The organism is Bacteroidota bacterium (assembly GCA_005882315.1).
Lineage (GTDB): Bacteria > Bacteroidota > Bacteroidia > Chitinophagales > Chitinophagaceae > VBAR01.
Genome location: VBAR01000007.1, coordinates 1 through 57,671, shown reverse-complemented (window position 1 = coordinate 57,671; position 57,671 = coordinate 1). Strand labels below are relative to the sequence as shown.

At 37.8% G+C, this 57,671-nt stretch carries 59 protein-coding genes, 2 tRNA genes and 2 pseudogenes (1 of these 63 running past the window's edge); 43 read left to right on the top strand and 20 right to left on the bottom strand.

The window, feature by feature from the left end; genetic code table 11:
• On the top strand, positions 1–1,642 hold the 3' portion of the coding sequence (locus E6H07_19575) for a hypothetical protein (protein TMI61436.1). The gene continues 416 nt to the left of window position 1, outside the view; 1,642 of the gene's 2,058 nt are visible here — the last part of the coding sequence; the start codon falls outside the window, past its left edge; it ends in the stop codon at positions 1,640–1,642.
• Between the two features lie 27 nt (positions 1,643–1,669).
• A complete protein-coding gene (locus E6H07_19570) occupies positions 1,670–2,074 on the top strand; it encodes a DUF1801 domain-containing protein (protein ID TMI61435.1) in 405 nt (134 codons plus the stop codon).
• 48 nt (positions 2,075–2,122) lie between these two features.
• Here E6H07_19570 and E6H07_19565 read toward each other — a convergent pair whose 3' ends face one another.
• Positions 2,123–2,887, bottom strand: coding sequence for a DUF2236 domain-containing protein (locus E6H07_19565; GenBank protein TMI61434.1), 765 nt, complete (start codon positions 2,885–2,887; stop codon positions 2,123–2,125).
• 59 nt (positions 2,888–2,946) lie between these two features.
• The gene (locus E6H07_19560) at positions 2,947–3,264 is read right to left on the bottom strand and encodes a hypothetical protein (protein ID TMI61433.1); all 318 of its coding nucleotides are present in this window, start codon (positions 3,262–3,264) and stop codon (positions 2,947–2,949) included.
• A gap of 267 nt (positions 3,265–3,531) precedes the next feature.
• On the opposite strand from E6H07_19560, the gene E6H07_19555 reads away from it, so the two are divergent.
• On the top strand, positions 3,532–6,612 hold the full coding sequence (locus E6H07_19555; protein TMI61432.1) for a hypothetical protein: 3,081 nt from the start codon (positions 3,532–3,534) through the stop codon (positions 6,610–6,612).
• A gap of 18 nt (positions 6,613–6,630) precedes the next feature.
• Here the strand turns inward: E6H07_19555 and E6H07_19550 are convergent, their stop codons facing one another.
• On the bottom strand, positions 6,631–7,362 hold the full coding sequence (locus tag E6H07_19550) for an endonuclease (protein TMI61431.1): 732 nt from the start codon (positions 7,360–7,362) through the stop codon (positions 6,631–6,633).
• 79 nt (positions 7,363–7,441) lie between these two features.
• On the opposite strand from E6H07_19550, the gene E6H07_19545 reads away from it, so the two are divergent.
• The 13 genes and pseudogenes from E6H07_19545 to E6H07_19485 all read left to right on the top strand — a co-directional run bounded on the left by E6H07_19545 (position 7,442) and on the right by E6H07_19485 (position 18,169).
• Positions 7,442–8,167: a DUF72 domain-containing protein gene (locus E6H07_19545; protein TMI61430.1), complete on the top strand. Its 726-nt coding sequence runs from the start codon at positions 7,442–7,444 to the stop codon at positions 8,165–8,167.
• A 110-nt stretch (positions 8,168–8,277) separates the two neighbouring features.
• A tRNA-Pro gene (locus E6H07_19540) sits at positions 8,278–8,351 on the top strand.
• A 60-nt stretch (positions 8,352–8,411) separates the two neighbouring features.
• Positions 8,412–8,486: transfer RNA gene (locus E6H07_19535), tRNA-Pro, on the top strand.
• A gap of 118 nt (positions 8,487–8,604) precedes the next feature.
• Positions 8,605–9,624 carry a DUF481 domain-containing protein gene (locus tag E6H07_19530; GenBank protein ID TMI61429.1) on the top strand — a complete coding sequence of 340 codons (1,020 nt, stop codon included), beginning with the start codon at positions 8,605–8,607 and terminating at the stop codon, positions 9,622–9,624.
• Positions 9,625–9,742: 118 nt separating this feature from the next.
• Positions 9,743–11,011: a dihydroorotase gene (locus E6H07_19525; GenBank protein ID TMI61428.1), complete on the top strand. Its 1,269-nt coding sequence runs from the start codon at positions 9,743–9,745 to the stop codon at positions 11,009–11,011.
• Positions 11,011–11,538, top strand: coding sequence for a DUF4199 domain-containing protein (locus E6H07_19520; GenBank protein ID TMI61427.1), 528 nt, complete (start codon positions 11,011–11,013; stop codon positions 11,536–11,538). Before E6H07_19525 ends, E6H07_19520 begins: the two co-directional genes overlap by 1 nt.
• Complete coding sequence (locus E6H07_19515) at positions 11,538–12,482, top strand: glycosyltransferase family 2 protein (protein ID TMI61426.1); 945 nt, start codon at positions 11,538–11,540, stop codon at positions 12,480–12,482. The genes E6H07_19520 and E6H07_19515 overlap by 1 nt, the downstream gene beginning before the upstream one ends.
• Positions 12,482–13,615 (top strand): glycosyltransferase, encoded by a 1,134-nt coding sequence (locus E6H07_19510; GenBank protein ID TMI61425.1) that lies wholly within the window; start codon positions 12,482–12,484, stop codon positions 13,613–13,615. Before E6H07_19515 ends, E6H07_19510 begins: the two co-directional genes overlap by 1 nt.
• Before the next feature lie 49 nt (positions 13,616–13,664).
• Positions 13,665–14,024 carry a four helix bundle protein gene (locus E6H07_19505; protein TMI61424.1) on the top strand — a complete coding sequence of 120 codons (360 nt, stop codon included), beginning with the start codon at positions 13,665–13,667 and terminating at the stop codon, positions 14,022–14,024.
• Between the two features lie 37 nt (positions 14,025–14,061).
• A complete protein-coding gene (locus E6H07_19500; protein TMI61423.1) occupies positions 14,062–15,084 on the top strand; it encodes a dehydrogenase in 1,023 nt (340 codons plus the stop codon).
• A gap of 24 nt (positions 15,085–15,108) precedes the next feature.
• Positions 15,109–15,681 carry a D-sedoheptulose 7-phosphate isomerase gene (locus E6H07_19495; GenBank protein ID TMI61422.1) on the top strand — a complete coding sequence of 191 codons (573 nt, stop codon included), beginning with the start codon at positions 15,109–15,111 and terminating at the stop codon, positions 15,679–15,681.
• Between the two features lie 90 nt (positions 15,682–15,771).
• Positions 15,772–17,007, top strand: a pseudogene (locus E6H07_19490) (HAD-IIIA family hydrolase).
• Between the two features lie 184 nt (positions 17,008–17,191).
• On the top strand, positions 17,192–18,169 hold the full coding sequence (locus E6H07_19485) for a hypothetical protein (GenBank protein TMI61421.1): 978 nt from the start codon (positions 17,192–17,194) through the stop codon (positions 18,167–18,169).
• 68 nt (positions 18,170–18,237) lie between these two features.
• Here E6H07_19485 and lepA read toward each other — a convergent pair whose 3' ends face one another.
• The gene (lepA, locus tag E6H07_19480) at positions 18,238–20,031 is read right to left on the bottom strand and encodes an elongation factor 4 (GenBank protein ID TMI61420.1); all 1,794 of its coding nucleotides are present in this window, start codon (positions 20,029–20,031) and stop codon (positions 18,238–18,240) included.
• Between the two features lie 170 nt (positions 20,032–20,201).
• Here lepA and E6H07_19475 point away from each other — a divergent pair, with 170 nt between their 5' ends.
• The gene (locus E6H07_19475; GenBank protein TMI61419.1) at positions 20,202–20,663 is read left to right on the top strand and encodes a hypothetical protein; all 462 of its coding nucleotides are present in this window, start codon (positions 20,202–20,204) and stop codon (positions 20,661–20,663) included.
• Positions 20,664–20,842: 179 nt separating this feature from the next.
• Here E6H07_19475 and E6H07_19470 read toward each other — a convergent pair whose 3' ends face one another.
• Together E6H07_19470 and E6H07_19465 are read right to left on the bottom strand one after the other, a co-directional pair.
• Positions 20,843–21,646 (bottom strand): ABC transporter permease, encoded by an 804-nt coding sequence (locus E6H07_19470; GenBank protein ID TMI61418.1) that lies wholly within the window; start codon positions 21,644–21,646, stop codon positions 20,843–20,845.
• Positions 21,606–22,388 carry an ABC transporter ATP-binding protein gene (locus E6H07_19465; protein ID TMI61417.1) on the bottom strand — a complete coding sequence of 261 codons (783 nt, stop codon included), beginning with the start codon at positions 22,386–22,388 and terminating at the stop codon, positions 21,606–21,608. Before E6H07_19465 ends, E6H07_19470 begins: the two co-directional genes overlap by 41 nt.
• Before the next feature lie 204 nt (positions 22,389–22,592).
• Between E6H07_19465 and E6H07_19460 the strand changes: the two genes are divergently transcribed.
• Entirely contained in the window at positions 22,593–22,967 is a 375-nt protein-coding gene (locus E6H07_19460) for a YccF domain-containing protein (protein ID TMI61416.1), read from the top strand.
• 43 nt (positions 22,968–23,010) lie between these two features.
• Here the strand turns inward: E6H07_19460 and E6H07_19455 are convergent, their stop codons facing one another.
• A complete protein-coding gene (locus E6H07_19455) occupies positions 23,011–23,388 on the bottom strand; it encodes a hypothetical protein (GenBank protein TMI61415.1) in 378 nt (125 codons plus the stop codon).
• 141 nt (positions 23,389–23,529) lie between these two features.
• Entirely contained in the window at positions 23,530–23,937 is a 408-nt protein-coding gene (locus tag E6H07_19450) for a cytochrome c (protein TMI61414.1), read from the bottom strand.
• Positions 23,938–24,310: 373 nt separating this feature from the next.
• Between E6H07_19450 and E6H07_19445 the strand changes: the two genes are divergently transcribed.
• From E6H07_19445 to E6H07_19430, 4 genes are all read left to right on the top strand, one after another.
• Positions 24,311–24,904 carry a hypothetical protein gene (locus E6H07_19445; protein TMI61452.1) on the top strand — a complete coding sequence of 198 codons (594 nt, stop codon included), beginning with the start codon at positions 24,311–24,313 and terminating at the stop codon, positions 24,902–24,904.
• 145 nt (positions 24,905–25,049) lie between these two features.
• Positions 25,050–25,673, top strand: a complete 624-nt coding sequence (locus E6H07_19440; protein TMI61413.1) for a hypothetical protein — start codon at positions 25,050–25,052, stop codon at positions 25,671–25,673.
• Positions 25,674–25,826: 153 nt separating this feature from the next.
• On the top strand, positions 25,827–26,258 hold the full coding sequence (locus E6H07_19435; protein ID TMI61412.1) for a GNAT family N-acetyltransferase: 432 nt from the start codon (positions 25,827–25,829) through the stop codon (positions 26,256–26,258).
• Positions 26,259–26,328: 70 nt separating this feature from the next.
• The gene (locus E6H07_19430) at positions 26,329–26,619 is read left to right on the top strand and encodes a hypothetical protein (GenBank protein ID TMI61411.1); all 291 of its coding nucleotides are present in this window, start codon (positions 26,329–26,331) and stop codon (positions 26,617–26,619) included.
• 27 nt (positions 26,620–26,646) lie between these two features.
• On the opposite strand, the gene E6H07_19425 is transcribed toward E6H07_19430, so the two are convergent.
• The gene (locus E6H07_19425) at positions 26,647–26,856 is read right to left on the bottom strand and encodes a hypothetical protein (protein TMI61410.1); all 210 of its coding nucleotides are present in this window, start codon (positions 26,854–26,856) and stop codon (positions 26,647–26,649) included.
• A gap of 144 nt (positions 26,857–27,000) precedes the next feature.
• Here E6H07_19425 and E6H07_19420 point away from each other — a divergent pair, with 144 nt between their 5' ends.
• The 4 genes from E6H07_19420 (at position 27,001) to E6H07_19405 (ending at position 29,497) form a co-directional block, all read left to right on the top strand.
• Complete coding sequence (locus tag E6H07_19420; protein ID TMI61409.1) at positions 27,001–27,642, top strand: NlpC/P60 family protein; 642 nt, start codon at positions 27,001–27,003, stop codon at positions 27,640–27,642.
• 276 nt (positions 27,643–27,918) lie between these two features.
• A complete protein-coding gene (locus tag E6H07_19415) occupies positions 27,919–28,149 on the top strand; it encodes a hypothetical protein (GenBank protein ID TMI61408.1) in 231 nt (76 codons plus the stop codon).
• A gap of 278 nt (positions 28,150–28,427) precedes the next feature.
• Complete coding sequence (locus E6H07_19410; GenBank protein TMI61407.1) at positions 28,428–28,694, top strand: hypothetical protein; 267 nt, start codon at positions 28,428–28,430, stop codon at positions 28,692–28,694.
• Positions 28,695–28,885: 191 nt separating this feature from the next.
• Positions 28,886–29,497, top strand: coding sequence for a lipid-binding protein (locus tag E6H07_19405; protein TMI61406.1), 612 nt, complete (start codon positions 28,886–28,888; stop codon positions 29,495–29,497).
• A 3-nt stretch (positions 29,498–29,500) separates the two neighbouring features.
• Here E6H07_19405 and E6H07_19400 read toward each other — a convergent pair whose 3' ends face one another.
• From E6H07_19400 to E6H07_19390, 3 genes are all read right to left on the bottom strand, one after another.
• Positions 29,501–30,136 carry a hypothetical protein gene (locus tag E6H07_19400; GenBank protein ID TMI61405.1) on the bottom strand — a complete coding sequence of 212 codons (636 nt, stop codon included), beginning with the start codon at positions 30,134–30,136 and terminating at the stop codon, positions 29,501–29,503.
• A 630-nt stretch (positions 30,137–30,766) separates the two neighbouring features.
• The gene (locus E6H07_19395) at positions 30,767–32,401 is read right to left on the bottom strand and encodes a DUF4476 domain-containing protein (GenBank protein TMI61404.1); all 1,635 of its coding nucleotides are present in this window, start codon (positions 32,399–32,401) and stop codon (positions 30,767–30,769) included.
• 367 nt (positions 32,402–32,768) lie between these two features.
• Entirely contained in the window at positions 32,769–33,425 is a 657-nt protein-coding gene (locus tag E6H07_19390; protein ID TMI61403.1) for a VanZ family protein, read from the bottom strand.
• A 400-nt stretch (positions 33,426–33,825) separates the two neighbouring features.
• Between E6H07_19390 and E6H07_19385 the strand changes: the two genes are divergently transcribed.
• Both E6H07_19385 and E6H07_19380 read left to right on the top strand, forming a co-directional pair.
• Positions 33,826–34,038, top strand: a complete 213-nt coding sequence (locus E6H07_19385; protein ID TMI61451.1) for a glycine zipper 2TM domain-containing protein — start codon at positions 33,826–33,828, stop codon at positions 34,036–34,038.
• Positions 34,039–34,133: 95 nt separating this feature from the next.
• Positions 34,134–35,015 (top strand): DUF4382 domain-containing protein, encoded by an 882-nt coding sequence (locus E6H07_19380; GenBank protein TMI61402.1) that lies wholly within the window; start codon positions 34,134–34,136, stop codon positions 35,013–35,015.
• 62 nt (positions 35,016–35,077) lie between these two features.
• On the opposite strand, the gene E6H07_19375 is transcribed toward E6H07_19380, so the two are convergent.
• The gene (locus E6H07_19375; GenBank protein ID TMI61401.1) at positions 35,078–35,641 is read right to left on the bottom strand and encodes a PorT family protein; all 564 of its coding nucleotides are present in this window, start codon (positions 35,639–35,641) and stop codon (positions 35,078–35,080) included.
• Positions 35,642–35,976: 335 nt separating this feature from the next.
• On the opposite strand from E6H07_19375, the gene E6H07_19370 reads away from it, so the two are divergent.
• Positions 35,977–36,453, top strand: coding sequence for a hypothetical protein (locus tag E6H07_19370; protein ID TMI61400.1), 477 nt, complete (start codon positions 35,977–35,979; stop codon positions 36,451–36,453).
• Between the two features lie 176 nt (positions 36,454–36,629).
• The gene (locus E6H07_19365) at positions 36,630–37,361 is read left to right on the top strand and encodes a PorT family protein (GenBank protein TMI61399.1); all 732 of its coding nucleotides are present in this window, start codon (positions 36,630–36,632) and stop codon (positions 37,359–37,361) included.
• 9 nt (positions 37,362–37,370) lie between these two features.
• Here the strand turns inward: E6H07_19365 and mgrA are convergent, their stop codons facing one another.
• On the bottom strand, positions 37,371–38,369 hold the full coding sequence (mgrA, locus tag E6H07_19360; protein TMI61398.1) for an L-glyceraldehyde 3-phosphate reductase: 999 nt from the start codon (positions 38,367–38,369) through the stop codon (positions 37,371–37,373).
• Positions 38,370–38,408: 39 nt separating this feature from the next.
• Positions 38,409–39,389 carry an acyl transferase gene (locus tag E6H07_19355; GenBank protein ID TMI61397.1) on the bottom strand — a complete coding sequence of 327 codons (981 nt, stop codon included), beginning with the start codon at positions 39,387–39,389 and terminating at the stop codon, positions 38,409–38,411.
• A 49-nt stretch (positions 39,390–39,438) separates the two neighbouring features.
• Between E6H07_19355 and E6H07_19350 the strand changes: the two genes are divergently transcribed.
• From E6H07_19350 to E6H07_19325, 6 genes are all read left to right on the top strand, one after another.
• Positions 39,439–39,897, top strand: coding sequence for a hypothetical protein (locus tag E6H07_19350; GenBank protein ID TMI61396.1), 459 nt, complete (start codon positions 39,439–39,441; stop codon positions 39,895–39,897).
• 4 nt (positions 39,898–39,901) lie between these two features.
• A complete protein-coding gene (locus E6H07_19345) occupies positions 39,902–40,780 on the top strand; it encodes a hypothetical protein (protein TMI61395.1) in 879 nt (292 codons plus the stop codon).
• A gap of 87 nt (positions 40,781–40,867) precedes the next feature.
• On the top strand, positions 40,868–41,974 hold the full coding sequence (locus E6H07_19340) for a M42 family metallopeptidase (GenBank protein ID TMI61394.1): 1,107 nt from the start codon (positions 40,868–40,870) through the stop codon (positions 41,972–41,974).
• A gap of 224 nt (positions 41,975–42,198) precedes the next feature.
• A complete protein-coding gene (locus tag E6H07_19335; GenBank protein ID TMI61393.1) occupies positions 42,199–43,572 on the top strand; it encodes an SAM-dependent methyltransferase in 1,374 nt (457 codons plus the stop codon).
• Positions 43,569–45,041, top strand: a complete 1,473-nt coding sequence (locus E6H07_19330; GenBank protein TMI61392.1) for a hypothetical protein — start codon at positions 43,569–43,571, stop codon at positions 45,039–45,041. Before E6H07_19335 ends, E6H07_19330 begins: the two co-directional genes overlap by 4 nt.
• Positions 45,042–45,078: 37 nt before the next feature.
• Positions 45,079–45,714, top strand: coding sequence for a PIG-L family deacetylase (locus tag E6H07_19325; GenBank protein TMI61391.1), 636 nt, complete (start codon positions 45,079–45,081; stop codon positions 45,712–45,714).
• Between the two features lie 61 nt (positions 45,715–45,775).
• On the opposite strand, the gene porQ is transcribed toward E6H07_19325, so the two are convergent.
• The 5 genes from porQ to E6H07_19300 all read right to left on the bottom strand — a co-directional run bounded on the left by porQ (position 45,776) and on the right by E6H07_19300 (position 52,719).
• The gene (gene porQ, locus E6H07_19320) at positions 45,776–46,873 is read right to left on the bottom strand and encodes a type IX secretion system protein PorQ (protein ID TMI61390.1); all 1,098 of its coding nucleotides are present in this window, start codon (positions 46,871–46,873) and stop codon (positions 45,776–45,778) included.
• Positions 46,870–49,278 carry an endopeptidase La gene (gene lon, locus E6H07_19315; protein ID TMI61389.1) on the bottom strand — a complete coding sequence of 803 codons (2,409 nt, stop codon included), beginning with the start codon at positions 49,276–49,278 and terminating at the stop codon, positions 46,870–46,872. Before lon ends, porQ begins: the two co-directional genes overlap by 4 nt.
• 163 nt (positions 49,279–49,441) lie before the next feature.
• Positions 49,442–50,029, bottom strand: coding sequence for a PorT family protein (locus tag E6H07_19310; protein TMI61388.1), 588 nt, complete (start codon positions 50,027–50,029; stop codon positions 49,442–49,444).
• 184 nt (positions 50,030–50,213) lie between these two features.
• Complete coding sequence (locus E6H07_19305) at positions 50,214–51,272, bottom strand: hypothetical protein (GenBank protein ID TMI61387.1); 1,059 nt, start codon at positions 51,270–51,272, stop codon at positions 50,214–50,216.
• A gap of 142 nt (positions 51,273–51,414) precedes the next feature.
• Positions 51,415–52,719 carry a metallophosphoesterase gene (locus E6H07_19300; protein TMI61386.1) on the bottom strand — a complete coding sequence of 435 codons (1,305 nt, stop codon included), beginning with the start codon at positions 52,717–52,719 and terminating at the stop codon, positions 51,415–51,417.
• Positions 52,720–52,797: 78 nt separating this feature from the next.
• Here E6H07_19300 and E6H07_19295 point away from each other — a divergent pair, with 78 nt between their 5' ends.
• The 7 genes and pseudogenes from E6H07_19295 to E6H07_19265 all read left to right on the top strand — a co-directional run bounded on the left by E6H07_19295 (position 52,798) and on the right by E6H07_19265 (position 57,467).
• Complete coding sequence (locus E6H07_19295) at positions 52,798–53,481, top strand: metal-dependent hydrolase (protein ID TMI61385.1); 684 nt, start codon at positions 52,798–52,800, stop codon at positions 53,479–53,481.
• A gap of 27 nt (positions 53,482–53,508) precedes the next feature.
• The gene (locus E6H07_19290; GenBank protein ID TMI61384.1) at positions 53,509–54,312 is read left to right on the top strand and encodes a ParA family protein; all 804 of its coding nucleotides are present in this window, start codon (positions 53,509–53,511) and stop codon (positions 54,310–54,312) included.
• Positions 54,313–54,350: 38 nt separating this feature from the next.
• Positions 54,351–55,268 carry a ParB/RepB/Spo0J family partition protein gene (locus E6H07_19285; GenBank protein ID TMI61450.1) on the top strand — a complete coding sequence of 306 codons (918 nt, stop codon included), beginning with the start codon at positions 54,351–54,353 and terminating at the stop codon, positions 55,266–55,268.
• Positions 55,269–55,301: 33 nt separating this feature from the next.
• Positions 55,302–55,916 (top strand): hypothetical protein, encoded by a 615-nt coding sequence (locus E6H07_19280; protein ID TMI61383.1) that lies wholly within the window; start codon positions 55,302–55,304, stop codon positions 55,914–55,916.
• Positions 55,917–56,002: 86 nt separating this feature from the next.
• Positions 56,003–56,719, top strand: a complete 717-nt coding sequence (dapB, locus tag E6H07_19275; protein TMI61382.1) for a 4-hydroxy-tetrahydrodipicolinate reductase — start codon at positions 56,003–56,005, stop codon at positions 56,717–56,719.
• Positions 56,720–56,733: 14 nt separating this feature from the next.
• Positions 56,734–56,865: pseudogene (locus E6H07_19270) on the top strand (integrase).
• A gap of 128 nt (positions 56,866–56,993) precedes the next feature.
• Positions 56,994–57,467: a DUF4279 domain-containing protein gene (locus tag E6H07_19265; GenBank protein TMI61381.1), complete on the top strand. Its 474-nt coding sequence runs from the start codon at positions 56,994–56,996 to the stop codon at positions 57,465–57,467.
• Positions 57,468–57,671 lie beyond the last annotated feature (204 nt).

Here is a 57,671-nt window from a genome sequence, read left to right as displayed (position 1 = left end):
GATCACAACTGCTTCACTTGGTCACTTCGATTTTAAAAATGTTGACCGGCCAATGCAAGTCTTTGCATTTACGAATGAAGGACTGTCTGTCCCACAACGAAAAACCCTTGAAGGTAAACTGAAACAGAAAAAAACTTTTAAAAGAAACTTGATCACAATCGTGTCGATCATTGCACTGCTGACAACAGGTTTCTTTATTTATAAAAATTTTATTGTCAAAAATTCTTCTGCTGCGCCAAAGGATAAATCCATAGCTGTGTTGCCGTTCACCGATTTGAGTCCCTCGAAAGACCAGGAATATTTCAGTGATGGATTGTCGGAAGAATTGATCACCGCTCTTGCAAAGATCCCGGGTATGAAAGTTGCGGGCCGAACTTCTTCGTTCTCGTATAAAGGGATGAACAGCAAAGATCTTAAAGTGATTGGTGATGAACTTGGCGTAAGTACCATCCTCTCCGGTAGTCTTCGAAAATCCGGCAACCAATTACGCATCACGGCTGAACTCATTAATACAAGTGATGGTTTTAACATTTGGACAGACAGTTATGACATAGAGCTCACCGACATATTCGGAGTGCAAGACCAAATAACCAGGTCCATCATGACAGCTTTGAATGTGCATCTTTTGAATAACAAGGAACCTGAGGCGACCGCTATCACCAGTCCCGAAGCTTATTCAAATTATTTGAAAGCCAAGCATCAACTTTCATTTCGCGGTGATCATCTTTTAGAAGCAAGGCGATTATTTGAAGAGTCGATAAAACTCGATCCGGGTTTCGCCCCGGCTCATTCAGGTCTTTCAAGAACATTATCGATCATTCCGAATTATTTAGATTTCGAAAACATAAAACCAATTATGGATTCTGCAAAACTGGAAGCCAATAAAGCACTTGCCCTGAATGCTAACAATGGTGAAGCGTTTTCGGTTCTTGGAACAATTGCTGCATATTATGACTGGGATTGGGATGCAGCAGAACAGGCATTCAGCAAATCGATGGCTATTAGTCCCAATGATGCGGAGATGTATAATTTCTTCGGTGACTTTTATTGGATCGTATTTAATAAGAAACTGGCGATCGAAATGGAATCGAAAGCGGTAGAACTGGATCCATTGCTGGCAGTAAATTATGCTAACCTTGCTATGGCTTATTATATGGCTAAAGATTATGATAATGCGATAAGGATTTCAAATACTGGTTTATCAATGAATTTACAAAGCTTTAATGCTGGTGCAAATTGTCCGCCCTTAGTTTGGTCGTACGTGGCAACAAAACAATATGACAAGGCCGAAGAAATCGTAAAAATAATCCCGGAGACGGATCCTTTATACCTGGAACTGGCAACGGATATTATGATCGCTAAAGGAGAAAAGGCCGTTGCACTTGCAAACCTGCAAAAGATGAAAAATTATACCCATTCAAGACTAGCCGAAGATTATTTGGAATTGGGAATGTGGGAAAAAGCTGCTATGGAAATTGAAAAGGCATATGACTCCCGTGAAGTTCGCCTGGTGTATTATACAAAGATCACTTTGCCGGAAGATTATGCTGATATTCCCGCATTAAGAAAAGCTTTTGACAAACCTGAATTAAGAAAATTGTTTGAGCTGAGAAGAAAAAATATTGGAGTAGAAAACAATTGAGCAGCGTAGACAATAAAAATATTTCACATGAGTAAATTAGCAGAAATTAAAACCAAGCAAAATTCAGCCAGTGTAGCTGATTTCATTGATAGTATCCCTGATGAGCAAAAGCGTAAAGACAGCCAGGTTATACTTAAATTGATGGAAAAAGCTATGAAGGAGAAGCCGAAAATGTGGGGCAGTTCAATGATCGGTTTTGGAAATGTAAGATATAAAAGTCCGGCTTCCGGCAGAGAAGTAGATTGGTTCAAAATTGGTTTTTCCCCTCGCAAAACTAATTTATCATTAAACCTGATCGATCTGCAGCGACACGCTGATGCGTTGAAAAAATTAGGTAAACATAAGGCCGGTATGGGTTGTCTTTATATCAATAAACTGGAGGATATTGATATAAAAATTCTTGAAAAAATAATTGCTGCAGCAGCGAAATAAAAGTGAAATACATCATTGCTGTCATCTAAATTCTCATTCCATTTGCTTCTAACTTGGGTACACATCCAGTTTATTTATCTGATCTTTATAATCAGAAGGAAAAAGGATGTTTTTAAGCAACCAGTCCATCTTCATCAGTCTGCTGATCTTATATACCGGCACTACTGGTGTAAGCAAAGAAAAATCACTAAACTGCAATAACTCTTTTACTCTATCAGGGACCACTAATTTTTGACCTTCAATCAATACCTTGAACCGCATTGCACCCAAATGCTTTTTATATTGTTTAAAAAGATCGGCGGTGTATTTACTCTTTTGCAGGTCTGCTATTAGATGTGCGTTTCTTACTGGCAGCCATTCAATATATGTAAGTGGTAGTTCCTTTAACCCCATTCTTGCACCAACACGATTGAACACATTGTGTACTTCTTCCTTTTCCTTATCGCTTAATTTTTTTTCAAGTAGTTCATATGATGCAATGGAATAATGTATCAGCATAAACAATACATCACGGTAAGCCCAATCAGGTATGGTAGCTCCACGGCTTTGTTCTACGGCGGTATGTATTTGCCGCATAATGTCAATTGCTTTATTGGCTTCATCCATTGGTGAAAAAACAATCTTTCTTGCATAGCTCACTGTGGAGAATAAACGAGCTAATGGGTCAGCAGGTAACTTGCCTGTAAAGTAAAGCCAGTCTACGGCTTTATTAAGCGCAAATTCAGCAGATGCACCTGCAAAAATAAAAAGTACGGTGTCGCTTTTACCCCATATTTTTCTAACAATCGAATTTTCTTCAACAAAGAATTGCATAAGATCAAATTATCTTCTATTAAGTTACATAACTATGCGTTCATCCTTCTTATTCTAAATTATAAACCCATCACCATAAGTTCGATCTTATTGAACAATTCGCCTACACCTAACGCTGCCCAAATAATAAAGAGGCCCAATGCGATTTTTAGGAGTCCTATCTTAGGAATTGAGAATCCGGCTATTTTTCTGAGAATCGTATTTACCGGAAGGAAATAAACGAGAGAAAGCAGAGCCAGGAAAATTCCAAAATAGAAGTCATTACCCCAAAACATATTCACTACTCCGATTGCTAAAACAACTACACCAAATAGAAAATTGATTGTATTACCAGCAATTGATGTGTTACTCATTTTTACTTCCGATGTTGTATTCATGGTTATTCGGTTTTCGTGCTATAAAAAGTACTTTGTACTGCAAAGTAAGTATAAACTTTTCATACCATCAAATGAAATCCTGGATAATTCTTGTCAACAGCAAAGCTCCCTTAGGAATTACACCATTTCATATATTCGGAGATTAACTATCTGCTCAAAACATTCTCATTTACATCCTGGTTTCATAAGTTTACAAGATTCGTCATATTATAACCTTTGGTGCTATTTTTGCTTTTCTGTGCATAAGCAACTACAAGCTAACGTTTAATGAAAAAAATACTAAAAATCACCGGCATTAGCCTTCTTGTTCTCATTGCATTAGCTTTTCTTATTCCTGTAATATTTAAAAAACAAATACAGGCATTGGTAAAAAAGGAGATCAATAAAAGCCTGAATGCAAAAATTGACTTTTCTGATGTAAGCCTCTCCCTGATCCGTCATTTTCCAAAAGTGGCAATTGTTATTGAGGATCTAAGTATTGTTGGCTTGAATGAGTTTTCTGCCGACACATTAATTTCTGCAAAAAAAGTTAATGCAACTGCTGGCTTGTTCAATGTCCTGAAGGGAAAGGATATTAAAATATCAGATGTTTCTGTTAAATCGCCTCGAATACATGCACTGGTAAATAAACAAGGGAAAATGAACTGGGATATTGCTAAAGAAAGTACTGACACTACCAGCAATACTGATACATCAGCATCCGCCTTTAAAATGACGTTGAAGAAATATGAGATTGATAATGGTTATTTATTATACCGGGATGAGGTTGCAAATACATTTTCAGAAATAACCCAGTTTGATCATAAGGGTCGCGGTGACTTTACAGCAGATGTATTTACACTTTCTACAATTACAAATGCAGGCTCAGCAAGTTTTTCACAAGATGGTATCCCCTACCTCCTGAATACAAAAACGGATATTGAAACCGATATTAAAATTGATAATAATACCAACACCTACACTTTTAAATCAGATGATATTTTATTAAACAATTTAAAATTATCCGTCGATGGGTTTATCCAAATTATGAATGACAGCACATATAATATGGATTTTACATTTAAATCTCCATCAACTGATTTCAAGGATATCTTATCCATGGTTCCTGCCATATACACGGAAGATTTTTCAACTATCAAAACAAGTGGCAAAGCTATCTTCAATGGTTTTATAAAAGGTATCTACTCGCCGCAACAAATGCCGGCCTATGATATAAATCTTGAAGTAACAGATGGATCTTTTCAATATCCTGATTTGCCCAAGCCGGTAAAAAATATTCAGCTGTCATTAAAAGCAAGCAATGTGGATGGTCAGCCCGATAATGCCATTGTCGATATTTCAAAAGGTCACCTGGAAATGGATAAGGAACCTTTTGATTTTCGTTTCATTTATAAAAACCCGGAAACGACACAATTGATCGATGCTGCTGCAAAAGGAAAACTGGATCTATCACAGTTATCAAAATTTATCAAACTGGAAGATGGAACAAAGCTCGCAGGCCTTGTATGGGCAGATGCTTTTGTTAAAGGCCCGTTGAAAGCCTTGCAACAACAAGAAGGAGCTTTCACCGCCGGTGGTTTTTTTGATATTAAAAATCTTTTTTATTCAGACAAAAACTTTCCGCAACCTATTAAAAATGGAAATATAAAGGCCACTTTAGAAAACAGTGGTGGTATTGCTGATAAAACAGTAATTAATATTTCAAGCGGACATATTGAAGTTGGCAACGATCCGCTTGACTTTTCATTGCTACTTCGCAATCCTGTCTCTTCAGTGGATTTTTCAGGAAATGCAAAAGGCAGATTTACCTTAGATAATATTAAACAATTTACAGAGTTAGAACCCGGCACCAGCATCAGTGGTATATTAAATGCGGACCTTGGTTTTGCAGGAAATAAAAGAGCCATAGATCAAAAACAATATGATAAAATTTTATTGAATGGTACCGCCGGTCTTACTAATGTAAAGTATAAATCCAGCGAATATCCTACGGGAATTAATATTGCCGGGACACAGTTGCAGTTCAATCAAAAAAATGTAACGCTTAGTAACCTGAATGGAAATTATCTCGGTACAAATTTTACAGCAACCGGAGTTTTAAATAACCTTGTTGGGTATGCTATGCAGGAACAGCCATTAACAGGTAGTCTGAATGTAAGTGCAGACAAAATGAACCTGAACGACTGGATGGGAACAGCTGATTCTGCTACTACAACCACTACCAGTACTTCAAGTGAACCTTTTTTAGTACCTGCTGATATAAACTTAACCATTAAAGCCAATGCAGGAAAAGTAAAATATGATAAGGTTGATTATGATAATGTGAATGGCATACTGGTAATGAATGACGAGAAGATCACTTTACAAAATGTAAAGATGGATGTACTGGACGGAAATGCAATTATAAACGGTTCCTATTCTACCAAACTGAATAAAAAAGAACCGGATATTGGTTTGAGTTATGATATAAAAGATATGGATGTTCAAAAAGCATTCTTATCATACAATACGATACAGGCATTAATGCCAATTGGAAAATTCCTCGCAGGCAAACTCAGTTCACAACTTTCTTTAACCGGTAATCTTAACGGTAATATGATGCCGGATCTCAGCAGCCTGAGTGGTAAAGGAAATTTATTATTACTCCAGGGAGTATTGAAAAAATTTGCTCCGCTCGAAAAACTCGCTACTGTTTTACAGATAGACCGGCTTAAATCTATTAGTGTAAAAGATATAAAAAATTATATTGAGTTTGCTAACGGAAAAGTCCTGGTAAAACCATTTACTATAAAAATTGATGACATAGAAATGGTAATTGGCGGCTTTCATGGTTTTGATCAGTCTATTGATTATAGTATACAAATGAAATTACCCAGGAGTGTGTTGGGAGCAGAAGGAAATAAACTTATCAATAAGCTTGTTACACAGGCAGTCAGTAAAGGAATACCAATCAAACCCAGTGAAACAATTAATTTAAATATTAAAATGACCGGTAGTATTACCGATCCTTCCGTTGGCGTTAACCTGAAAGAAGTAGCAGGTGATGCAATTAAAGATTTGGAGAACCAGGTCAAAGATTTTGCACAGGCTAAACTGGACAGTGCCAAACAAAAAGTGAAAGACTCATTAGAGGCCGTAAAAGAAATAGCAAAAGAAAAAATAAAAGACAAGATAAAAGAACAAATTTTTGGAAGAGATACTATTACATCAACCAATAATCAAGCAGACACATTACCGAAAAAACCGGGTCAGCCAATTAAAAATATATTAAAAGATATTTTGAATAGAAAGAAGAAACCGGCTGTTGATACAGTTAAAAAAGTTAAAGATTCAATTGGCAACAGGTAGTGAAATTTAGGCAAAGCTTCATTTATACAAAACCTGGCAGTTATTACAGAAAAAAGTTCTGCGGTTTGTTTTTCCCATGTATTCTTTAATTATAGGCAAATTGCAACGATGACAGGTCTTTTTCGTATGGGCCAGCCAGTGCTTTTTTAAATCATACGCTTTCTTCCATTTCAAAAAATCAAAACTATAATTGCAAGCTTCTTTCACAAGCGCAGTTATTTTAATTGTCGGAATTTTTCCAATCTTGCTTTTTGGATGAACTTTTATACGGTATAAAACTTCATTCTTAATAATATTTCCGACACCGGCAAAAATAGATTGAGCCAGTAGTGCGTCACAAACTAATGTTGATGGAATTTCTTTCAATTTCTTTTTAGCTTTAGCTGGACTCCACTTTTCATTCATTACATCGGCTGTCCAATCATATACATTATTAAGGTCTTCTTCAATTAATTTTACTGAACATGCATAAAAATTTAGCTCTCCTTGTGAAAATTTTAAATGAAGACGCGGTGGTGCCGGCTTGGTTTCGTTAATCCGGTAACTTCCATAAAGCATAAAATGAATACGAATTACCTGGATATCAAAGCAAATAAGAAAGTGCTTGCCCCAGCTTTTAAAGTCCTTTATTTTTTTTCCTTCTGCCCAACTTACATCGACCTTAGTGTTGCCACTTACTTTTACAACCTTCTTGCTTTTGAAAGATTTCACCAACTCTTTAAGTATTACAATGGAAGGGCCTTCCGGCATATGAAAATTTTTGAATGAGAAACAAAATTTGAACCATATAATATTGGCTCCGGTTTTGCATTCAAAAAATAAAACAGTTATGAACTGGCATATTGGCTGTTCGGGCTTTTATTATAAAGAATGGAAAAACCTTTTCTACCCAATAGGTTTAGTGCAAAAAAATTGGTTTGAGTTTTATAGCAGTAAGTTTGATACCGTGGAGTTAAACGTCACATTCTACCGTTTTCCCCAAATTTCTTTTCTTCAGAACTGGTACAATAAAAGCCCCGAACATTTTTTATTTGCGGTAAAAGTTCCCCGTTTGATTACACACAATAAAAAATTTGTTGATACAAGGGATCTTTTAAAGTCTTTTTATGACACAATTAATAATGGCCTGAAGGAAAAATGCGGTCCGGTACTTTTTCAATTACCTCCAACTTTTATTTACTCAGAAGAAAAATTGCAACAGCTCATCCTGGCTCTGGACAATTCTTTCAAGAATGTTATTGAGTTCCGTCATATAAGCTGGTGGAATGAAAAAGTTTATTCAGCTTTCAGTAAACATAATATTTGCTTTTGTTCTATCAGCTATCCCAATTTACCCGATGATTTAATTACTACAACCGATTTTCTGTATTATCGCTTTCATGGCATTCCAAGACTTTATTATTCTACATATGACAAAAACACTCTTGATACTGTTGCTGATTCCATTTTTAAAGCAGCAATAAAAACTGCCTTTATTTATTTTAATAATACAGCAGAATTGGGCGCCATAGACAATGCTAACTATATTAAAAAACTATACCTGGATAAAACATAAGTCTTTGAATAATCAGAGTTTGGAATTGTGTATATCAACTCTGTTCATTAGACCTGATTCTCATTTCAAAATCTTGCCATTTAATCTTACATTTGCCGCCCCTAATTGTTCGGGACGTAGCGCAGCCCGGTAGCGCACTTGCATGGGGTGCAAGGGGTCGCTAGTTCGAATCTAGTCGTCCCGACATAATTTAAAAGACTCCTGATTTTTAGGGGTCTTTTTTATTTTTGTTTTCCTTGGTTTTCGGGATGTAGCCCCGCTCCAGCGGGGTACTTCGTTCGGGACGAAGGGGTCGCTGGTTCGAATCCAGTCATCCCAACATAATTTATAAGACTTTTGATTTCGATTTTTCCGCACTGAATTTCTTTTATCCCAAAAGAAATCATAATTTTTGCATTGCTAGATCACTGATTAAAAACCATTAAATAATTCCTGCTATGAGGTTCAAAAAAAATCTACTTATCAGCTATTGTTTGCTTTTAGGAATAGCTACCCAGGCACAGAAAGACTCTCTTGTATTAAAAAATGGAGATATAATTGTTGGCGAGATCAAATCGATGGACAAAGGAGTCCTGACTATTGAAACGGACTATTCAAAAAAAGACTTTACAGTTGAATGGGACGGAGTAAAAGAGATCTTTTCGAAAAGCCATTTCCTTGTCACTTTAAAAAATGGACAGAGAATTAACGGAACAGTTGAATCTGTTGAATCCGGAAAAAAAATCATCATTAATGGTGATGATGGGAGTAAAACAGAAACAACTCTCGAAGAAATGGTGTTCCTGAAAGGATTGAAATCAGATTTCTGGAGCCGGGCTCATGCCAGTCTTGACGTGGGATTAAGCTTTACTAAAGCAAATAACCTGAAGCAATACAATGTCAGGAGCAAATTTGGATACATGGCCGACAAATGGCAAATGGATCTATTTTACGATGATACCCGCTCAAGCCAGGATAGTGTGGCAGAGACCAAAAGAACCGAAGGAGGAATCGCCGGAAAATATTTTTTACAGAAAGATTGGTATTTAGCTGCCTCTGTGGATTTACTTTCCAATACTGAACAAGCTTTGGATCTGAGAACAACGGGAAAACTTGGAGCTGGTAAATACATTGTTCATACGAATAAGCAATATTGGGGGCTTGGCGCTGGTTTGTCTTTTAATAACGAGAGTTTTACCAATGCAACAGCAAGTAGGAGCAGTCTTGAAGGTTACTTTGGTTCAGAACTTAATCTTTTTGATATTGGAGATCTGAACCTGCTCAGCAATATCTGGGTTTATCCAAGTTTTACAGAAAATGGCAGGTGGCGTACTGATTTTATCTTTGATGCGAAATATGACCTGCCACATGACTTTTATATCAAGATAGGATATACATTAAACTATGATAACCGGCCCGCGGTTAAAGGAAAAGAAACGGACTATGTATTGGCGTTTTCAGTTGGTTGGGAATTATAATAGAAATATTGCTGCATAACAAGCAGTTTGATCAAGGCTATGTTTTCCAGGTTGCCAGTAGTTATTGCAATTCTTCTAATTTCTTCGAATCAAAAACAACCTTTATCTTCGCCCCTTAATGAAAATACTCATTAAGCAAGCTAAGATTGCTGATCCCTCCTCTCCCTTCAACGGACAAATAGCTGATATATTTATCGACCACGGAATCATCAAATCCATCAGCAAAAAAATTTCTGAGAAAGCAGATAAAGAAATAAGCATTGAAGGCTTATTCGTTTCCCCCGGATGGGTAGATGTGTTTGCCCATTTCAACGATCCGGGAAAAGAACATAAAGAAACATTGGAATCCGGTGCTGCAGCTGCCGCTGCCGGTGGATTTACGGATGTGATGGTTGTACCGAACACATATCCTGCACTGCATAACAAGTCCGGTATTGAATATATAGCACATAAAAGCAAGGAACTGATGGTCAATATTCATCCCATCGGCGCCATCACAAAAAATACAGAAGGAAAAGAACTGGCCGAAATGTATGATATGCATGCAAGTGGCGCTGTTGCTTTTAGTGACGGATTGAACCCAATGCAATCAGCAGGCACACTTTTAAAAGCATTGCTTTATGTAAAAGCTATTGATGCAGCCATCATACAGCTACCGGATGATGCGGGTATCAATCCGCAGGGACTGATGAATGAAGGAATCGTATCGACAAGATTGGGGTTACCCGGCAAACCAGCTATGGGTGAAGAACTGGTAATTGCAAGAGACCTGAAGCTTGCTAGATATACTGAATCAAAAATTCATTTCACCGGAGTTACTACAAAAAAATCACTAGAATATGTAAAGGAAGGCAAAGAAGGAGGAATAGATGTAAGCTGCTCTGTTACTCCTTATCATTTATTTTTCTGTGATGAGGATCTGAATGAGTACGACAGCAATCTGAAAGTAAATCCTCCTTTGCGGACACCGGCAGAAAGAGAAGCATTGCAAAAAGCAGTAATTGATGGAACCATTGATTGCATCGCTACCCATCATATGCCACATGAAAAAGACAGTAAGGTGGTGGAGTTTCAATACGCTGAAAATGGAATGATAGGATTGGAAACAGCTTATGCAGTTGTAAACACTGTAGTAGATGGATTAACACCAGAAAAAACGGTTGAATTGTTTTCTTTGAATGCAAGAAAAATATTCGGACTAAGCCCTGCAACTATCAACGAAAACGAAGCCGCATCACTCACACTTTTTATTCCGGATAAAAAATGGATATTTACAGAAGAAGATATTAAATCAAAATCAAAAAATTCACCGTTCATTGGAAAAGAATTGAAAGGCAAAGTGGTTGGCACAATAAATAAATCACATCTTACTTTAAATAAATTATAATGAGCACCCAAAAACCAATCACTCATTTTATTGCAGGCATTATTGTCGCTGCAATTCAGATAATCTATAGTCTTGCTCTCCTGTTTTCAGGGATTAAACAAGGTGGACCTACAGGCTGGATTGCATATTGTATATTAGTAATAAGCCTTGCAGTTTTTGTCAATATGTACGGTAAAGCCAACCACTACCAGTTGAGTTTTGGAAACTTGTTTGGATATGGATTTAAAGCAACTGCGATAGCAATGTTGATTGTTATTGGATTCACCCTGATACTTTTTACAGCAATGCCGGATTTGAAAGAGAAAATATTTGATGAGGCTCGTAAACAAATGGAAGAGCAAAATAAATTGAGTGATGAAGAGATCGATAAAGCCCTTAGCATAGCAAAGAAATTTTTTTATGTCTTTATGGTAGGTGGAATTTTACTGACATATGCTATTCTCGGAGCAATTGGTTCTCTGATCGGCGCCGCCATTACCAAAAAGAATCCTTATAACCCACTTGATCAACTCGACATGAAACAATAATGAACCTATCAATCGTCATACCACTTTTTAATGAAGCAGAATCCCTGCCTGAACTCAGTGCCTGGATTGAAAAAGTAATGGTTGATAATAATTACAGCTACGAAATTATTTTTATAGATGATGGAAGTAATGACGGCTCATGGGATGTAATTGAAAGCTTGCGCAGCAAAAATGAAAATATCCGTGGTATAAAATTTCAACGCAATTATGGTAAATCTGCCGCCTTGAATGAAGGATTCAAAGCAGCACAGGGCGATGTGGTAATAACTATGGATGCCGATCTGCAGGACAGTCCAGATGAAATACCCGGATTACGAAAGATGATCTTAGAGGGCGGATTTGATCTGGTGAGCGGCTGGAAGAAAGTAAGATATGATCATACCATCTCTAAAAATATTCCTTCTAAACTTTTTAATGCAGTTACAAGAAGAATGACAAAAATCAAACTGAATGATTTTAACTGCGGGCTGAAGGCATATAAAAATAAGGTTGTAAAAAGCATTGAAGTATATGGTGAAATGCACCGCTATATTCCTGTGTTGGCAAAATGGTCTGGCTTTAAAAAGATCGGAGAGAAAGTAGTAGAACATAGAAAAAGAAAATATGGCGTCACCAAATTCGGATGGGAACGTTTCATCAATGGCTTTTTGGACCTCGCTTCCATCATGTTCATCGGCAAATTCGGTAAGCGTCCCATGCACCTGTTTGGTTTATGGGGTTCATTCTTTTTTATCATTGGTATGGGTATCGCTATTTATCTGATCATTTCAAAAATTATAGACCCTTCCGGATTTGCATTGACAAACCGCCCGGGTTTTTATCTTTCATTGGCAACAATAATTATCGGTGTGCAATTATTCCTCGCTGGTTTTATCGGGGAGTTAATTTCAAGAAATTCTCCTGGCCGTAATTTTTATCTCATAGAAAAGAAACTGGGTATCTAATGCCGAAAGTCATCATCATAGGACCCGGTCATCCTTTGCGGGGTGGGTTAGCTACATTTAATCAACGGCTGGCAAAAGAATTTATTCAATCTGGTTATGATTGTTCCATTTTTTCATTCAGCCTGCAGTATCCATCTTTTTTATTTCCGGGTAAAACACAGTACAGCGATGAACCTGCACCTGAAGGTTTGACAATTCATTCCGCTATTAATTCAATCAATCCGCTGAATTGGGTCAAAGTCGGTGATCGTTTAAAAAATGAAAGACCTGATATTATTGTTGTCCGTTTTTGGTTGCCAGTTATGGGGCCTGCCCTGGGAACGATCTTAAGAAGGGTTAAAAAAAACAAGCATACAAAGATTGTATGCATTGCGGATAATGTTATCCCTCATGAAAAAAGATTTGGCGATAAGCCTTTCACAAAATATTTCCTGAAAAGCTGCGATGCTTTTATAACGATGAGTGAAAAAGTAATGAGTGATCTGCGCTTATTTGAAAAAGATAAACCGGCACAGCAGGTGCAGCATCCACTGTATGATAATTTTGGCGCTATTATTTCAAAAGAAGAAGCAAGAGGTAAGTTAGGAGTTGGGAGCCATGAGTTGGTAGTTCTGTTTTTTGGTTTTATCAGAAAGTATAAGGGACTTGATTTATTGCTGGAAGCAATGGCTGATGAAAGAATTAAAAAAGCCGGGATCAAATTGATGGTGGCTGGTGAGTTTTATGAAGATGCTAAACAATACGGTGAACTGATTGATAAACTTGGCATAAAAGATCAACTAATACTAAAAACAGATTTTATTCCGGACAGTGAAGTAAAATATTATCTCTGCTCCGCAGATGCAGTGATACAGCCTTACCGTAATGCTACACAAAGCGGCGTTACTCCCCTCGCCTATCATTTTGAAAAACCGATGGTGGTTACCAATGTCGGTGGCTTGCCTTCACTGGTTCCGGATGGAAAAGTTGGTGTTGTCGTTGAGCCAAACCCGCAGGCAATAGCAGGGGGCATTTTAAAATTCTATCAATTAGGAGAAGATTATTTTATTCCGCATCTTCGCAGCGAAAAACAAAAATATAGTTGGGCGAATTTAGTGAATGCTGTTACGAAGCTTGCTGAACGTGAAAAGTGAAAGGACAAAAGTGAAATGGTGAACGTGTAAATTTCGAAAAATCATTAACATGTTTATAAAACTAAATCACCAATCGCTTGATGTCTATAAGGTAGTGAGGGAGTTAACAACCGGGGTATATACCTTATCCGTTAAATTGCCTGCTGATGAAAAATTTAATATGATTCAGCAAATACGAAGAGCCGTATTATCAGTAAAGCTTAATCTTGCAGAAGGGTCATCAAGAAAATCAGTAACTGAAAGAAATAGATACCTTGAAATTGCAAGAGGATCACTGGTCGAGGTAGATGCGATATTAGAAACAGCTGTGGATTTAAAATATTTTTCATTGGATGAATTAAAGACTGCTGGCGAACTTTTAAATAAATGTTTTGCCATGCTGTCGAATATGATAAAACGAAACGGGTAAGCTTTTCACGTTTCCCTTTTCACCTTTCACGTAAACTATGATCTACCGAAGCAAAGCTCCCCTCAGAATTGGATTGGCCGGCGGCGGCACTGATGTAAGTCCTTATTGCGATTTATATGGTGGTGCAATTCTGAATGCGACCATCTCTTTATATGCACATGCGGCCATTGAACCATTGAATGAAAATAAAATCATACTGCAGGCAATGGACAGGAATGAATCGGAAGAATTCGACCTTGCAACTTCATTACCGATAAATGGAAAACTGGATCTGCTGAAAGGTGTTTATAACCGCATTCAAAAAGATTACAATGGAATAAAAACAGGTTTTCGGTTATCAACTTTTGTAGATGCACCGGCAGGTTCGGGCCTAGGTACATCATCTACTTTAGTTGTTTCCATCATTGGCGCTTTTGCAGAAATGCTTCGCCTGCCGATGGGTGAATATGATATGGCACATTATGCATATGATATTGAACGGAAAGACCTGGGGCTTGCAGGCGGAAGACAAGATCAATATGCGGCGACATTTGGTGGCGTTAACTTCATGGAGTTTTATAAAGATGATAAAGTAGTGGTGAACCCGCTACGCATCAAACAACAATATTTATTTGAGTTGGAAAATAATTTATTGCTTTACTATACAGCAACCAGCCGTGACTCCGGAAAAATAATTGAGCAGCAGTCAAAAAATGTTTCGGATAAAAAAGAAAAAAGCATTGAAGCCATGCACCAGCTCAAACAACAGGCACAGATGATGAAAGAAGCAATGCTGAAAGGAAAAATTCATGAGATTGGCGAGATTCTTGATTTTGGCTTTCAGCAAAAAAGAAAAATGGCTGAAGGAATTTCGAATTCACTGATGGATGAAATATATGATGAAGCAAAAAAATCAGGAGCAACAGGCGGAAAGATCTCCGGCGCCGGTGGCGGTGGATTTATGATATTTTATTGTCCTGGTACAACAAAATATCATGTGAGAAAAAGTTTGGAGAGGTTTGGTGGCCGACACAGAAGATATCAATTTGTGGAGCATGGACTCACGGCGTGGAGCATTTAAAGCAAGTGATTTAAAAATTCTACTATGGAAAAAATTAAAAATATCATTCAGGCATCGATCAATGTAAAAAGACTTGTATTGGATGATGATGAATTGATTCATGTGATTAATGAAACGGTTGAAGTGATCACCAATGCCTTTAAAAATGGCAAACATGTTTATTTCTGCGGCAACGGTGGCAGTGCTGCCGACGCACAGCATCTTGCAGCAGAATTCTCCGGTCGGTTTTATAAAGACAGAAAAGCATTGCCTGCTGAAGCATTGCATTGTAATACTTCCTATTTAACTGCAGTTGCTAACGATTACTCTTATGATGTTATTTACTCAAGATTGATCGATGGAATTGGCAAAGCCGGAGATATACTGATAGGTCTTTCCACTTCAGGCAACTCAGGCAATATTGTAAAAGCGTTTGAAACAGCAAAGAAGAAAGAGATCATTACAATAGGTATGACAGGATCAACCGGAGGTAAAATGAAAGAGCTAAGTGATTTCCTGATCAATATTCCTTCAACCGATACACCAAGGATACAGGAGAGCCATATACTGGTTGGTCATATCATCTGCGAACTTGTTGAAAAGAATTATTTTGGCTGATCGATTATAAAAGCATTAACGTTGACAGAAGTAAGACTCAATCAAAATGATTCTGCGAAAGCCCCCTTTAGGGGGTTTGGGGGTTTAAAGGAGTGTATCATATTAGCAGGTGGACTCGGCACAAGGCTGCGTGATACTGTTCCCGATCTGCCCAAATGCATGGCACCAGTTGCCGGAGAACCTTTTCTTACTTATGTTATCCGTTATCTTTTATCGCAGGGAATTGAAAAATTTATTTTCTCTCTTGGTTACAAACATGAGCTGATCGAAAATTTTTTACAGGAAAGATTTGCAACCATCAATTACCAGTCTGTAATTGAAGATGAACCGCTGGGCACTGGTGGCGCCATCAAACTTGCTCTGGAAAATGCAACAGAAGAAAATGTACTGGTGGTAAATGGCGATACGCTTTATAAAATAAATGCGGTAGACGCTTTTCATTTTCATAAACAACAAGAGGCTGAATGTACGCTGCTGCTTAAACCGATGAAGAGATTTGACCGCTATGGTGTGGTTGAACTGGAAAAGAATAATTCGGTAAAAAGCTTTCGAGAGAAAAAATATTATGATGAAGGACTGATCAATGGCGGCGTATATGTAATGAATGTTTCCAAATTCCTTGATTCAGAGTTTCCTGCTAAATTTTCATTCGAAAAAAATTATCTTGAAGCATTGTATAAAGAAAAAAAGATCTATGGCTATGTACAGGATGAATATTTTATTGATATTGGCATACCTGAAGATTATAACAGGGCACAAACCGAACTGGCCTACATTAAGCCGGATCTGAAAATGATCGATAATAACTGGACATTATTCCTCGACCGTGATGGCGTCATCAATCATGAAAAATTTGAAGAGTATATTCTGCATAAAGATGAATTCCGTTTTCTCGATGGCGTACTTGATGCGATGAAAATAGTAGCGCCGAAGTTCAAACATATTGTCATGGTCACCAACCAGCGTGGCGTTGGAAAAGGATTAATGACGGAGGATGATCTTGTAGGCATTCATGGTTATATGCAACCTGCTATTGAATCATCTGGCGGAAGGATCGATGATATTTACTACTGTACTTCTACTGAAAAAAATAATTTCAACCGGAAACCCAACCCGGGTATGGCCTTGCAGGCCAAAGCCGATTTCCCTGATATTGATCTATCAAAAAGCCTGATGGTAGGCAACAAACTCACTGATATGCTTTTTGGCCGTAATGCCGGTATGCATACCGTTTTCCTTGCTACTACCAACCCTGAAGTACACTTTCCCCACCCGGATATCGATTTTCGTTTCGATTCACTACTGGCATTTGCAAAAGCTTTGTGAATATTTTCTTTGAACCACATAGAACATAGGGCACAATAGGATTACACATAGAAATTTCTATGTGAACATCTCTGTTTTCTATGTCCTATGTGGTTCAATAATCGAAACATAAAATATTTACAACCATTCCTGCGTTTAAAGCATCAATGAATAGCCTAACTTTGAATCACTTTAAATTCATCCGGTGAAAAATAAACGCCCCTTGTTCTTCTCTCTTATGATCTTGATGCTGGTTTGTTCCGGCCCTCTTTTTGCCCAGCCGTCCATCTCCTCATCGGATAAAAAACAATTAATTCTCAAAGAAGATACGCTGAAATCACTTAGCCGTGATATTGTGCTGGACAGTAACACAGCCGGCCGCATGATTAGTGACAGCCAGTTTGTAAAAACACTGGTAAGAACATTGCTCATTAAAAATTCATTTTACTACCCGCTGGATTCGGTTATAGGCATAGCGAAACTATATGCACCCGATACCAGTTTCCGCATCATCACCTGGAATATCAGTTACAGCGATTACTATCATCGTCAGCGTGGCGTGATACAATTCAAACCAATAAACGGTGTTTCAAAATTTATTCCGTTGCGTGATTTTTCTGAGTTCACTACGGGTGCCGGTGATTCTGTCCGAAATAATCTTAACTGGATCGGCGCTGTTTATTATAATATGGTGAAAACACAATTTAAAGGCAAGAATTATTACACACTTTTTGGCATTGATTATAATGAACTACGCAGCAATAAAAAATGGATCGAGGTAATGACCTTTAATGAACGTAATGAACCTGTCTTCGGAGGCCCATATTTCAGTTTTGAAAAAGATAGTATTCCTAAACCACCAGCATTCCGTTACAGCATCGAGTATAAAAAAGATGCGTCTACATTGGTAAATTTTATTGCAGAAGAAAAAAAGATATTGGTTGATCATTTAATATCAGAAACAGACGAACCCGAACGCAAATGGACCTTTGTACCCGATGGGGATTATGAAGGATTCACCTGGGAAAATGGCCGCTGGGTACATATCGAAAAAGTTTTCACTTTTAAGCTTCAGGATGGGCAGGCGCCGGTCGGCGAACAACTCATGGACAACCGTGGAAATAAAAATGAAGAAAAGTTGCAGGAAAAATCGGAAAAGAATAAGAAGAAGAAAGACAATTAGAATTATGAATTGGTATAAACTTCGAAACATTCATTCATAACTCATCATTCATAATTCATAATTAAAAATCAATCATCCAACTTCAACACAGCCAAAAACGCTTCCTGCGGAACTTCTACCGTTCCTATCTGGCGCATACGTTTCTTACCTTCTTTCTGTTTTTCTAATAATTTACGTTTACGGCTTATATCACCACCATAACATTTTGCAGTTACATCTTTCCGCATCGCAGAAATAGTTTCTCTTGATATAACCTTTGCACCAATAGCAGCCTGTATCGCTATCTGGAACTGCTGGCGGGGAACCAGCTCTTTCAACTTTTCACAAAGCTTGCGCCCAAAATCCTGTGAACGTCCACGATGTATCAAAGCACTCAATGCATCCACCTTATCGCCATTCAAGAGAATATCCATTTTCACAATATCACTATCGCGGTAGCCAATAGGATGATAATCGAACGATGCATAACCACGGGTTTGCGATTTCAGTTTATCATAAAAATCAAAAACGATCTCGGTAAGTGGCATTTCAAATATCAACTCAACACGGGTTTGTGTCAGGTAACTTTGATTTACGAGAATACCACGTTTACCCAAACACAACGTCATGATGTTTCCTATATAATCAGGCTTGGTAATTATCTGCGCTTTAATAAAAGGTTCTTCTATCCGCTCTGTTCTTACAGGATCAGGAAACTCTGTCGGGTTATTTACAATTTTTTTATCGCCATTGGTCAATGTAGCAAAAAAACTTACGTTGGGCACCGTCGTAATTACGGTTTGATTAAACTCACGTTCCAAACGTTCCTGTATAATTTCCATATGCAGTAAACCAAGGAAGCCGCAACGGAAACCAAAGCCTAAAGCCTGCGATGTTTCTAATTCAAAAGTCAGCGAAGCATCATTCAGTTGCAGTTTATCCATACACTCACGGAGCTCAGCAAAATCGTCTGTATCCACCGGGAAGATGCCGGCAAAAACCATTGGCTTTACTTCCACAAAACCTTTTATCATTTCAGGATTAGGATTATTCGCCAGCGTCAGCGTATCTCCTACCCTTACTTCCTTTGCATTTTTAATACCGGTAATGATATATCCTACATCACCACAACCTACCTCCTGCCGCTCCGACATTTTTAGTTTTAAAATGCCCACTTCATCAGCTCCATATTCAAGGTCGGTAGAAACAAATTTTACTTTATCGCCTTTTTTAATTTTACCACTCATGATGCGGTAGTAAACAATGATACCGCGAAAACTATTGAACACACTGTCAAACACCAGTGCCTGCAGCGGCGCATTTTCATCACCCTGAGGCGCAGGAATTTTTTCTACTATCGCTTCCAGAATCTCAGGAACGCCCAATCCTGTTCTTGCACTGGCCAGTAAAATATCTTCTTTCTTACAGCCGATCAGTTCAATGATCTGGTCCTGTACTTCTTCCACCATGGCGCCATCCATATCAATCTTGTTGATGACAGGAATGATCTCAAGGTTATTATCAATAGCGAGATACAAATTAGAAATTGTTTGCGCCTGAATACCCTGCGATGCATCTACCAACAGCAGGCAACCTTCGCAGGCAGCAAGTGCACGGCTTACTTCATAACTAAAATCCACGTGGCCGGGAGTATCGATCAGGTTCAGAATATATTCCTGCCCGTTCTTATGCTGGTAATTGATCTGTATCGCATGGCTTTTAATGGTAATACCTTTTTCACGTTCCAGGTCCATATCATCCAGTACCTGGTCCATCATATCACGGTCGCTAATGGTGCCAGTGCTTTGTAATAACCTGTCAGCCAGGGTAGATTTGCCATGGTCAATATGTGCGATAATGCAGAAATTGCGGATATTCTTCATAAACTTTAAAGCCTCATTTTCAGGTGGGCAAAGGTAAAGGTTTTAGGTCGTTTAGAAGGCATTATGTTACCAGCATTTGAGCCCTGATTGAACGTCTGTTGCGACGCTCCGTTCAGGGGTTCGGTAATTCTATTTATCTTTCAATAAAGTGACATCTTAAATAATAAGTTATGAAAGAAATATTGGACAAATTTCCTTCAGGCCTTACCATATACTATTTTACTACTGCACTATTTTTTGCATTAATTGTTCGGTTCATTCTTTGCATTTTTAAAAGTTTAGCTCATTACAATGGAGAAACCATAAATGAGAACGATCAATTTGATAAGAAACTTATTGATGTAAGAAAAAAGTCTCGAATGTTTTACTTTAAAAAGTCTTTTTTAGGATTCAATGGGGAATATAAAATAGATGACTACTGGCTACCATATATCATTGGTTCCTTTGAATTAATTCTTTTTCCACTACTTTATGATAACGATCAAATGAAAATATTGGGAGGATGGCTCGCATTTAAGGCAATTGTAAATTGGGCAACTAGAAATTCTAGAACTGCTTATAATCGTTTCTTATTAGGAAATATGTTAGTACTACTTTTTTCATTTATTATGTATAAATGTTTTATCGTCTAAATTTTCGTTCTTGTTGGTAGTTCTCCGAAAGAAGCACGCCATCGTTGGTGTGAGGCCTGGGCAAGTGTTTAGCCCACCAACGGCAACCGATAAACAACAAAAATTCCAGCCTATCAGAGTCTTGATATGCCGGGCTCAGTCTATCAAAACCTTCAACTTAAAAAACTAGGTGAGACATCTCATCGTGTATTCCATTTGAACCATTTAATGCCAAGTGTGGTAAAAACAATTGTATAGCCAATGGTTACTAATAAAGATAAGGTTGTGTCCTGTGTCCATGTATGCGGGTCCATACTGGCAGAGAGTAATCTTTTCACTGCACCATATGGCGACCATCGCACCGCTTCTCCCAATTGGTGCCCCAGCATACCCAGCTCGCCAAACATACCGATCATGATAAAAACAAAATAGGTAAGACGTGTAACCGCATTGACCGTCTCCGGGTTTTTTATAAGCCCAACGATAGCCTGCCCCAATGCGAGATAAACTGTACCCCCGACAAATGCAGCGACAAAGCCCAATGCATAGCCGGCAGGGCTGAGACTTATTTTGTCGAAATAATATCCGGTTATAAATACAGCAGCGGTTACTGTTAATATCATTGCCAATTGCACCAGCAGGCGACTGAGCATAATAGACCAGGAAGGTATTGGGGCTACCCTTAAACGCTGAAACACTCCTTTATCACGGTCACGGGCAATCGCATTGGAATAACCCATCAGCCCGATCGCATTCAACCCGATCGTAATGGAATTGGAAAGCACAAAAGTTCCACCGAGTTTTTCTACCAGTCCTTTCCAGGAAATAAGTATTACAACCGGCACCAGTACTACAAGTATGACTGATCTTCTGTTGCGCCATTGCGTAGTAAAGTCGGCACGAAGCAGGGAAGAAAGTACAGTTGATATGGATGGTATAGTAGTTTGCATGTTTGTTTTTTTGTTATGAACGAATAGCTTTCCCGGTAAGACCGATAAATACATCTTCAAGTGTGATCTTTCCTTTACGTGAAGCGCTGATCACTTCCGGATCGTTGCGATGCTTTTCTATTAAAGAGGCAGGTGTATCAATGGTAATGATCTTTCCATGATCAATAATGGCGATACGATCACATACAGCTTCGGCTTCTTCCATTGAATGCGTCGTAAGCAGGACGCCATGATCTTTTTCCCGCAAGGCCTCCATACGTTCCCATAGCTGACGGCGTGATTGCGGATCAAGACCCGTAGTCGGTTCATCCAGCAATAGCAGCCGCGGTTCATGTATCATGGCTATCACCAGTGATACACGTTGCTGCTGTCCGCCGGAAAGTTGTCCGAAACGCTTTGAGCCTGCATCTTCCAATTTGATATTCGATAATATTGTCCGCAACTTTTCATCATTCATTTCCACAGCATGAATGCCCGCATATAATTTCAGGATTTCCATTACAGAAAGTTCGGGTTGAAAACTGGTGGCCTGTAATTGCACACCGAGATTGGCACGTACATGCAATGGCTTATCCTTAATACTGAAACCTGCTACGGTAATATTGCCCGACTGTGGTTTCAGCAATCCTTCTATGGCACTTAATGTACTGGTTTTACCTGCGCCATTTGGTCCGAGTAAACCAAATATCTCTCCTGGTTTTACATCAAAAGAAACTTTGCGTACCGCCTGGAAGCTGCCGTAAAAAATATCCAGCTCCTCTACTTGTAAAACTGATTTCTGAATTAGATTATCCATCCGAAAAAATTGATTAGACTGTTTGAACCAGGTTGTAAAATAAACAGGTGAGTAATAATAGCTGCAACTACACTTCCTGTTTTTAAAATTTAAGACCAACTAATGTAGTTAATTTTTCTGTGTGCACAGGTTTTTATCCGTCATAACATCTATATTCGATTACACCAACAGAGCCTTGTCAGCATTAAATTTTAAAATTCACAAATGAATCTTCTAGGAAATCTCGTCTGGCTTTTATTCGGGGGCTTGTTCGCAGCAATTGGATATTTAATTGGCGGCCTTGTATTGTGCATTACAGTTATAGGAATTCCCTGGGGTCTTCAGTGCTTTAAACTGGCAGGATTAGTCTTATGGCCCTTCGGAAAAAAAGTAGTGTATGACAGTTCCAATGCCGGTTGCCTGGGAATGTTGGCAAATATCATATGGCTGATTTTCGGAGGACTGTACACAGCCATCATTCATATTATCATGGGAATTTTATTATCTATTACAATAATTGGTATTCCCTGGGGCCAGCAACATTTTAAGTTGGTTGAAATATCTTTAATGCCTTTTGGTAAGAAAATAATCTGGGATTGATTTTTTTTCCTCGCCTTAGTTCATGTCCGTAAAATAAAATGTCTTAATTAAACTTAGCCGCTATATAAGCAGCCAGGTTCTCATCACTCATTTTATTGGAAGTGCTTTCCAGTGTAACGGTATTTTTAAACTGCGCTGTATCTTTCATGTAACGCATTAACTGCTCCTGCGAAGTACCAGTACCAGTCAAATGTACTTCCTCAGCGTTTTGCATGTAGGATAAAATTTCTTTAAAAAATTTATGCTGTAATGTTCGTTCATCATTGTGTTCGTTTTTTTCACTGGTATTATGTTCGGCACCGGCATTGCCCGCAATACCGAGCACCGTAAAATCTTCAGCAGTTGCATTGGCCCTGCCTACTACTGTTGCATGATGCGTATCCATCCATACACCAAATTGTTTTTTGTTCTTTTGTGTCATACTTAAAGATTTGTTTGTTTATACCGGTAGCTTTCACATACCTCGTTGAATTAATTGTATCATTCTGCTTTTAATGAACCGCCGCTACCTGTTCATAAAAAAACAGAAACCACGAATCATTTAAACCACACATTGATAGTTTTATTTTTTCAATGTTCTGATGAAATTTACAAGACTCCAGATATCATCGTTTTCAGGAATTTTCTTTTTGAAGCCAGGCATATTATCCCGTCCTTTTGCAGTTTTATAATAAAGTGAGCCATCTGACTGAGACTGAGTAGTAGCTTTTGAAAAATCTCCCGGCTCAGTATCTAATTGTGATGCCTTGGTTCCATCACCCAATCCCTTTTTACCATGGCAAGACTGGCAGTGGATTACCCATAATGCCTTACCATCTGCAATGGAAGAAGCCTCAGGCTTAATTGGGTTAACTTTATTTTTATCTGCATCTGGAACCGGCCATGGTTTTGGCTGGTCTGTTTTCTTCAGGTCAAAACCGGCGACAACTATCCCGGTAATGATTGCCAGCATTACAACAGGTATTTTCATTTTAATTTGTATTTATAAATATGAGATTAATAAACTAAAAAATAATCCGTTCTGGAATTCTATAGAACGACCATAATGGCACAACTCATCCCGCAACGTTTCAACTTTTCGGCCTGCTTTTCTAAGTATGATATAAAGCAGGAACGATGCTTTGAACCCGCCTGCAAATAAAGGTCAGTTCGTTTTTTTTAATAACTATTACACAATTGCATATAGAATTTATATTATTCATAGTTTCTCCTCGTTGGATTTCTGTTATTAAACAAATCAGGGCTGGTACAATAAAAAATGGTGAGTGGCATCATTTAACATGCTAAGACGCATCATGTTTTTCATTCACTTTTTTTCCGGATATTACAGCATAAATAAAACTATGTGGTGGCAGTATGTATTGGTTTTCTTAGGCGCCGTATTAATGGATATCACTCCACTTCCTTTACCCCCGGCATTTACCATCATGATCTTATTGCAGATAACATTTGGCCTTTCTGTATGGCCGGTGATCGTTGTAGGAGTCATTGGTTCCATCGTAGGCCGGTATATTCTTACCCTTTATATTCCTGTTATATCCGACAGGATATTTATACGAGCAAAAAATGAAGACATCCGGTTCCTTGGCAATAAACTAAAAACCAAGGGCTGGAAAAGCCAGCTCTTCATCCTGTTTTATACATTGTTGCCATTGCCTTCCACACCCTTATTTGTTGCAGGCGGTATAGCGAAAATGAAACCTATCTACATCATACCTGCTTTTTTTGTTGGCAAATTTACCAGCGACAGCATTGCCGTATTTATGGGCAAGTTTGCTGCAGAAAATACAGAGAGTTTGTTATTGGGTATGCTGTCATGGAAATCTATCGCAGGGTTGCTGACTGGACTTTTTTTTCTTTTTATGTTAGTGTTTATTGACTGGCGGTCACTGCTACAGGAAAAAAAATTAAGGCTGAAGTTTAATATCTGGAAATAAAAACAGAAGCCTGCATTTCAAAAGCCCACAGCTATCAAAAGATAGAGAAGAAAAGGAAATCAATACCCTCGTACAATAAATTACTATCTTTAAAAAGTCCTGCCCTTTTGTATCCCCAATTAAATTTCCACCTAAACAACTTCATATGAAATCGATTTTTTTATTTATTACTGCTATCACTGTTTGTTACGGATGCAATTCTAAAAAAGATTCACCTGCTGCTGAAAATGAAGCCCTCGCTATTAAAAAGGAATTACCCTCTGCAGCCATACAAATAAAATCGGCACTACTAGCTGCCCCAGCTGAAAAAAGAGATGGTTGTACAGTTTATGGCTATTCACCCGATAAACAACTCATCCTTCTAAAACAAGGCACCAACGAATTGATCTGTCTTGCCGATAATCCAGATGAACCCGATTTTTCTGTAGCCTGTTATGTTAAGGAACTGGAACCTTTTATGCAAAGAGGTCGTGAACTAAGAAAGCAAGGCATTAAAGATGATTCGTTATTTAATGAACGGGAGAAAGAAGTAAAAGCAGGCACATTGCAAATGCCAAAGCAACCTGCAGCCTTGTATGTATATTCTTCAAAAGAGGAAGATTATAATCGCACAACCGGTGACGTAAAAAAGGGATACCTGCGTTATGTAATTTATATGCCTTATGCAACAGTCGCAAGTACGGGTTTGCCGGAAAAACCATCTGCTGATGGCATGCCATGGATCATGAATGCCGGAACACATAGTGCACATATTATGATCAATCCTTAATAATATTCACTCAAGTTATATACCGCATTAATTCCTCTGTGATGCGTCGGGTATCAACGACAAACTATAATCACCGTTTCGGTATGACAGACTCCGGTGTTTTCTGCATACCCCATCCTCCCATAACTTAACTTTACCATCAATCTTTTTATTATGGAAATTACTATACGGGAGATTCATCCCGATGATGTCGTTGCTATTAATGCACTTTCAAAACAATTGGGTTATCCTTTAACCGAAGAACAAACACTTCAGAATATCAAACTGGTACTGGCCAGTAAAGATCATACTGCTTTTGTCGCAGTGCATGAAAACAAGATAGCAGGATGGCTTGGACTTGCACATACAATCCTGATCGAAGTGTTGCCTTATTGCGAGATCAATGGTATAGTAGTAGATGAAGCCTACAGGGGAAAAGGCGTAGGCAAACTGCTGATTGAAAAAGCAAAGCAATGGGCAAGAGAAAAAGGAAATACTAAATTAAAACTGCATTGTAATATCATAAGAACCGAAGCACATAAGTTTTACGGGCATCTTGGATTTATAGAAACCAAACAACAGAAAAATTTTGAATTGAATATCTGAAGGATGATTAACGTTGTTCTATAAAAATCCGGCAACAAATTTGAACAGAACAGCGTAATTATTTTTAAGCATGAACAAACGACAACCTTCACTTGTATTTTGTATTCTAATGGATATAATTGGTTATGCTACTTATACTGTTCCTTTTTTGGGAGAAATTGGTGACATAGTATGGGCGCCTGTTTCAGCTATTATTTTCTACGCCAGCTTTGGAGGATGGAAAGGTGCTATCGGTGGCATTGGTAACTTCATTGAAGAATTGTTACCCGGTACCGATTTCATTCCAAGTTTTACCATCATGTGGTTCCTTCAGCAAAACCAAAAGAAAAAAATAAGTATGCCAACCCGGTTTTCAAGATAACTGGCCTACAACAACTGGAAAACGGGGTTACATATTTTTATCTTTCTTTCTGTCGGCTTCTTCTTTCGACTCCTTATCATTTTCCTCAGCGTTTTCTTTAGCGTTTTTCACGACAGAAGAGACAGGTCCTTCCATGTGTTCCTGCGGGTCCGTTGTATGCAGAGTTTCCGGATCGGGTTTTAATCCCGGACCTTTCTGGCCTTTATCTTTTTTCTTGTCTTTAGTTTGATTTGCCATATTCAATATTTTTTTACATACATAAAATACCAAATTTCAGACCATTCAGTGTTGGTTCGTTATTTGAAGCCTGGAAATAGTTGTGGTACAACAGATACTATTAAAACATATCTTACTTGATCCAAAGACAACCCAGCGTTATTTATGACCATAAAATTTAACTCTATTCAGCTTACACTGGTCATTTTTTGGCTGCTGCTGTTTCCTTCCTGTCCCCCAAAAGAATTCGTGGAGCCTGCAACAGAAACGGAGGCTGTTATTAATAATGTTGTTCCAAATGATACTGTTGCTATTAGTCATGATACTGTTATTACTCCTCCGCCTTCTGTAACAATTATTCCTTACAGTTCCCACCCTATCAATACCGGCTCCACCACACCGAAAGAATTGCTGGCCTATGCAAATACATTGATTGGTATACCCTACAAATATGCCTCTACTGATCCGTCTATTGGATTTGACTGCTCAGGCTTTATCACCTATGTATTCAACCATTTTAAAATAGCCGTTCCGAGATCCTCCATTGATTTCACCAATGTAGAACGGGAGATAAAACCTGGCGATGCAAAACCCGGGGATATTGTTCTCTTTACCGGAACGGATACTACAACCCGTGACGTAGGTCATATGGGTATCCTTACTTCAACTGAAAATGGAGATTATTATTTTATTCATTCCACATCTGGAAAAGCAAACGGTGTCACCATCAGTCCGCTGAATAAATATTATGCTGTCCGTTTTGTAAAGATCATCCGAATCTTTCCGCAGAATGATATCGATCTTTAAATTGTTATTCTCCGGATGTGGCGAATATATTCCCCACTATGGGATTTTTTTAGGAGCCGAAGCCTGATGCAATGAATAGTATAAGCTTCTCATGATTTACCAATGGGGTATCGTGCAACTACAGCACATGGCATAGTTTTAGAATATAACAGCGTTGTTAATAAGAATTATGTAAGTATTTTATTTTATTATATAAGCTTCCGGTTAATAATGTATTCATCTTTATAGCTGGTAGTATTCGATCATCATATTTATCAACACTAAAACCAAATGAACATGAAACCATCATTTAACTTCAACGCTACATTAAAAAAGTATTTTTTGATAATTGCAGTTTTCTTTTTTCAAGGCCTTGCATGGGCACAAGATAAAAAAGTAGATGTAGACATAAGTGTGGGTAAAAAAGAAAGTGATTGGTATCAGCAGCCATGGGTTTGGGTTGTTGGGGGAGCAATTTTTCTATTAATACTGGTAGGTCTTTTAAAAGGCGGAGGCAAGAAAGAATGACCTGGTACAGATTTATTATTATTTTTTTCAAAATAAATTTATATGCAAAATTGGCTTAGAACATTATTAGCAGGTTATGCTGGTTGGAAATGGGGCGGCGGCTGCCTTGGATTTATTGCAGTTTTTGCAATTGTATATTTTTTACTTGGAAAATGCTGAGTTTATCCGGACATAGCCCCTTATCATCGTAACTTAATTTTGGATGAAAGGTGTATTTATAGTGCATATCCCTAATAAACTGGCATATATTTTTCATTAGTTTAAACAAACGTATTTGTATGCCTAAAGCAAAAAGTAAAAAACCCGAGGCAGATGTTCCCAAAAAATCTTCTTCAAAGGGATTAACAGCAACCGAAATTGTAAGAAAAAAAATGCGGGAAAACTCGACTATAACGGAAGAGGATATGAAGAATGTGAGAATAGATGTGTCTTTACCAAAAGATAAAGCACACGAACCTCTCCCCATTCCTGCTAACCCTGAACGACCAAAGGATGAAGATAAAGACAATAAAACAACAACTCCCTGGGATGTAATCAGTGAGTGATTATGTAATAGTTATTTATTTTTTATTTGTTGCTGTTTTAAAATGCCATTATTGCAAATTGTGATTTTATCATTTAAACATCTTTCCTTCAAAAAAGCCGGGATTCTTTCGCCAGGAATGTTAATGTGGACTATCGGCAGTTCACTGCTCATTAATATAGCCTACCTTACAAGTATACCCAAAAAACATACATGAAAATCACTAGTATAAAACTGGCATGGCTGGTTTTGTTTTCCGTTTTTGGATCTGCGGCCATTGGCCAGTACAACTGGAAACTAAGTAAAGATGAGGACGGAATAAAAGTTTACCTCTCGGAAGTAAAGCATTCAAAATTTAAAAATATAAAAGTAGAGTGTACCCTTGAAGGAACCTATGATAAATTGATGGCTGTGCTAAATGATGTAGACAATCAGAAAAGCTGGGTATACAATAATATAAGCTCTTCCATCCTGAAAAGGATGAGTGCCAATGAATTTTATTATTATACAAAAACCCATTTACCCTGGCCGATGACAAACAGGGATGCTGTTATTCATCTGAAAATGAATAAGGACAGTCTTAACCGTTTTTTGAAGATCTCAGCCGTGAGTGTGGCGGGCTTGGTGCCTGAAAAAAGCGACTTAGTAAGAGTGCCCCGGTCAGATATAAGCTGGTATGTTATTATGCCAACACCAAAAACAATCAGCATCGTTTATATATTCGATGCAGAGCCGGGAGGCAGTCTTCCTGCATGGGCGGTCAATATGTTTACCGAAAAAGGACCATATGAAAGTTTTAAAAAATTATCAAAACTGCTGAAATAGATTTTATTCCTCCCCGTTCTGTTTGTTTGCTTTACGCATTCTTTTTAACTCTCTTATTAACCAGATTACAACAGGTATAGTAACTGCAAGTATAAAGCCAATGATGATATAATTTAACCAGGGCTTTAGTAATGGTCTGCTACCGATAAAATAACCGACTAGCACAAAACTCAGTACCCAAACGGTTGAGCCGGTAATGGTGAGTAAAGCAAACTTGCGAAAATTCAGCCCCACCATGCCCGCCACAATTGATGCAAATGTGCGGATGATAGGTAAATACAACCCAAGTGTCAATGCGAGCCAGCCATACTTTTTATAAAACGATTCTGCTGTTGTAAGATGCTGCTTTTTAAAAAAACGAGAATCTTTTCGTTTATATAACAAAGGTCCTGTCTTCCATCCGAACCAATAACCTGTTAGGTTACCTGCAATTGAAGCAATGGCCAGTAAAATACAGATTGTGAAAATATTATAATGCAAATCACCGGTTGCTGCAAAAATTCCCGCTGTAAATAATATGGCGCCGGTTGGTACAAAAAAGCAGAAGAATAAGCCAGTACTGCCATAAACCAAAAGAAAAATGAGCAGTAACCCGCCGTACCTGATTAGTGACTCAATATCAAAAATGGATAAAAACATAGCGAACAATATTGTTTTACATCAATTTATGGCAACTCCATAAAGATAATGATCATTAAAATCTTTTAGTCATGGCGTTATGGGCACATTAGCATAATGTTTGTATTCAGAAAAAATGTTTTAGATTTATAACCCACAAATTTGATTTTATTATGTCTTATAAAAAATATCATTTGGTGAATTGGACACTTCTTTTAGTTTCTGTATTAATTCTTTTGTTGGTGGTGCTTTGGGGACATTTTGTTGTGCTTAAATAGCAGTGTTTTTTTATTGCAGTTGGTACTGGAAATAAAAGAAATTGGGCAAACACTGATTTGCTCAACGATTATACCCTTTCACAAGATGGCTTTGAAAAAAGAGAAAGAAGCAAAATTAAATGAGATCCTGACTGCTGAGCAACAACAAAGTACAAAGAGATGATAGAGAAAAAGAAAAAGGAGATAAGCTCAAAACCATCAAGATCCTAAATCACTAATTGATCTTTTGACAAAAAAACTGGTTAGAAATACCGACTTTTTTGTTGCCTGATTTTCAAAATACTCCTCATAAGTTGATGGCTTAAATAAAAAAGTTCCGCCCGGATTGGATTTAAAACCCGGGCGGAACAAAATTCCGTTATATAATTTATTTCTACCTGTTGTATGAATATGTGTTTACATAAGCCGCCAGTTCATTTCTTTTAGTCTGGCTTGCCAGCACATCATACATTAAACTAAAATTCTGCGGATCGGTGATGTTATTATATGAAGATTTGGCTAGTTGCAGGCGGTTATCTTCATCACTCACCAGTTGAATTAATTGTTTGGCCTGCGCCACGGTGAAATAATTATTTTCATTATTGAAAATATCTGTCAATGCAGACATCTTTGCTCCAAGTCCCCAACGATTACTCACATCATTATATATAACATTAAAATTTGCATCCGTCATTGGAATTTTTTCAGTTGTATAGACAGTACTGCCATTATAGTTATAATTATTTCTCACATAAGTATCCAATTCAGTCCTGCTGGATTGACTGGCTAATAAATCGTATAACTGGCTGAAATTAGCCGGATCCACTACATTATTATATGCAGATTTTGCAAGTTGCAGCCTGTTTGGTTCTGAACTTACCAATTGAATAAGTTGCTTTGACTGCACTACAGTGAAGAAATTACTTTCTTTATTAAAAATATCCGTTAATGCAGACATCTTTGCTCCAAGTCCCCAACGGTTCTCAACACTACGATATAGCGTATTAAAATCAGCATCACTCATTGCTGTTTGCAGAATTCCGGCATTATTGCCATCAAATGAATTTACAAAACGGGTCAACTCATTCCTGCTGGATTGGCTACTGAGTAATTCATGTATTCTCGAAAAATTCGCAGGATTGGTAATCCCTCTATAAGATTGTTTTGCAAGATAAAGCCTGTTTGTTTCACCAGAAACCAACTGAATCAATTGCCTCGCTTGAGCAACAGTATAATAATTATTTGTATTACTAAATATGCCTAAGATATATGAAACTTTTGCGCTGGTCGTTGTTTGCCGCTGTGCAGCACGGTAAAAATTATTAAACCTGTTTGTGGTCATAGCAGTTGTATTACCGCTGTTGTTAGCATTATAATCACTTACATATGCTGCCAGGTCATTTCTGTAGGCCGTGCTATTTAGCAAACTATACAGTTGAGTAAAATTTGCGGGATCCGTAATACTCCGGTAAGATGCCTTTGCTAAACTAAGCCTGCTACTCTGCGAATAAATCAACTCAATCAGTTGCTTTGCCTGTGCAACAGTGAAATAGTTACTTGTATTTGCAAATGCATTGTTTACTAAACTCAGCTTTGTATTGGCCTGGTTTTGATTTAGCACACTCCTGTACAATACATTGAAATTTGCATCTGTCATTGGCACACCATAAGCTCCCGTGTTATTGCTTGTCCACTTTGTTTCCCTTTGCTGCACACTTCCATTTGCAGCAATATTGATAGAAAGATCATATCCTGAGCGGAGATAAAAAACGGTAGTGTTTCCGGTATTATTTACTTCACCAGTACGTATGATCTGTAATGTATGTTGACCAGGTTGGAGGTCTGTGATACTAACAGGAGTATTAACTCCTGAATTATTAATATCGTTGCGAATATCATAACTTTTGCTATCAACAATTACCCGTTCATTATCTGCTCCACGTACATTAATAGTTAGGGTACTGCTACTTTGTGCAAACACTGATATCGCAGTAAAGCAGGTTACAAAAAAACTTAATATCGTTTTCATAAAGGTTTTGTTTTTATTAAATAAAATGATACATGCTATAAAAACAAAGTCTATACCAATAAGGATAAGATGCAGATTTACAATAACAGTGAAAAATAAAAGAGAAAGGGGGAATATTTTGCTCAGTTATTTTTATTTACAAAAAATTGTACAAATAAAGTCCCGTCATAAGAATAAATGTCTCCGTCAGAAAACTCAGGCTTCAATAAAATTCTTTTACTTTTAAAAGAGTCAGTTTTTATGGAATGAAAATCAGCTACGCCAAAATCAAATCATTGGTTCAACTCTATGATTTGTTACCAGAAAATGAAAGGATGATATCCTTTGGGAATATATTGAAGTGGGTAAGCTGATAAAAAAGAGTGAGTTATTCTGGCGATCTTTTTACTCCGTCAGTTATCAGCAATCGCAATAACTGGTAAATAATAAATCCGCAGCAAGCCCCTGCAGTATTCAGCACCACATCATCCACATCTGTACTACGATAACTGGTGGCCAGTTGTAACAGTTCAATTCCGACTGAAGTAAGAAAACAAATAACGGTAACTACAAAAAAACTAACGGGCCTCCTTAATTTTTTATACAGCAATGGAAGATAAATCCCTAATGGTAATAACATCACAAAATTTCCCGAATTCTGTTTACCAAAAGTTTTATAGATATTGATCGTTCTAAATAAAACAAGGTTTACATGATCTTTTCTCTCTACCCGCTGCATCATATTGCCCCACCAGTCATGCATTGATACTTCGCGGAAAAGAATAAAGTATCCTGTGAGTGTAAGCACTGCAAATACATACACAAAAAAACTTGAGAGTACCAATCTTTCAAAAAAATTATTCTGCTTTCTCCTGGTTGTAACAATGATGATCCATGCATAAAACAGCAAAACGGTTATTGCCAATCCTGCTACTCGCTTAAAACTTGTTCCACTATATCTTTCTGCGTACAATGTTTGGAGGTAAAACAGGCTTACAATAAATACCGGCAGAACAATTAATATTTTTTTCAGCGTATTATTCATAAAAGAAGCAGGCTGTAAAATAATTCTAAAAATCCATACTTGTTAAATCCTCATAGAAGCAATGCACTAACAAAGAGTGATTTAAAACGATTCCGGACGATCCATTAACATTCACTAATTCTTTGGCATCGTTTTTCTACTATAGGGAATGAAAAACGAATTATTAATTATTAAAAACTCAGTTATGAAAAAAGTTTTATCATTTATTGCCGTAACTGCAGTGATAACTGTAGTAATGGTAGCTTGCAACAGCAAAACAGACAATGCAAAAATTGATGCTACTGAAATGGCACAATTTGAGGCTTGGAAAGCCACACAGGAAAAACCTGTAATACAGGAAAAAACTGTTGTGGTTAAGAAAAAAGCACCTGCCCGTCCTGTGGTTTATCAAAGTCCTGTTATGAAGGATGAAACACAAAATACGGCTAAAGTAAAAAAAGGCTGGAGTAAAGCTGCAAAAGGAACCGTGATTGGTGCCGCTTCAGGAGCCGTAATTGGTGCTGTAGTAAACAAACGTAACCGTGCAGCCGGTGCTGCCATTGGTGGTGTTATTGGTGGTGGCGGTGGTTATGTGATCGGACGTTCAATGGACAAGAAAGATGGTCGCTATTAGCAGCGAAGGATGATCAATACTTAAACGGGGCTTTTAACAAGCCCCGTTTTTCATTTTTACCTCTGCCAGCTATCTTTGCTGCCTAATCAGTATTTATGAAATACAGTATTCCTGTCTTTATTACTATTGCGATCCTGTTAATCTTTTCCTGTTCAAGAAGTGATGGAGGAGGGAACACTAATTCATCAAAAGGGAAAATTGAATTTCGTTTAACAGATGATCCATACTTCTATAAGTATTTCAAGATCGATTTTGATAAACTTGAATATAATACAAGTCCTGATCCATCAACTACTACCGGCTGGGTAGAAATTCCGCTTCAAAATAAAGGGATCATTGATATCATTCAGTATTCCAATGGCAGAGAACTTCCGTTGGGTAACCTGGAATTATTACCGTCAACAGTAAAGCTGTTGCGAATTAAATTTGGCACAAGAAATTCATTTGGCATTAATACTTTTCCCTACGGCGGTAGCACTTCTTTTTTTGACATGGAGCTTCATCCCTCTATTGCAAATGGTTTAGTAATTCCATTTAATGTAAATGTGCAGGCCGGAGCTACCAATAAAATTTATTTTGATTTTGATTTTGATGCCCGCAAATCAAGAATACAAACCGGGAGCACAACTTTCCAGCTCTTACCCTCTGTTCGTGTATTTGAATCTTCAGGTGTATCTGCTATTGAAGGCCGCTTGTTACCAATGTTGGCCCAACCTTATGTAAGAGTAATTTATTTGAATCATACCAGCCCACAGGATTTTACGGATACTGCATATGGCTATCCTGATGAAGCCGGGTATTTCAGAATACTGGGTGTAAATCCTGACAAAGCCTTGCCTGATTCTTCAACAGGTTTGCAAAAAGTTGAATTTTTACCTCGCTTTTTCCCGCAGCCACCTTATCAATCACAAGAACGTTTAGTACAGCTAATAAGAAACGGAACAGTTAATACCGATGAAATAATTCTTACGCAGTAAATAATTTTTTAAAAAAAGCAGCCATAAAAAATTATGGCTGCTCCTACACAATAGCCACTATTCTATTTTAAACGAATAGACATACCTAATTGCCCTACATAACTATGATCAACGATATTATCAAATCTTGATACATCTGTAAGACCAAAATTATACCGTCCATAAAAGCCAAGGCTGTAGGTTGCTTTTACACCTACACCTATATTTAATCCAACTTGAGTAGGTGCAAAATCATCCTTTACATTATAATTTGTACCACCACCCTTATCCTGCGCACTGGCTAATATTCCCAACTGAGGACCAAATTCAAAATACAGTTGTTTAACCGGGAAGTATTGTATCATCAATGGTATCTGTACATAATCAAGAGCCAACGTTCTTTGTTCCACATCTGAAAAATACCGTTGTCCTTCTCCAGAGTATAATACTTCAGGCTGAAAACACCAGCGGTTGTTGATGGTATGATGAAGAAATAAACCCGCATGTGCACCGACACGGCTATCTCCATTAAAACCGGTTAAACTTGCAAAATTAAATCCTCCTTTAATACCCGCCCCTATCTGTGCCCTGGTTGTAAAAGCCGAAATACTTAATACTGCTAACAGTATCATAGTTTTTGTTTTCATGTTACATGATTTTGCTCCAGGCTATGTTTTTCAAAGACGGTGCCAATACATGTATCCGACTTATTTGATAAATGAAACTCAGTCCAAAAAAATGTTATTCTGGCGTTTAACCGCATTGCCTGTCTGAAAACAGTTTGTTAAAACATCCATGTAAACTGCATTTTACTTCGTAGTGCTGGCATGCTGTGATTGTTTTGATTTAAATATTAACAATGTCCAAATCGGTTATCACAATTGGTTAATACAGCTTCACATTCATTTAACGCAAACTGGCCTGATTGTTTTAGATACATGATTCGTCATCAAAATTGATTTACTAAAAATTAAGAATCATTATGAAAAAAATACTACTTACCCTCGCTCCGGCGATGATCCTGTTTGCTTCTTGCAAAACATCAAATATCCGGGAACCCGAGTACCGGGAAATTCGTGATGTCCGCATCAAAGATGTAGGCCTGTTGAAAACAACAGCTGGATTGGATATAGTTTATTACAACCCTAATAATTTCGGTGTACAGGTCAACGATGCTGATGGTGATGTATATGTTGACAATATTTTACTTGGCCGTTTCAGTCTTGATGAAAAAATAGATGTGAAAAAACACAAGGAATTTGTAGTGCCGGCAGTACTGAAATTAAATAACCTTAATGCTTTTATCAATCACAAGGAAATCTGGAATAAAAAGGAGGCAAAAATCCGTATAGAAGGTAGGGCAAGAATGAAAAAAGCTGGTTACAGTACTGACGTACCTTTTAAATATGAAGGCATACAGAATATTGAAAACCTAAAGGAACTGGTTTTAAAAAAATAAAAACATCATAAGTTTAGAAAAATCCAGGCGATATCGTCTGGATTTTTTTATTTATAGACTTTATAGGGGCAATATTCCCTATGAGTGATCGTTTATTATTCATTGTTGAAAGAATTCTATCCACCCTTCACTATCCCTTGTAAAGCCACACGATCAGTCAAACCAAATTTTCAGTTATGAAAAAAATAGCTGTACTGCTTATTGTTGCCGGTCTTACATTCAGCAAATCTTCATGGTCGCAAAAAAAGTTAACGCTATCAGGTTTCATCGGTAGCGGTGTTTCTTTTTTTGGTGGGCCGGGTGCTGTAAGCAAATCCACTTATTACCGTAGCCCTGTTCCTTTTCCCAATTTTACTACTGATGTGGATACAATGGCTGTTCCTTATGGAAATAAGCCATATACCAATTTCTTAGCAGGTATTAATGCAGGTATGAAGTTTCCTTCAAAATGGATACTACGCTTTAGTATACAATATGAACATACCGGTGGAAGATTGGATGTTGACAGCATTACAACCCCACCAGTGAAATATAAAACGACAGGAACCTATTCCCGACAATATGATAATATTTCCTTCAATCCGCAGATCGGGAAAGTATTATCACAAAAAAAATTATCATTCATTTTATTTGCAGGTGTTGACTATACCTCAAAACTTGCAATGGGTGATGAGTGTGAATTTAAAGATCAGAATGGTCAAAACACAATTATTGGCTACTCAGGTGGTGAACCGGAAGTAAATGATTTCAGGGTTACATTGGGAGCTTCAGTATCCTACAAAAAATGGGGTATAGATATTAATTATAAACATGGCCTTACCAACTATAATAAATATGGTACTGATAAAGTGTTTTCAAGAATTTTTCACCTCCGTTTGCAATTTGCTTTTTTAGATAAGAGTATTTAGTAGTTCACTTTAGAAACGCAGGATATTTTCAACCCGGTTAAGTTCATCAGTGCTAAAGTCAGTATTTTCCAGGCAGTCGATATTATCTTTTAACTGTGAAGCTGCACTGACACCTACTAAAACAGAAGTAACACGTTTATCTTTCAATAACCATGCAATTGCCATTTGGGCTAGTGACTGTCCCCGCTGTTGCGCAATCTCATTCAACTGTCGCACTTTTGAAATCACTTTCTCTGAAATTGCTTCTTTAGTAATGGCGCCATTGCTCAATCCCCGGCCCACTCTTGAATCAGCAGGTATTTCTTTCAGGTATTTATCAGTAAGTAATCCCTGTGCCAAAGGTGAGAATGCAATACAACCGATCCCTTCATCACCCAATACATCCATCAAACCATTTTCTACCCAACGATCAAACATAGAATAACGTGGCTGATGGATCAAACAAGGAGTTCCTAACTGTTTTAAAATTGCTACTGCTTGTTTTGTTTCTGCGGCTGAGTAACTGGATATACCAACATACAATGCTTTTCCTTGTCTCACTATTAGGTCAAGTGCCGACATTGTTTCTTCCATCGGTGTATCCGGATCAGGCCGGTGAGAATAAAAAATATCTACATAATCTAATCCCATTCTTTTCAAACTCTGATCAAGGCTTGCAACTAAATACTTTTTTGAACCCCACTCACCATAAGGGCCGGGCCACATATAATATCCTGCTTTTGATGAAATGATCATTTCATCACGGTAGCCTGTAAAATTTTCTTTCAGAATTTTTCCGAAAACTTTTTCAGCTTCACCGGGAGGCGGGCCATAATTATTAGCAAGGTCAAAATGAGTGATGCCACTATCAAATGCTGTTCGGACAATCTTCCTGGCAGTTTTATAATCATCCACATTACCGAAGTTGTGCCAGAGACCTAAAGAAATTGCAGGTAGCATTAAGCCACTTCTGCCACAGCGGTTATACTGCATATTATCATATCGTGTTATTGATGCTTTGTATGCCATAGATTCAAAGTTAAATGACCATTTTTATTTTGTATAAACTTATAATGCCAAAAGACTGCATCCTCTTAAATCACTGCCATCCATCCTACCTAATATTTCAAAACCCCCATCAGGATATATTTTTCCTACATCATCAGTAGCTATAAAGGAGCAGGAATAAATATTGGCGAGGTCAATGATATTGATAGCTCCACTCCCCTGCGTATTTACTGAAAAAGGATCTTCATCATCCCTTACCAGCATTTTCATCCAGGGCGGGCAGTTGAATATGCCCTCACCTCTTGAATAAGCTTGTGAAAGTAATTCGGTCATTCCATATTCTGAATGAATAGTACTGACACCAAATGATCTTTTTAATACCCGGTGCATTTCATCCCTTATCAGTTCTTCTCTGCGGCCCTTCATGCCACCGGTTTCCATTATTACTGCATTCCTTAGGGACAATTTTTTTCGCTCAGCAAAATCAAGCAATGCAAAGCTGACCCCAATAAGCAGGACCGGCTGATCATTTTTCTCCAGTTCAAATAAGACTTCGGCCAGTTGATCAAAATCATACATATAAAAACTGCTATGCAGGTTACCTGTTTTTTGTACCAGCCTGTTCACCATATGAACCAGTGATGAGTTTTTTCTTTCAAGATAAGAAGGCAACAAACCGATGATGCACCATTTTTCAATGTCTCCGTAGAACTGCTGAAAGATCTTTGTAAATACCTGTTCGTACCAGGCAACGTTTTTTATAAAATGCCTGCTATTGATAGTGCCGGTAGTGCCGCTGCTTTCAAAAACCGTTTCTGCAACAAAAGAACCTGTTTTTATTTCATGCGATTTGAAAAAACGAATAGGCAAAAAGGGAATTTGCTCAGGGTTTTCTACCTTCTTTGCATCGGCACCTATAGCATTCACATAAGCACGGTAAACGCCGCAGTTGGCATATTGATGCCTGAAAACTTCAAGGGCAAGCTCCGGAAAACCCGCATCTGTAACATTTAAAATTTTATGCTTCCATTCACCCGTCATTTCGCTTTACTTTCGGTAAAAGATGTAAATTTGGTTATAATCCCTTTTTATGAAGATGAAAATCGTTGCGCTGCTACTTGGTTTTTCAGTTCTGCTTTTTATAGCATGCAAAAAAGATAAGTTTACCACAGAGCCGCAGCTTAAATTTAAATCCATTTCACCCACAACTGCAATAAAAGGCAATATTATCAATTTAAATGTATCCTTTACGGATGATGAAGGAGATATACAGGATACCGTTATCCTGGTAACTAAAAGATACAATAGTACAGGTGGTATTTTTACGCTGGATACTTTGAAGGTAAGAATGGACCCTGATGGCATTCCCGTTGCAAGAGATGGTGATCTCAATGTAAAATTCTGCTATGGTGAGTTTGTGACCGGCGCCCTTTTCCTTAATCTTGAAGCCGTGGATCGGGAAGCATCTTTTGGACTTATGATTAAAGATAAAGCCGGGCACCGCAGCAACTACGTAGAATCTGATAAAGTAATGCTGAAGAAACTTTGATGATTTGAAAAAAGTTTTCATACAGGCAATTTCCGTTTTTTTTTATTGTAATTTTTTTATAGCCCTTTGTGCAACCTCGCTGGTATATGAAACTATTTACCTGTTGCATCTCGGCTCACAAGTCCATTGGTTTGCGTGGCTGGTGTTTTTTTGTACGATGAATATCTACACATTTCACTATTACCTCAAAAGTCTGAAGCCTGAACAGGATAAACGACTCAACTGGTATAGAAAATACAAATTCGTTACCTGGTTTTTAATGCTGACTGGATGTGTTGCTATCGGGTATTTGATCATAACTCATTTTGAAATTTTATTTAGCAGTAGAAATATTGCCTGGACCTTAGCTATTCCGCTACTTTCACTGGCTTATTCATTTCCTTTTCTGCCGGGTGGCAAGGCGTTGCGGCATATTGGCTGGTTAAAACTTCCGCTACTCGGTCTTGTCTGGAGTTTGACCTCTGTATTATTGCCTGCTTTTTATACCGAAGACATACGCACAGGCAGCTCGCAGGTTTGGATATTGTTTTTTGACCGGCTGGTCTTTATATTGGCGCTATGCATGTTGTTTAACGTAAGAGATTATGAAGAAGATAAAGCCGCCGGTATTATAACACCGGTAGTGGCTTTGGGTCCGCAAGTAATTTTAACTAAGGGAAAATGGCAGATCTGCTTATTGAATGTCATCACGGCAATATTATTGATTCAATCATTTCATTTCAGCTCGCCCATTCAATACGCAGCTGTTTTAATACCGCTTATTTTATTATACCTGCTTTTTCAGTTTTTCAGGTCCGATAGAAGCGAAATGCAATTTGTTTATTTACATGACGGCCTGATGCCTGTTAAAGCTTTGCTGCTTATCTTCGCAGCTGTTTTATAGGGCAATAAAATTACTAAAGTACAAGAGTGCGACGCAACAAAAGTTCAATAGTAGCACTGCAGCTTGGTACATAAATAAAATAATCGTATGGCAAAAGCATCCAGACAAAAATCCGTTATTTCCGATTCTTCACTTTCGTTCCTGAAAAATTATATGAACAATGCCAGCCCGGTTGGTTTTGAAACCAGCGGACAAAAGATTTGGCTTGAATATTTAAAACCTTATGTTGATTCTCATTTTACCGACCCGTATGGGACAGCAGTAGGTGTAATAAATCCTGATCATCCTTTTAAAGTAGTGATAGAAGCACATGCAGATGAGATAAGCTGGTTTGTAAATTATATTACTAAAGAAGGATTGATCTATCTGAAACGCAATGGCGGCGTGGATCACCAGGTGGCCCCTGCTCAACGTGTATTCATTCATGGAAAAAAAGGAGTAGTGAAAGCTGTATTTGGCTGGCCGGCAATACATACACGTATCGGTAGTGCGGATCAGAAAGAACCAACACCACGTACCGATAATTTATGGCTCGATTGCGGTGCAAGAACTAAAAAAGAAGTTGAGATAATGGGCATTCATATCGGTGCTGTAGTTACTTACCAGGATGGTTTTGATGAACTAGCCCATGGAAATTATATCGGCCGTGCATTTGATAACCGCATTGGCGGATTTATGATAGCTGAGGTGGCAAGGCTGTTGAAAGAAAATAAAAAGAAACTTCCATATGGATTGTATGTAGTGAATGCAGTGCAGGAAGAAATTGGTTTGCGTGGTGCAGAAATGATCGCAAGAAGAATTAAACCGAATATAGCGATCGTAACGGATGTTACTCATGATACTACTACGCCGCTTATTAATAAAATGATAGAAGGCGATATAGTTTGTGGGAAAGGCCCATCGCTTGCTTATGCGCCGGCTGTACATAATAAATTATTGGCAGTTGTGGAAGAAGTTGCAGCCAAAAGTAAAATTGCTGTGCAATGGCGGGCACTCAGTCGCAGCACCGGCACAGACACCGATTCATTTGCATATAGTAACGATGGCTGCCCGTCAGTATTGATCAGCATTCCGCTGCGTTATATGCATACTACCGTTGAAATGTTGCATAAGGATGATATTGAGAACACAATAAAACTGATGTACGAAACATTATTAACTTTATCACCAAAGACTAACCTGAGTTATTTGTAATTTAATTTGTTGTTGCGTCCGCCGTAGGCGGATCATCATTCAGTAATTCTGTTCAGCATGTTTGAAATATTCTTATATATCGATCCGGGCAGCAGTTATCTTGTTCAGGTAATTATTGCAGCTGCATTGGGTGTTGCTTTCTTTTTTAAAAATATCTTTAAAAATATCTGGCTCTATATAAAATCCTTTTTCTCCCGTATAACTAAAACGGATAAGGACAACTGATGCCTGCAGCACAACCACATCTTGCCTCCTATCGTGATCCTTCAGGGTTCATCTTTGAAAAAGATGGTATTTTTTACAGGCAGGTAAATAAAGTTTTCAAAGATCATTTTGAATTTTTTATTTCCTCAGACTGCTATAAACATCTTGCAGAAAAAAAGTTGCTTATTAGTCATGATGAAGTAAAAGAAAATTTTTCCGGAGACGATAACTGGCTTACTACATTGGAACCAGAACAACTCAGTTATACCAGCTATCCCTATGAATGGAGTTTTGATATGCTAAAAGATGCTGCATTACTCACTTTGCAGCTAATGAAAGAATCTATTGCATTCGGAATGACACTGAAAGATGCAACACCATACAATGTTCAATGGCATAATGGAAGAATGACTTTTATTGATACACTTTCATTTGAAAAATATGATGAAACAAAACCATGGATAGCTTACCGGCAGTTTTGCGAATGCTTTTTGGGGCCATTGTTATTAACACATTATAGTAAACAACCTTTACACAACCTGCTTCTTTCCTGGCCTGATGGAATTCCATTACCCGTTATAAGATCATTACTACCTTTCCGCAGCCGGTTTTCTTTATTTACTTACCTGCATATACACCTACATGAAAAACTGACAAGACCCGGAAAGCAAACAAAACAAAATGTATCAGCATTTTCGAAAACAAAAATGCTGAATCTTGTTAATAGTCTTGAATCGGTGATAAAAGGTCTAAAAGCCCCATCCTCAAAAACAAACTGGAGTGATTACTACGAAGAAGCAGGACAACGTGGTGATTATGTAGAGCAGAAAAAAATAATCATAGAAAAGTGGCTTAATGAAATACCCGGCATTCAAACAGCGGTTGATCTCGGCGCTAATGACGGTTATTTTTCAGAGCTGGTAAGTTCAAAAAATGTTTTTACGGTTTCAGCCGAAGCAGATGCAGTTTGCGTGAACAACCTATACCTACAATGTAAAGAGAAAAAAAAATCATCAATACATCCTGCTATTATTGATTTAACCAACCCCTCGCCTGCTATTGGTGTGAATAATAAAGAGAGAAGCTCGTTTATCAGCCGCACAAAAACTGACCTTGCACTGGCACTTGCCCTTATCCATCATTTATGTATTGGCAAGAATATGTCGTTTGCCCAATGTGCTGAATTATTAGCAAATGTTTCAAAACAATTGATCATTGAATTTGTGCCAAAGCAGGATGCCAAAACACAACTGCTGTTACAAAACAAAAAAGATATTTATACTTACTACTCGGTTGAAGAATTTGAAAAAGTTTTTTCGACTGTGTTTTCAATAGAAAAAAAGGAATCGATATCCGGCACTCAACGGATTTTATATTTGATGAAGAAAAAATGAAAATAAATCTTGTCAACATATTAAAAACCTATCCTCTATTTGTATTTCTTTTACCATTATTCTTTGTTTTGCATGGCTATAATGTCTTTTATCCGCTTATACCTGCAAGCGATTTGCTTTTGTTGACATGCTTATACCTCGCAGGTGCAATTCTATTATTTTTTCTTTTCTGGTTTATATATAAAAAGTGGAGCAAAGCAGCGGTGCTTGCATTTGTATTGCAAAGTTTTAATTTCTTTTTTGGACCCGTACACGATTTTCTTAAAGGCAGTTTTTTCGGCAGGTACAGTTTTCTGTTACCTTTTATACTTATTCTTTCAATAATAATTTTCCTGGTCGTAAGAAAAACAACTCATCGTTTTATCAAAGTCACGCAATACCTTAACTTATTATTCATCCTGTTATGCATTATTGATATTATTTCAATTTTGGGCAAAAGTTCATTTAGTAAACCAGCAGCCTTACCTGACGACAATACACTAACAATATGTCAGGATTGTCCCAAGCCTGATATTTATTACATAATTGCAGATGAGTATGGCGGTCTTTCACAACTAAAAAATCTGTTCAATTTTGACAATATAGGGTTTGAAAATGAATTGAGAAAAAGAGGATTTCATATTATTGAAAATTCTAAAAGCAACTATAACTACACAATGTTTTCAGCTCCTTCAATACTTAATATGGATTATCTAAGCGGTATAGAAGGAAGAAACAGAAGTGTCAATGACAGGCGATTGACGAGCGAAATAATGAAAAACAATAGAGTGGTACGATTTTTAAAAAGCCAGGGGTATGAAATATTTAATCATTCTATTTTTGACTTAGAGGATCTGCCAGCACAGAATCACGGATCAATATTCCCCGCTCAAACACGACCACTGTTGAGCCAAACACTTTTATATCGGTTGCAAAAGGATCTTTGGTATCACCTGGTAACAAATCTTAAACTATCGTCAGCAGAAAAATCGCTTATTTATCAGGATAAAAAAAATAATGAACAGTTTATAGAACTCACGAGTAAAATCGCTATGAAAGAAACTAAAAACCCAAAGTTTGTATATACCCATCTACTGATGCCTCATTACCCATATTATTATGATAAAGATGGAAAAGAGATATCATATAAGTTTCTTCACGATGAGTATGCAACAGATGGCACACGATATATCAGCTATCTCCAATATTGTAATACTATTTTTCTTCAATTCATTGATGGACTTAAATCAGCCTCTCACAAACCGCCCATTATTATCTTTATGAGTGATCATGGTTTTAAAAGCTTTAAAAACAATGCAAATGACAGTAGCAGTTTTTTTAATCTCAATGCTGTGTTTTTGCCTGACTCTTCTTACACAGGATTCTATAAGGGGATGAGTAATGTAAACCAGTTTAGGGTATTACTCAATACTGAATTCAGGCAAAAACTCCCAATGTTGAAAGATTCAGTTTCTTTTATAACTGAATAAAAAATACAGAACTAATGATTAGTTTTGCCAGCTTAGTATGTTTAACCCCAACCGTATATTAGTTTTAGCGCCGCATACCGATGATGGTGAATTAGGTTGTGGTGGCACCATCGCCAAATTCTGTGCAGAAGGAAAAGAAGTTTTTTATGCTGCCTTTTCTGATTGCCAGAAATCATTAGCCGCTGGCCTGGCTCCCGAGACATTGAAAAATGAATGTAAAAATGCAACTGCATTATTACGTATCAAAGAGGCCAATCTTATTTTTTTTGATTTTGATGTAAGAACATTTCCTGAACACCGACAATCCATACTGGAGGAATTGGTGAAACTCAATAAATCGATTCAACCCGATTTGGTTTTTACACCCGCTTCCCAGGATGTGCACCAGGATCATGGTGTTATTCATGCTGAATCGCTAAGAGCTTTTAAATATTGTTCTATTCTTGGCTATGAATTACCCTGGAATAATTTTTCATTTACTTCTGATTTTTTTATACGGCTTTCCGAAAAAAGTATTCAGGCTAAAACCGATTCACTAGGTGCTTATGCATCACAATCTCATCGCAGTTATTTTAAAAAAGATTTTCTTTTATCGCTGGCAAAAGTAAGGGGTGTGCAGGCAGGAAGTGAATATGCTGAAGCATTTGAATCTATACGACTGATCACAAGATGAAAAAATGAAGACAAAACTGTTATCCTTTCTTCGTTCTTCAAGATTGCTGAAATCTGCTTCATCACCAACCAGCCTGTTTGCCTAATTTTCCCAAACCAAAATATTCGTTCAGCTTTAAATTCAAACCCAACTGGTTGTAGGCTGTATTATTCTGGTAATTCGCTCTTGCAAAACGGATCTGTATTTTATTGAGCAACACTGCAAAACCTATTGAAAATCCATTTAATCCATTTCCTTCTTTCCCAATATTCAGTTCTTTGCGGCGCAGATGATTATAACCGAAGGTTGCTTCTACTTTTTTATCAATATGAATAGTAGTGGCTAATACAATATGCTGAAATAGTTTATCAAATGAAAAACCTTCACTGCTGTTTTCAAAATCATTTGCATTATTGAACAAAGTATCGTTATAACTAATATCGAATACATGAAGATGATGTGCTGTAAGAGAAAAGCTGAATGGAGCATTTTTCAAACGCTGAGTTATTCCTGCCTGTAAATCAAAAGGCAGGTCCCCTCCTCTTGCTCCCGGATATTCTTTTAACTGGAACCCTGCATTCCTTATCAAAACCGATGCAGAAAAAAGTTTGGCTGTGTCTTTATACAATAAGCTAATATCAGCCGCTAATCCATTTGCCTTGTATTGACCGTAATTAGAACTTATAAATTTCAGGGTCGTTCCCAAATTCCATTTTTCTTTATAGGAATGCGAAGCTGAAACCTGCATCACCCAATCCGATGCTCTGAACTCACCAAATGTATTCCCGGCAGCATCTGTTTGTGCTAAATTTCCATAATCAAAGAAATGGATCCCGTAGCTGAAGTTGGTATTCAGTTTTGGATTGTGATATCCAAAATTCATATGATAAGTTTCCACTCCTGCATAAAAATCATTAAACACTAAATTGATCTGTGTATGCATGGATTTGTTCAGCAACGCAGGACTATAAAATGCCATTCCTACATCATTTGAATTTGCTGAAACATTTATTCCACCCAGGGCAGTGAGTTGCGGAGTATTTGGAAGATTGAGAAAATTAAATACAGAGTTGCCACCAATAGTTTGTGAAAACAAGCGGCTACAACTCAGTAAAAAAAATAAAACAAAACGGAATTTCACAGCTGCGAAGTTACAGGATTGCTGTGTAAGAAATATTATGGCTCCAGTGCAATATCAAGTACTTCTTTCATTGTTTTTACATAATGAAACTTCACACCTTTAATAAAAGTTGAATCTATTTCGACGATGTCTTTTTCATTCTGTTTGCAAAGAATTATTTCTTTGATGCCAGCCCTTTTTGCTGCCAGCACTTTCTCCTTTATACCCCCCACCGGTAGCACTTGCCCACGTAAAGTGATCTCTCCTGTCATGGCTAAAAATGGCCTCACTCTTTTTTCTGTTAATGCAGAAGCAATAGCTGTCATCATTGTAATACCTGCACTCGGTCCATCTTTTGGTACTGCACCTTCGGGCACATGTATATGAATATTCTTTTTTGTAAACAGATCCGGATCGATCTTATATTTTTTGGCATTGCTCTGCAAATAACTGAGTGCGGTAGTTGCACTTTCCTTCATCACATTACCAAGATTACCTGTTAGCGTTAATTTCAACTCCCCTTTTCCATCACTCAGACTTGTTTCAATAAACAAAATATCACCGCCAACATAAGTCCATGCAAGACCAACTGCAACACCCGCCATGTTCGCCGTTTTATAGATCTCGTTGCTGAATTTTGGTTTGCCGAGTATCTTTTCAATATCAGCTGACGTAACAGAAGGCTTTAATTTTTCTTTTATCACCAATTGTCTTGCCTGGTTTCTCATTACAGATGCAAGTACCCTATCCAGTTCTCTCACTCCGCTTTCTCTTGTGTAATCTTCAATAATTTTCTCTACTACTTTATCTGCGATCTTCAGGTTAGTGCTTTTCAAACCGTGCAGATCCTTTTGTTTAGGGATCAAATGTCGTTTTGCAATTTGTATTTTTTCTTCTACAGCATAGCCACTCAGGTCAATGATCTCCATCCTGTCACGCAATGCAGGTTGAATATTCGCAATATTATTAGCTGTAGCAATAAATAATACTTTGCTTAAATCATATTCCAGTTCAAGATAATTATCATAGAAAGAATTGTTCTGTTCGGGATCAAGCACTTCAAGCAATGCAGATGAAGGATCACCCCGGAAATCACTTCCTACTTTATCCACCTCATCAAGTACCATTACCGGGTTGGATGATTTTACTTTTCTCAATGATTGTAAAATACGACCAGGCATTGCGCCGATATAGGTTTTCCGATGACCACGGATCTCACTTTCATCATGCAAGCCTCCTAAACTTAAACGAACATATTTTCTTCCGATAGCATGGGCAATACTTCTGCCGAGTGATGTTTTACCAATACCGGGAGGGCCGGCAAAACAAAGTATCGGGCTTTTCATATCACCTTTCAATTTTAATACGGCGAGGTATTCAAGGATCCTTTCTTTTATCTTATACATTCCATAATGATCCCCATCCAGCACCTGCTTTGCTTTTTTAAGATCATAATAATCCTTGGTAAATTCTTCCCATGGTAATTCAAGCATCAGGTCAAGATGATTATACACAACAGAATAATCCGGCGTGCTGGGATGCATTCTTTCTAATTTCTCAATCCCTTTTTTAAATGCTTCTTTAGCTGCAACACTCCATTTTTTACTTTCTGCCTTCTTCTGCATTTCTTTTACTTCCTGCTGATTTGCATCTCCACCTAATTCATCTTTGATGCTTTTCATCTGCTGGTGCAGGAAATATTCACGTTGTTGTTTATCGATCTCTGTTTTTGTCTTAGTAGTTACTTTATTTTTCAGTTCAGCAAACTGTAATTCTTTTTGCAGCAATTGCATTAGCAGATCAGCCCTTTCCCGTATCTTATTTATCTCAAGCAATTTTTGTTTCTCTTTAATTTCCGTACTTAGGTTGCTTGAAACAAAATGGATGAGGAAAGAAGGGTTCTCAATATTCCGGAGAATGATTGATGCTTCGGATGGAATATTTGGAGATAGCTGAACAATATCAGTAGCCAGGTCTTTTATGTTTGAAACATAGGCAGCAAAATCTGCATCAGCAGGCGCCTCTTCATCTTCCAGCTTTGTTATCTGCGCTTTGAAATAAGGATCATCAGAAATGATCGCATCGATCTTAAATCTACGTTTACCCTGGATGATAACGGTAGTACCGCCATCGGGCATTTTTATCAGTTTGATGATTCTTGCCACAGTTCCTATCGATTCAAGATCCCCGGATGAAGGATCTTCGATATTGCTGTCCTTCTGGGCCACTACACCAATCAATTTGTCGGCTTTATAGGCGTCGTTTACAGCTTTTATGCTTTTATCCCGGCCAACTGTTATAGGCAAAACAACACCCGGAAATAAAACGGTATTGCGCAAGGGAAGCAATGGGATTTCGGCGGGCACTTCAATATCTGAGTTATTCTGATCTGTCTCGTTCAGTGGAATAATTGGAAGAAAATCCATATCCTCCTCAGGGCCTGTAAAAATTTTCTCAAAACTCATAAGCCTTTCCTGTTTAAGTTATCCTGTCAGTTCAGCATGTACGGGGACAGGGGGTTAAATATACAATGTGAATCTATGGTTGTCAAGTATGATGCCATTACAATAAAAAAGCCCTTCTGCTGACAGAAGGGCTGCTGTTTTTCAAAGCTTGAGATTTTATATGCTAAAGTGCCAATCCGAGAGACAACTGGAAACCCTGGTTTGTCCATTTGTCCTGGTTGTCAATATCATTAATATTTGAAAGTCCTATTGCGTATCGTCCTGTGATCCTGAGTTTCATTATTTGTATCTCCGCTCCCGCAAGCATCGATAAATCACCTCTTCTAAATGCATCGCCTCCATTTTGCAATAAATTCCTGTCCTGGTCGATCAATATACCAAATTGAGGCCCAGCCTGCAGCCGGAAAAAACTAGCCATTTTATATTCCAGAAGGATGGGAATAGATAGATAATTCAGTTTGATATTAGTTCCGTTTTGGGAACTGAATACTCCATCATAAATATTCTTATAACTGCTGTCCAGTACAGTTGAATACTGGTTAAACAATACTTCCGGTTGTATCGTAAGTTTTTTGCTAATGGGTATTTCCATAAAACCACCGAGATGGTAGCCATATTTGAACTGGTCGTTGAATGAATGACCTTCTACTTTGGAAATATTTGCCCCGGCTTTGGCGCCAATATGGAACTGGGCCATGGAGGCAAAAGAAAATAAGAGTGCGGCAGAGAGGAATAAAAACTTTGTTTTCATTGTTAGAATTTTTTGATTAAAAAAATCACACGGCTTGCTTCGAAATCACGTCTATTATTTTTCCAAGTATAGTGCCATGTAACCCGCGCCGGTGTTAATTTTTATCTAATGGATGCAAACTATAACAAGAGAACTGTATGCACAGAATATTATTGTGAACAGCCCTTGAAAACTTTTCTTAAAATCAGAAGATCACACCAAGATTTACATTGAAAAGCGTAGTGAAGTTATTGGTGGCTGCAGGATAATAATAATCAAGGATGAATTGTGGCTGAATGAAAAATTTTCCTACTGAATACTCAGCTTTTAAGAAAAGTGCCCATGAAAGAGGCTGAAACTTAATATTATCATCGAGGTAAACATTCTCTGAATTGTAAATGATATTCGTAGATGGGCCGGTACTGCGTATCAGCTGAGCATAGGTGGTGCTTGATTGATTGAATCCGAATTTCTGCGTACCGAAATTGATTGATGCCTGCGGAGTAAAGCGGATATGATCATTATAGGCAAACACATTCAGCCAATAAAAGTCTTTACGCAACGAACCTGTAACATTAAAATCAGAAATAGATTCGGTAGAATTGATGAAAGTATATCCTCTCGGACGTAAACGCAATGAATTGATCTGCTCTTCCCGTTCCATATATTCTTTTCTTGTACCCCAGCCATAGCTAACCTGTATAGATGGTTTTACCCAGAATTTTCTCCATGCGAAATAAGCATAGAGTTCATTTTCCAAAGGAGAAGTATAAAATGGCAAAGAGTCTTTGCTAAAATACCTTGTATATGAAATACCGGTTGTGAGTTTTTTATTTTTCAGATAGTCATAAGAAGGGCTGATCGCGAATTGATAAAAATTCATATTCACATCATCATTCATTAAAAAACCAATAGTGGAAATTCCAAAACCTGATTTATTGTAGTATCCAAAGGTGGGTATATAAGTGAGCTTTTGGGCTGTTTCGAGATATAAAGACGATTTTCTTTCAAAACTGTAAAAGCCCCTTCCTATTGCAAGGTTAGCAATAAAATAACTTTTGGGAGCAAGTAAAGAATCGAGAAAACTTTCAAGATCATTCATCAACAAATCATAATCCACTGAGGTGTCAATAGCTAATTTATCAAGTGTATCGTTTTTGAAAACCTGTGGCGGTGTCAATGTGGTATCAGCCGGTACTCCCTGGGGATAAACGGTGGCAGTAGTGGTCGTTAGGACCAATAGTATTACGATGATTCGAATCATTGGCAGTAAGCCCTGGCTTAGGGCTTTTGTAATTACAGGCCTATGACCTGAGAGCTCCAACCGGGTTTAAAAAATGTAAAAGAATCCCTAATAAAACGAGACAAGTAGCCAAATATTGGACTTTAAGTACTCAAATCTCTATTTAAACTAGCTCAATCAAAGTAATTTCGGGCAAAATGCCCACCCGACCCGGGTAGCCGATAAAGCCAAATCCCCTGTTCACATACAATTTCTGATGATCTTTTTCATACAACCCTGCCCATTGGTTATAGATATATTGAACAGGGCTCCATTTTATTCCTGGTATTTCCACCCCGAACTGCATGCCATGTGTATGGCCCGAGAGCATGAGATGTATATCGGGGTACTTTTTCAGTACTTCAGCTTCCCAATGTGACGGGTCATGACTCATCAATATTTTAAAAGAATGTTCTTCAGAACCAGCGTATGCCTTTGTCAGATCTCCATAGCGATGAAAACTTCCTTTTGCACTCCAGTTTTGTACACCCAATATGGCGATCTTGTCTCCGTTTTTTTCAATTACCACATGTTCATCCATCAGCAATCGCCAGCCCATGCCTGCATGTACCCGCTTTAGTTTTTCCAAATTCTCATACTGAAGCGGTGTCCACAATTTTTTTCCTGCCGCTTCTTCTCTTTTACTGTGTTCATCATCATGGTCGGGCCAGGGTCGGACGTAATCGCCATAATCATGATTACCCAGGACTGAATAAACGCCTAAGGGAGCTTTCAAATGAACAAAAAGATCCTTGTATTCATCCATTTCACCCGCAGTATTATTCACAAGGTCACCGGTAAATAAAATAATATCTGGTTGCGTAGCAAGAATTTTATCAATACCTTTTTGCACAGATGCTTTATCAGTAAAACTTCCTGAATGGAGATCCGATATCTGGATAATTTTTAATCCTTTGAATGATGCAGGCAAATCTTTAAATGCGAGCTGTTCTTTGCGAAGTTGATAATTGTATTTATTTCCAAAACCGTAGATCAGTGTACCAAACAACCCACCTCCCATTGCAATACCTGCCCAACTGAGAAACGCAGAACGGGAAATGCCGTCGCTTTCCTGTAACGCCTCTGCTTCTGTACCACGAAAAAATATTTTGCCGGCAACCCATTGAATGGCCCGTCTCACATCATCCAACAAAAAGAAAACAGCAGCTATGAGTTTTGCAAAAAATAACCCGGCTATAATAGCAAAGATGGTAGTACGGATAAATTTTGCCTGGTTCTCAAATTTAAAATAAGGAAGTAACAACAATACAATAATAGCTCCGGCCGAAAGAACCCAGTAAGCAGAGTAAATGATAATTTTTGTTTTTGAATTAGCTGAATGTGACAGAAATCTTACAACCTGGAATATATAAATATCCAGCAACACCATAAAGCCAATCAACATCCACCAGAAGGTTGTGTTTCGCATGATAAGCATCAAATTTAGTGAAACCTGCGTGCCACCACTACTTACGAAAAGTTATATTTGCCCACATAAACAAGCACAATGAAATTCACTTACTACGGTCACTCCACTTTTTCGGTAGTAACAAATGGTAAAAACCTTTTGTTTGATCCTTTTATTACACATAATGAACTTGCCAGTAATATCGAACTAGCGAATATACAGGCAGACTATATTCTTGTTTCGCATGGACATGCTGATCATATTGCCGATTGTATTGCCCTTGCAGAAATGACAGGCGCCAAAGTAGTTTGCAATTGGGAAGTTTATGAGTGGCTGAGTAAAAAAGGGCTTAAAAATATTCACCCGATGAATACCGGCGGAAGTTGGGATTTCGGTGAATTCAAAGTAAAATGTACGGTAGCACATCATAGTAGCGGCTTACCGGATGGAAGCTATGGTGGCAACCCAATGGGTTTCATTATTTACAGCAGCGAGGGGAATTTCTACTATAGCGGCGATACGGCCCTTACGCTGGATATGCAGCTTATTCCTAAATGGGTAAAACTTAATTTTGCCGTTTTACCCATTGGCGACAATTTTACCATGGGCTATGCAGATGCAACAGAGGCTGCGAAAATGATTGATTGTAAAAATGTTGTCGGTGTTCACTATGACACATTTGGGTTTATAAAAATAGACCACGCTAAAGCGACAAAATCATTTGAAGAAACTGGTTGTAAATTGCATTTACCCAAAATAGGAGAAACAATTTCTATCAATTAAAATCACAATCCGAAGAGGAAGAGGCACATGGCAAGAATAATCGGCGTAGCAAATCAGAAAGGAGGTGTGGGTAAAACCACAACGGCTATCAACCTGGCCGCAAGCTTAGGCGTACTCGAATACAGAACATTACTCGTAGATGCGGACCCGCAAGCCAACAGCACTTCTGGCCTCGGCTTCGACCTGCACAATGTAACGCAGAGCTTGTATGACTGTATGGTAAACGAGACAAAGGCAAAAGATGTAGTATTAAAAACAGAAATACCCAATCTTGATCTTATTCCCTCACATATTGACTTGGTAGGTGCAGAAATTGAAATGATCAACTATCCCAACCGGGAAATGGTATTGCAAAATTTGTTGGAGCCTTTACGCAATGATTATGAGTTTATCATTATTGACTGTTCACCATCGTTAGGTTTAATCACGGTAAATGCATTAGTGGCCGCTGATTCTGTAATAGTTCCTGTACAATGTGAATTTTTTGCACTGGAAGGTCTGGGCAAATTGCTCAACACAATTAAAATTGTGCAAAGCCGTCTGAATATTGAATTACAGATCGAAGGCATCCTGATGACAATGTATGATGGCCGCTTACGTTTATGTAACCAGGTAGTAAGTGAAGTAAGAAAACATTTTGAAGAAATTGTTTTCAGTACGATCATTCACCGAAATTCAAAATTAAGTGAAGCTCCAAGTGTTGGCAAACCTGTGATACTTTACGATGCAAACAGTAAAGGAGCAATGAACTATCTCAATCTTGCAAAAGAGATTTTGCAAAAGAATGATATGACCAAGATCAAAAATGAAGAAAGAATTCTCGAACTGTGAGGCAGCTCTCTGATCTCGCAACTATGAACAATGAACGCATGAACAATCCAAAACAAAATAAGGAATTACTTGGCAAAGGAATCCGCTCCTTATTACAAAGTATCGATACTGATCTAAAAACAAGCAGCGGGCATTTGAAAACTGCTGTCGTTGAAACTGTAACGGGTACCAATCGTATTCCGATCAATGAAATTGACACCAATCCCAAACAACCACGTCGTGATTTTGATGAGAATGCATTGAATGATCTTGCTAATTCAATACGCCTGCATGATATCGTACAACCGGTAACCGTTTCAAGATTACCATCAGGCCGTTATCGTTTGATTGCTGGTGAAAGAAGATGGCGTGCAGCAAAGATTGCTGGATTGGTTGACATACCTGCTTATATCCGCCAGGCCAATGATGCGCAGTTATTAGAACTCGCCTTACTTGAAAATCTGCAACGTGAAGATCTGAATGCAATTGAAATTGCACTCAGCTATAAACGAATGATGGATGAGCTCAGTTACACACAGGAAAATGTAGCCGAGCGGATGGGTAAGGACAGAAGTACCGTTGCAAATTTTATTCGTTTATTAAAACTACCGCCCGATATACAGATTGCCGTACGTAATGGCGAAATAAGTATGGGACATGCAAGGGCCATCATCAATGTAGATACAATTGATAAACAACTTTTCATCTTTGAAGAGGTAAAAGAAAAAGGGTTATCAGTCCGGCAGACAGAAGCCCTGGTAAGAAACATGTACAAAGATGCCGGTATCGTTAAAAAAGCTACAAAAAGCAATCTAGATCCTGCCTTTCAGAAAATTGAAGATAAATTAGCATCCCATTTCAGTACAAGGGTAAAACTGAGGCACGACAAAAATAATAGCGGTCAGATCACTATGGAATATTATTCAGTTGAAGAGTTAAATAATATTCTCCGGCAAATGAATGTAACGATTGATTAAACCGCTTCTCTATTAAGTAATCTGATACAGCGAATGAAGCTTTTTTCTTCCCTTATAATATTTCTATTTGTGTTATCCGGGAATGTTTTTTCTCAAGATGCCCCACCGAATAATAAACCTGTTCTGAAAAAAGATTCTGTTGTTACGGTTCCAATTAAAGCTGATACAGCAAAAAAGAAAGAACATAGCCCGAAAAAAGCCGCAATTCGTTCGGCCATAGTACCCGGGCTTGGACAGATCTACAATAAAAAATACTGGAAAGTGCCGATAGTATATACAGGATTGGCTATAACCGGTAGTATATTCGCTTTTAATCTTGGTCAGTACCAGGACACCCGGTATGCCTATACTGTAAAATACAATATGCGGGTATTTAAAACCGATTCAGCAAAGTATGACAAGGTCCGTAATGATCTAAAACCGTTAAGCGAAGAATCATTACGCTATTATCGTGATCAGTACCGAAGAGATATTGATTACTCCGCTGTTTTCTTCTTGCTTATATGGGGACTAAATGTAGTGGATGCAGCAGTAGATGCCCACCTGAAAAGTTTTGATGTAAGTCCCGATCTCTCACTGAAAATAAGACCAGGCTATAGTGATTTTGCCAAAACAAATGGACTCAGCCTTATACTCAGTTTCAAATAATAGTTTATCGTTTATGGTTTTTGGTTTATCGTTATTTATAACTTTGAGCTATTCTTAGTAACAAGCTCAAACAACCAGTAACAACAATGAAACTTGCATTAATCGGCTATGGGAAAATGGGAAAAGCGATCGAAGAAATTGCGCTGCAGCGTGGCCACCAGGTTATCTTAAAAATTGATATTGATAATGCAAATGAATTTACCAAAGAAAATCTTGTTGCTGTAGATGCTGCTATTGAATTTACAAGTCCACATAGCGCTTATGAAAATATAAAAAAATTGATGCAGTTTGGTGTGCCGACCGTATGCGGATCCACCGGTTGGCTGGAAAAAATAGAAGAAATTCATAAACTATGTAAAGAAAATCAGGCGGCTTTTTTATATGCAAGCAATTTTAGTGTGGGTGTAAATATTTTCTTTGAAGTAAATAAAAGACTGGCTGCATTGATGGCTCCCCATAGTGATTATGAACTGCAACTAACCGAGATACATCATACAGAAAAAAAAGATGCACCAAGTGGCACTGCTATTACATTAGCCGAGCAAATACTGGAAGTAATACCCCGCAAAACAAAATGGGCAAATCATATAAGTGATAACCCCGAAGAATTAGAAATACTGAGTGAACGGATTGACCCTGCTCCCGGCACACATAAAGTAAAATACTCATCCGGCATTGATGATATCGAGATCATACATACAGCACATACCCGTAAAGGTTTTGCCCTCGGCGCTGTGCTTGCAGCAGAATTTTTAAAAGGAAAGAAAGGAATTTATGGAATGAAAGATGTGTTGAACTTGTAATTTCTGGTATTTGCTGGATAAATGAGTTACTAGGTCATTTTAATATTAAAACCACTGAACGATATCTTCATGTGAGCAAGAAACAACTGGTACATATTGCGAGCCCTTTTGATGAATTATGGAAGAGCAAAACAGTGGAATGGTAAAAACGGATTGCACTAACAACAATACAAAATGCATTAGTTTATTGATTTTCAAGGCTCGAGAATTTCATAAATCACAGCTTATATCATAAATTAGAGTGTTGGTTGCAATTGTATCGTGACTATCACTAATGGAAAATGAAATACTTCAATACCACAGTTTCTATGACTACTCTGATGTAGAAATTCAGTATTCTATCAAGACAAAAAAACTTAATCTGGACGCACTATCTGACCTTTTGAAAATCCAATCAACAAGAGGTTGGAGTTTCGGAGAAACCTATGAAGGCAAACAACTCAACACCGCCACAAGACAAGTAGAAACTATTACAAGAAAACGACCGAACACTCATTGGGTTTTAAATTCAAACAGTTTGACAGAGAGCAATAGGTTTGAAAATCATGCTGACCAACTTCTTAGTTTATTAGTTCCGAAACAGAATATTATTAAGACTTTGATGGAGCAGAAAGACGATTTTGAAATTATGACTTTCATATATCTTACATTCGATGTAAATGAAAAGCATTTTGGTTTTGGCACAACCACGGAGTATTTTAAGAAACTTTCAGACATTTCACATTACATCGAATGGCGGACTAAATAACAACTGCAACCAACATGAACTGTGTAAAAAACCAAATATAAAATTGATTTTTTTTATGGTTTAGCTGAGCAATAATTAGGTTGATACAATGTTTTGTTTTTTACCACTGCAAATACTTGTTTTAAAAGTTTATTACACACCGCTATTAATGCTTGTTTTCCCGTTTTTCCATTAGCTCTAAGTCTTTCATAAAGTGTTTTGCAG

Coding starts and splice junctions, on each gene's coding strand:
- E6H07_19560 (TMI61433.1), bottom strand. CDS start 3,264: ATGAATACAACATCGGAAGTAAAAATGAGTAACACATCAATTGCTGGT.
- E6H07_19305 (TMI61387.1), bottom strand. CDS start 51,272: ATGATTCGAATCATCGTAATACTATTGGTCCTAACGACCACTACTGCC.
- dapB (TMI61382.1), top strand. CDS start 56,003: ATGAAACTTGCATTAATCGGCTATGGGAAAATGGGAAAAGCGATCGAA.
- E6H07_19295 (TMI61385.1), top strand. CDS start 52,798: ATGAAATTCACTTACTACGGTCACTCCACTTTTTCGGTAGTAACAAAT.
- E6H07_19325 (TMI61391.1), top strand. CDS start 45,079: ATGTTTAACCCCAACCGTATATTAGTTTTAGCGCCGCATACCGATGAT.
- E6H07_19365 (TMI61399.1), top strand. CDS start 36,630: ATGAAAAAAATAGCTGTACTGCTTATTGTTGCCGGTCTTACATTCAGC.
- E6H07_19450 (TMI61414.1), bottom strand. CDS start 23,937: ATGAAAATACCTGTTGTAATGCTGGCAATCATTACCGGGATAGTTGTC.
- E6H07_19330 (TMI61392.1), top strand. CDS start 43,569: ATGAAAATAAATCTTGTCAACATATTAAAAACCTATCCTCTATTTGTA.
- E6H07_19405 (TMI61406.1), top strand. CDS start 28,886: ATGAAAATCACTAGTATAAAACTGGCATGGCTGGTTTTGTTTTCCGTT.
- E6H07_19550 (TMI61431.1), bottom strand. CDS start 7,362: ATGCCGGAAGGCCCTTCCATTGTAATACTTAAAGAGTTGGTGAAATCT.
- E6H07_19475 (TMI61419.1), top strand. CDS start 20,202: ATGAAAGAAATATTGGACAAATTTCCTTCAGGCCTTACCATATACTAT.
- E6H07_19370 (TMI61400.1), top strand. CDS start 35,977: ATGAAAAAAATACTACTTACCCTCGCTCCGGCGATGATCCTGTTTGCT.
- E6H07_19350 (TMI61396.1), top strand. CDS start 39,439: ATGAAGATGAAAATCGTTGCGCTGCTACTTGGTTTTTCAGTTCTGCTT.
- E6H07_19440 (TMI61413.1), top strand. CDS start 25,050: ATGAAATCGATTTTTTTATTTATTACTGCTATCACTGTTTGTTACGGA.
- E6H07_19495 (TMI61422.1), top strand. CDS start 15,109: ATGGAAAAAATTAAAAATATCATTCAGGCATCGATCAATGTAAAAAGA.
- lon (TMI61389.1), bottom strand. CDS start 49,278: ATGAGTTTTGAGAAAATTTTTACAGGCCCTGAGGAGGATATGGATTTT.
- E6H07_19415 (TMI61408.1), top strand. CDS start 27,919: ATGAAACCATCATTTAACTTCAACGCTACATTAAAAAAGTATTTTTTG.
- E6H07_19385 (TMI61451.1), top strand. CDS start 33,826: ATGAAGGATGAAACACAAAATACGGCTAAAGTAAAAAAAGGCTGGAGT.
- E6H07_19430 (TMI61411.1), top strand. CDS start 26,329: ATGAACAAACGACAACCTTCACTTGTATTTTGTATTCTAATGGATATA.
- E6H07_19555 (TMI61432.1), top strand. CDS start 3,532: ATGAAAAAAATACTAAAAATCACCGGCATTAGCCTTCTTGTTCTCATT.
- E6H07_19465 (TMI61417.1), bottom strand. CDS start 22,388: ATGGATAATCTAATTCAGAAATCAGTTTTACAAGTAGAGGAGCTGGAT.
- E6H07_19460 (TMI61416.1), top strand. CDS start 22,593: ATGAATCTTCTAGGAAATCTCGTCTGGCTTTTATTCGGGGGCTTGTTC.
- E6H07_19505 (TMI61424.1), top strand. CDS start 13,665: ATGTTTATAAAACTAAATCACCAATCGCTTGATGTCTATAAGGTAGTG.
- E6H07_19290 (TMI61384.1), top strand. CDS start 53,509: ATGGCAAGAATAATCGGCGTAGCAAATCAGAAAGGAGGTGTGGGTAAA.
- E6H07_19300 (TMI61386.1), bottom strand. CDS start 52,719: ATGCGAAACACAACCTTCTGGTGGATGTTGATTGGCTTTATGGTGTTG.
- E6H07_19565 (TMI61434.1), bottom strand. CDS start 2,887: ATGCAATTCTTTGTTGAAGAAAATTCGATTGTTAGAAAAATATGGGGT.
- E6H07_19400 (TMI61405.1), bottom strand. CDS start 30,136: ATGTTTTTATCCATTTTTGATATTGAGTCACTAATCAGGTACGGCGGG.
- E6H07_19285 (TMI61450.1), top strand. CDS start 54,351: ATGAACAATCCAAAACAAAATAAGGAATTACTTGGCAAAGGAATCCGC.
- E6H07_19425 (TMI61410.1), bottom strand. CDS start 26,856: ATGGCAAATCAAACTAAAGACAAGAAAAAAGATAAAGGCCAGAAAGGT.
- E6H07_19445 (TMI61452.1), top strand. CDS start 24,311: ATGTGGTGGCAGTATGTATTGGTTTTCTTAGGCGCCGTATTAATGGAT.
- mgrA (TMI61398.1), bottom strand. CDS start 38,369: ATGGCATACAAAGCATCAATAACACGATATGATAATATGCAGTATAAC.
- E6H07_19395 (TMI61404.1), bottom strand. CDS start 32,401: ATGAAAACGATATTAAGTTTTTTTGTAACCTGCTTTACTGCGATATCA.
- E6H07_19525 (TMI61428.1), top strand. CDS start 9,743: ATGAAAATACTCATTAAGCAAGCTAAGATTGCTGATCCCTCCTCTCCC.
- E6H07_19390 (TMI61403.1), bottom strand. CDS start 33,425: ATGAATAATACGCTGAAAAAAATATTAATTGTTCTGCCGGTATTTATT.
- E6H07_19520 (TMI61427.1), top strand. CDS start 11,011: ATGAGCACCCAAAAACCAATCACTCATTTTATTGCAGGCATTATTGTC.
- E6H07_19340 (TMI61394.1), top strand. CDS start 40,868: ATGGCAAAAGCATCCAGACAAAAATCCGTTATTTCCGATTCTTCACTT.
- lepA (TMI61420.1), bottom strand. CDS start 20,031: ATGAAGAATATCCGCAATTTCTGCATTATCGCACATATTGACCATGGC.
- E6H07_19420 (TMI61409.1), top strand. CDS start 27,001: ATGACCATAAAATTTAACTCTATTCAGCTTACACTGGTCATTTTTTGG.
- E6H07_19375 (TMI61401.1), bottom strand. CDS start 35,641: ATGAAAACAAAAACTATGATACTGTTAGCAGTATTAAGTATTTCGGCT.
- E6H07_19515 (TMI61426.1), top strand. CDS start 11,538: ATGAACCTATCAATCGTCATACCACTTTTTAATGAAGCAGAATCCCTG.
- E6H07_19530 (TMI61429.1), top strand. CDS start 8,605: ATGAGGTTCAAAAAAAATCTACTTATCAGCTATTGTTTGCTTTTAGGA.
- E6H07_19410 (TMI61407.1), top strand. CDS start 28,428: ATGCCTAAAGCAAAAAGTAAAAAACCCGAGGCAGATGTTCCCAAAAAA.
- E6H07_19310 (TMI61388.1), bottom strand. CDS start 50,029: ATGAAAACAAAGTTTTTATTCCTCTCTGCCGCACTCTTATTTTCTTTT.
- E6H07_19455 (TMI61415.1), bottom strand. CDS start 23,388: ATGACACAAAAGAACAAAAAACAATTTGGTGTATGGATGGATACGCAT.
- E6H07_19500 (TMI61423.1), top strand. CDS start 14,062: ATGATCTACCGAAGCAAAGCTCCCCTCAGAATTGGATTGGCCGGCGGC.
- E6H07_19470 (TMI61418.1), bottom strand. CDS start 21,646: ATGTATTTATCGGTCTTACCGGGAAAGCTATTCGTTCATAACAAAAAA.
- E6H07_19380 (TMI61402.1), top strand. CDS start 34,134: ATGAAATACAGTATTCCTGTCTTTATTACTATTGCGATCCTGTTAATC.
- E6H07_19335 (TMI61393.1), top strand. CDS start 42,199: ATGCCTGCAGCACAACCACATCTTGCCTCCTATCGTGATCCTTCAGGG.
- E6H07_19570 (TMI61435.1), top strand. CDS start 1,670: ATGAGTAAATTAGCAGAAATTAAAACCAAGCAAAATTCAGCCAGTGTA.
- E6H07_19265 (TMI61381.1), top strand. CDS start 56,994: ATGGAAAATGAAATACTTCAATACCACAGTTTCTATGACTACTCTGAT.
- E6H07_19435 (TMI61412.1), top strand. CDS start 25,827: ATGGAAATTACTATACGGGAGATTCATCCCGATGATGTCGTTGCTATT.
- E6H07_19355 (TMI61397.1), bottom strand. CDS start 39,389: ATGACGGGTGAATGGAAGCATAAAATTTTAAATGTTACAGATGCGGGT.
- E6H07_19280 (TMI61383.1), top strand. CDS start 55,302: ATGAAGCTTTTTTCTTCCCTTATAATATTTCTATTTGTGTTATCCGGG.
- E6H07_19545 (TMI61430.1), top strand. CDS start 7,442: ATGAACTGGCATATTGGCTGTTCGGGCTTTTATTATAAAGAATGGAAA.
- E6H07_19510 (TMI61425.1), top strand. CDS start 12,482: ATGCCGAAAGTCATCATCATAGGACCCGGTCATCCTTTGCGGGGTGGG.